Origin of the sequence: Methylobacterium cerastii (genome assembly GCF_022179125.1) — a bacterium.
Taxonomy (GTDB): Bacteria; Pseudomonadota; Alphaproteobacteria; order Rhizobiales; family Beijerinckiaceae; genus Methylobacterium; species Methylobacterium cerastii.
In genome coordinates this window covers 1-56116 of the sequence record NZ_BPQG01000056.1, presented here as the reverse complement: position 1 = coordinate 56116, position 56116 = coordinate 1, and the positions used below count along the sequence as shown (strand labels likewise).

Genomic DNA, 56116 nt, shown 5'->3' with positions numbered 1-56116 from the left:
CCCTGTCGGCCGAGATCGTGGCGCGCACCGCCGAGGCCGTCGACAGCTTCCGCCGCTCGGCCGAGGAGACCACGGTCTCGATCGGCGCCACCGGAGCCGAGGCGGCGCAGGCGATGCGTCGCTCCGCCGCCGGCGCCACCGGCGAGTTGGAAGCCCGCACCGTCGAGGCCGTGCAGATCTTCGAGCGGCGCCTCGCCGACACCGCCGCCGACCTCGCTGCCCGCAGCGCCGAAGCCGCGGAGGCGATCACCCTCGCCGCCTCGACCGCGCACGGGGCGACCGCCGCCCAGACCGCAGAGATGGCCGCCCGCGTCTCCGCCGCCATGGACGCCCTGCGCGCCACCTCGGGCGAGGTGACGAGCGCCGTCGAGACCCACATGAACGGCCTGCTCGGCCGGATCGGCGCCGCCTCCGAGGAGGCCGGCGGCCAGCTTGGCGGACGCGCCGAGGCGGCGATCGAAGCCCTGCGCACCGCGATGGGCACGCTCAACGCCGAGTTCTCGACCCGTTCGAACGAGACCACCGGCGCCATCGCCCGCGCGGCCGAGCAGGTCGCCGAGGAGCTGTCGGCCCGGATGCGCACGATCGAGGCGGCCTTCGGCGAACACGGCCGCGGCGTCACCGACCTGCTCGCCAGCCATGCCGAGGAGACCCAGGCGCGGATCGCCGGAACCGGGCGCGACATCGTGCTCGCCGTGGCGACCCAGGGCGCGCGCGTCGCCGACGCCCTGCACCAGAGCGGCGCCAGCTTCGGCGAGACCGCCGACGTGCGGGTGAAGGCGATCGACGAGACGATCGGCAACCGCCTCGCCGCCCTCCACGACATCATCGCCCGCGGCGACATCCTCGCCGACAAGATCTCCCGCGACACCTCCACGCTGGGCGAGACCATGGGCGGCAGCCTCGCCGAGATGGACCGGCTCATCTCCGTCCGGGGCCAGGCCTTCGCCGAGACCATCGTCGAGCGCACCCGCGACGCGCGGGACGCCGTCGAGACGCATCTCGGCGCCCTGGAAGACCGCTCCGCCAAGCGTTCGGCCGAGATCGGAGAGACCTTCGCCAACCTCGTGAGCCACATCGACGGCCATCTCGGCACCCGCGCGACGGCGCTGAACGAGGCCCTGATCGGCCGCACCGGCGAAATGGCGCGGATCATGGCCGAGGGCAGCCGCGACCTCGTCGAGGCGCTGGACGGCCGTGCCGCGGGCCTGGGCCAGGACATCGCGTCCCGTGCCGCCGCCCTCAGCGACGCCCTCGCCGAGCGCAGCGAGGAGATGGCGCGCCGCCTCGACGAGGGGGCCGGACGCTTCGACACCGGCGTGCTCGGCCGCCTGGAAGCGATCGGCGCGGCGCTGGAGGAGCGCAGCCGCCTGGTCGACGAGCGCTTCGGTGCCCAGGCCTTCGAGGCGATCCGCCTGATCGAAAGCCGCACCCGCGCGATCGACGAGGAACTCGGCGGCCGCACCCGCGAGCTCGTCGCGACCATCGAGAGCCGCACCAGCGGGATCGACGCCGCGATGGCGGCGCGCGTCGCCGACCTCACCCGCGCCATTGAGGAGCGGACCGGCGGCATCGACGCCGCCCTCGCCGGGCGCGTCCAGGAACTCGTCGCGCTGATCGAGGAGCGCGCCACCAGCGCCGACGCGGCGCTGGCCACCCAGACCGAAGCGGTGCGGCGCGCCTTCGCCGAGCGTTCGGACCTGCTCGGCCACCTCATCGACGAGCGCACCGCCGCGATGTCGAGCGAGCTCGACGAGAAGGGCCGCATGGTGTTCGGCGCCATCGGCGGCCGCATCACCGAGCTGGCCCGCCTGTTCGACCGCGGCGGCACCTCGCTCGGCGAGGTCATCGATCAGCGCGGCGAGAGCGTGCTGGCGAAGCTCCAGCAGACCATCGCGGACGCGGAGCGCATGCTCGGCGACGGCGAGGGCCGACTCGGGCGCACGCTGGCGTCCCGCACCTCGGACATCAGCGGCCTGCTCGACGAGGGCGTGCGCACCGTCCACGACCTGCTCGACGCCCGCACCAACCAGATCCGCGTCCTGCTCGATGAGCACGCCACCACCCTGTCGTCGAGCCTCGACGGCCGCATGGGACCGCTCCACGACGCCCTCGACAACCGCGGCCGCGAGCTGGTCGAGACCATCGCGGCGACGCTCGGCCACGCCACCACCACGCTGGACGACCGCACCCAGGCGATGGGCAGCCTGTTCGACGAGCGCCTGGATGCGCTGGCGAACCTCGTCGACGGCCGGGGCACGCAGTTCGCCAAGACGGTGGACGCGCGGGCACAAATGCTGCGCGCCCTGTTCGAGCAGGCGCACGCCGCCCTCGACGCCGTGGTCGAAGGCCGCGGCGACGACCTCGCCACCGCCGTCGACGCCCGCGTCGCCGCCCTGCGCGCGGTGTTCGACGAAGCGCCGGCTGCGCTGGTGCAGCTCGTCGAGGCGCGCCAGCAACAGCTCACGCAGACGCTGGACGACCGCACGGCCGCCCTGCGCGACGTCTTCTCGGAGGCCCACGCGGCCCTCGACGGGCTGGTCGAGAACCGCGGCAGGCAGCTCGCCACCACCGTCGACGCCGGCGTCGTCGCCCTGCGCGCGGTGTTGGACGAGGCGCCGGCCGCTTTGGTGCAGCTCGTCGAGGCGCGCCAGCAACAGCTCACCCAGACGCTGGACGACCGCACGGCCGCCCTGCGCGACGCCTTCTCCGAGGCCCACGAAGCCCTCGACGGGATGGTCGAGAGCCGTGGCCGGCAGCTCGCCGAGACCGTGGATACCCGTACGCAGACCCTGCGCACCCTGTTCGACGAGAGCGGCCACGCCCTCGGCAACGCCGTCGAAGATCGCGCCGAGCATTTCTCCCGCACGGTCGCGGCTCGCATGGAGGGCCTGCGCGCCCTGCTCGACGAGGCGACCGGCACGATCGAGCACCTGTTGGAGAACCGCACCACGGCGCTCGGCGGCGACGTCGAGGCCCGCACCCGGGCGATCACCGCGGCGTTCGACGCCCGCATGGCCGACCTCGCCGACCTGCTGCAGACCCGGACCGAGGCCTTCGCCAAGACCGTCGAGGCGCAGGGCACGGCCCTGACCGTGAGCGTCGACGGCCGCAGCGAGGCCTTCACCCAGCGCATCGACAGCCGGATGAAGACCTTCGCCACCCTGGTGGCCTCGCGCGGCGATGCGATCGCCACGGCGTTCGACGACCGCCACGACGCCTTCGCCGGCCTCGTCGAGGAGCGCATGGCTTCCCTGGTGGCGGCCCTCGACCAGCGCGCCCGCGACCACGCGGCGCTCACCGACGGCCACAGCGCGATGCTGGGCACCACCCTCGACGAACGCAACGCCGCGATGGCGGCCCTGCTCGACGAGCGGACCGAGGCCCTGTCCGCAGGCTTCGAGCGCCGCGCCGTCGCGCTCGGCAGCCTGGTCGACGCGCGTGGCGAAGCCCTGGCGCGCCGCCTGGCGCAGAGCGCCGAGACGATCGTGCGCGGCATCGAGGAGGGCGGCGAAGCCCTGGTCGAGCGCGTCGACGGCACCGGCCGCTCGGTCACGGACACGATGAAGGGCCATATCGAGCGCCTGCGCGCGGTCATCGACGGGCCGGTGCTGCAGCTCTCCGGCGCCCTGGCCGAGCGCGGCACAGCGATCGAGCGGGCGTTGGCCGAGACCGGGCAGCCGCTGATCGAGGCGCTGCGCGAGCGCACCGAGGCGCTCACCGCCCAGTCGCGGGAATCCGCCGAGGCGTTGCGCGCCGCGGTCGAGAACGGGGCCGCCCGCTCCATCGCCGGCCTGTCGGAGGTCAACGAGCGCCTGCGGCGCGACCTCGGCGGCGTGGTCGCCCGGATCGAGGGGGCGAACGCCGCGCTCAAGGATCTGCTGGTCGGCGCCAACGCCAACCTCGGCGCGGTCGAGGGCGAGCTCGCCGAGCGCGTCCACCAGATCCAGTCGGCGCTGCAGGACGTGGCGACGCAGACCGGGACGGCGAGCGAAGGCGTCTCGGCTCAGGTCGAGGCCCTGCGCGGCGTCGCCGAGGGTGCCGTGCGCGAGGCCACGAACCTCGCCGAAGCCCTCGACGGGCGCAGCCGTGCGCTCGCCGAGCAGTCGCGCACCCACGTCTCCGAACTCGGCCGCGCGGCCGGCTCGCTCGAAGGCGTCGAGAACCGGCTCGCCGCCAGCCTGTCGGGCCGCGGGGAAGCGGTCGAGACGGCTCTGGCCGGCCTGCAGGAGCGCTCGGTCGCGCTGGAGAGCCGGACCGCGGCCTTCGCCGAGGGCATCGAGCGCGCACTACGCGCCGCCGAGGAGCGGGCGCGCGCCGTCGGCGAGAGCCTGACCCAGTCGGCCGAGGCCGCCGGCACCCGCGTCGCCGGGGCCTTCGAAGGCCTGCGGACCGATGCCGGCACGGAGGGCGAGAAGACCACCGAGGCCGTCCGCGTCGCCATCGCCGCCGCCTCGGCCGAGATGCGCACCGTCTTCGCGGAGGCGCAGGCCCGCTTCGGCGAGTCGGTCGCCGGCATGCGCGAGATGGCCGGGGCGATCCGGACCGAGCTCGACGCCACCCGCGCCGACCTCGCCCGCGGCGTGCTGGAATTGCCGCAGGAGACCCAGGACGCCGCCGGCGAGATGCGCCGGGTGGTCTCGGACCAGATCAAGGCGCTGAACGAGCTCTCGGCCCTCGTCGCCCGCTCCAACCGCGCGGTCGACGTGGTCCAGCCGCAGGCGAACGAGCAGCGGCGGACGGCGGAAGCGGGCGCGCGTTCGGCGCCTGCCGCCCGCACCGCCCCGGCGCAGCCCGCGCCCGCCGCGACGGCGCCAACCAAGGCGACCGTGACGGCCGCCCCCGCACAACCCGCGCCGACGACCGCCGCCCCGCGGCCGGCGACGCCGGCCCGGACCGAGACCGCAGCCACCCGCCCCGCCACCCCCGTCCGGCCCGCATCCGGCCAGGCGTCGGGCGACAAGCGCGGCTGGCTGTCCGACCTGCTGACGCGCGCCTCCCTCGACGACGAGGACGAGGCGGGCGTCACCGAGAGCCCCGCCCCGGCGGCGTCGAAGGCCGCGGTCGAGACCGGCCGCATCGCCCTGGAGACGATCTCGGCCGACATCGCGCGGATGATCGACCACCGCACCGCGGTGGACCTGTGGGAGCGCTACCGCCGCGGCGAGCCGAACCTGTTCGACATCAAGATCTACACGCCGCAGGGCAAGCAGACCTTCCTGGAGATGCAGCGCCGCTACCGGGCCGACGCGGAGTTCCGCCGCACCGTCGATCGCTACGTCAGCGAGTTCGAGCGCCTGCTCGGCGACGTGGCCCGCAACGACAAGGACGCGGCCCGCGCCGACGCCTACCTCACCTCCGAGACGGGCAAGGTCTACACGATGCTCGCCCACGCGAGCGGACGGTTCGAGGGGGCCTGACGGCTCCACGCGGGATCGGACGACGAGAAGGGGGCGCCTCCATCGGGGGCGCCCCCTTCTTCTTGGGCAAGATTGATCGGCCAGGCCGTCGGATCAGAGCAGGCCGAGGCCGACGAGTTCGCGACGGAGGGCTTCCGGCATCGCCGCGAGGTCGCCGGCCGCGCCCTCGCCGAGGTCGGCCGGCGCGTCGCCCTGGGTCAGGTAGCGCCAGCCCTGGAACGGGCGGTAGGGGCGCGGCGCGACCGCGACGATCGCCGGATCGAGCACCAGGCGACAGCGGCCGATGCCGTCGTCGCCGGTGGAGGGCTCGATCGCTGCGACCGCTTGCCGGCAGCTCAGCGTGCCCTTGATCACCCAGTAGATCGAGCCGCGACCGGCGATCTCGCTCCGGCGCTTGGGCACCATCCGCGTGGTGTGGACCGGCGCGGGTGCGAGGCCGAGCCGCAGCGCCTCGTCGCGGAACCGCGCCTGGCGCGCCGCAAGCTCCTCGATCGAGGCCGGGCCGACGCAGAGCTTGAGCAGGTGAAGGGCCACGGTCTCGTCGGTCTCTCGCAGGCGCGGGGCGATGCGAGAGAGCGTGTAACGCGGATCGTCGCAGCGGGTGCGCGGCCCTTCGTCCCGGTCCGCGGGAGCGCGGCCGGGTCACCCCTCGGTCATGGCCTCGACCATGCCACCCGGATCGTTCACGAACTGCCGCATGATCCTGAAGTGCTCGGTGTCCTGCAGCGCCACCGGCTCGAGCCCGTGTCGGGTCATCCGCAGCAGCCCCGCCCCCGGATGGGCCATGATGATCGGCGAATGCGTCACGATCACCACCTGGGTCCGGCCGCCCGCCTCCATCCGCTTCAGGAGCTTGAGGAAGTCGAACTGCCGGGTCGGCGAGAGGGCGGATTCGGGCTCGTCGAAGATGAAGAGGCCGGGTCGCGCGCAGCGCTCCTTGAAGAACCGGATGAAGCCCTCGCCGTGCGAATGGGACAGGAAGTCCGCCGACGGGCTGCCGACCTCGTCGAGGTAGCGGGCCACGGAGAAGAAGCTCTCCGCCCGGAAGAACCAGCCGCCGCCGACCTTCGGCAGCCAACTCGCCTTGAGCGACCGCGCCAGGCTTCCGCCGCCGGTCTCGGCGGCGCGGGCGTTGTCGACGGCCCGGTAGCCCGGGCCGCCCCCGCTCTCGTCGAAGCCGGCGAGCACCGCGATGCCTTCCAGCAGCGTGGATTTGCCGACCCCGTTCTCCCCGGCGACGATGGTGACCGGGCGGTCGAACGCCAGCTCGAACCCGCCCTCCCGGAACAGCGGAAGGCAGAACGGATAGGCGTCGCGGTCGTGGGTCGCGTCGTCGGGAATCCAGACCCGCCTCAGGTACGGCGGCGGCAACGTCTTGACCTGGTATCTCGCCAACGCCCCGGCCCCGCTGCTCCGACTCGCAGCCGACAGATGGCGCGATCGCGCCGGAGCGTGCAACGGCCGCGCCGCGTGTCGTGCGCGATTTCCTATCGCAGGACCAAGTGCCGTCCTCGCGAAGCCTGCCTCAGCAGAACAGGGCCAGCTTCTCCTCGACGCTGAGGGCGTCGATCTCGGCGAAACTCATCGCGCGCTCAGTGGCCGGAGGCGACACGGCGTCCGGCTCGGGTGAAGCGTCTTCGGAGGGATCCGCTTCAGGCTCGGGCGCCAGCTCCGCCTCCGGCTCGTGGTCCGTTTCCGGCTCCGGCTCCGGCTCCGGGTCCTGCTCAGGCTCGGCGACGACCTCCTTCGAGGCGATCTGCGCCTCGAAATCCTCGGCCCAGTCGAGCGCGACGTCGGCATCGGGCTCTTGGAACGGCTCGGGCTCCCCGAGGGCTTCGAGCATCGCCGGCTCTTCAGGAACCTCAAGCTCTTCGGGCTCGGGGGCCGAGGGCAGGAACACGATGTCGTCGTGGAGCGGCACCGCCCCCGGCTCGATCGCGCGGAGCGCCGCATGCGCGGCGGCGATCGTCGCCGGCGCGTCGGTGCCGAGGTAGCGGTCGACGTCGCTCTGGTCGAGATCGGCCGGCCGCGATTCCATCGAGGGGCGGTAGGTCGCGTCGCCCGGCCCCGGCGGGACCGGGTCGCCGGCGTCTCCCCAGATCGCCATCATCGCGTTCAGGCGCTCCTCGAGGTAGCGCAGCGTGTGGACGATCCGGCCGGTGCGCTGCGCCGTGAGGTCCTGGAACGAGCAGGCGGTGTAGATCTGCGTCGCGTAGCGGTCGAGGGCGTCGCAGGCCGCCGCGTCGATGCCGTTCTCGCGCAGCGACCACGCGCTCTCCTGCACCTGCTCGGCGGCGGCCAGGATGTCGGTGGTCGCCCGCTCGGTCGCCTGGACGATCGCGTCCAGGGCTTCCGACGCGATGCTGAGCCGGGTCTGGTCGTGGCCGGGATCGGTGATCGCCGCGATCTCGGCCTTGGTCCGGCCGATCGCGTTCGCCATCTCCATGATGTCGCCGCGGAAATGGCTGACCGCGTCCGGGCCGCGCCCGTCCGTGACCGCGGATTCGAGCCGCGCGATCGCATCGAGCAGCACGTTGGTGTCGGCGCTGCGGTTGCGGCTGGCGAACTCGGCGAGGAACCAGCGCCCGCGGGCGCTGCCGCTCATGGTCGCCTCGATGGCCTCGTACTCGGTCGGCTCGAAGGCCGTCAGCGAGTGGGAACCGGACATGGTACGCGTCCTTGCGGGCGATGGCCGCGTGCGGTGGGGCTCGACATGGCTCCGGAACGACACTGGCGAGCGCACAATTTGACAGGATCGATTTAACGGCGGCTTACGGACGCCGCCTCCGCCCCGTCCACGCCGATCGATCGAGACCCTTGGCCGCGTCACCGCCCCTCGAGCCCAGCCGTATCCGCCTGTCGCTCCTCTATGCGGTGGTGTTCGTCGAGATCGGCATCGCGATGCCGTTCATGCCGGTCTGGCTCGCCGCGCTCGGCCTCGACGCGTCGGTGATCGGGCTGCTGCTCGCGCTGCCGATCGCGACGCGCATCGTCGCCACGGCGCCGTTGATGAGCCTGATCGACCGGGGCGTCGGTGCGCGGGCGCTGCTGCTGGCGGGAAGCCTCGCGCTGGCAGGGACCTACGCGCTGATGCCGGCCGGCGCCGGGATCGGCTGGGCGGCGCTGGCGCTCCTCGTCGTCCTCAATGCGGTCGCCGGCGCGCCGCTCGTGCCGAGCATCGACTACCTCACCCTCGCCGCGATCCGCCGCCGGCCTCAGCTCGATTACGCGCGGATCCGCATGTCCGGCTCGGTGGCGTTCCTGCTGGCCAACCTCGCCGGGGGCGCGTTGCTGACGGCGATGGGCGAGACCCTCGCGGTGCCGCTGCTGCTCACCGGGCTCGCGCTGATCGCCAGCGCCGTCGCGTTCACGAGCCGGTCGGTCGCCGCGCCTGCCCCGGAACACGCGGAGGGAATGCGCCCGCGCCTGCCGCCGCGCCTGAAGCTCTGCATCGCCGCCGCCGCCGCGATCCAGGCGAGCCATGCGGCGATCTACGCCTTCGGCAGCATCCACTGGACGGCGCACGGCTTCTCGACGGCCACCGTCGGCGCGCTCTGGGGCGTCGGGGTCGCCGCCGAGATCGTCCTGTTCGCCTGCGTCGCGCGCCTGCCCGCACGCTGGCGCACGCCGTTCCGCTATCTCGCGTTGGGGGGCGGGGCTGCCCTCGTGCGCGCGCTCGGGATGTATGCGCTCGGCGACAGCCTGGCCGCCCTGGTCGGGCTCCAGGCGCTGCACGGCCTGACCTTCGGCGCGACGCAGCTCGGGGCGATGGCCGCCGTCTCCGCCTTCGCCCCGGACGGCGCCCGCGGCCGGGCGCAGGGCACGCTCAGTGCCGCGAACGCCACCGCGGCGGCGGGCGCCACGCTGCTCAGCGGCTTCGCCTACCGGGCCGGGGGGCCCCTCGCCTTCCTGGCGATGGCGCCGCTCGCGGTCGCGGGCCTCGCCCTGACGGCGGCGGCCGCGCGCCGGACGACGCCCTCAACCGCACAAGTCTCGGTTGCGGTGCGGTACGATACGGACCGTCAACCCTAATCTGGACATATCGCCGGCGCAGACCGGCGCCGAACAGGGACACAGGCTTCGTGCAGGCCACCGCCACCACGCCGACCCGCCGGCCCGACCGGCAGCCCGCCGGCGCGACCATCGCGCCGGGCGACGGCCGCGTCGCGCTGGACGGTCGCTGGACCGCCGACCAGGGCGGCGCCGTCGAGACCGCCGCCGCACGCATCGCCACCGAGGCCAGGGTGCGCCCGGTGGTCGTCGACCTCGGCGACGTCGCCCGCCTCGACACCCTCGGCGCCTGGGTGCTGGAGCGGACCCGCGGCGAGATCGAGGCCGCCGGCGGTCACCTGACCTATGCCGGCGTGCGGCCCGAGCACCGCATCCTGCTCGGCGAGATGCAGCTGCGCGATCCGGAGCCCGCCAGCCCCGTCCGCCAGGGCCGCGTGGTCGCTTTGCTCGACGGCCTCGGCCGTCGCGTCGTGCGCGGCGGGCACGACCTCGTCACCGGGCTCGCCTTCCTCGGCGAGGTCATCGCCGCCTGCCTGCGGGTGGCCTCGCGCCCTTCGAGCTTCCGCGGCCGCGCCTTCGTCAACCAGATCGAGCAGGTCGCCTTCCGCGGCGTGCCGATCATCTTCCTGATCTCGTTCCTCGTCGGCGGCATCGTCGCGCAGCAGGGCATCTTCCAGCTCCAGCGCTTCGGGGCGGCGGCCTTCGTCGTCAACCTGATCGGCCTGCTGATCCTGCGCGAACTCGGCGTGCTGCTCACCTCGATCATGGTGGCCGGGCGCTCCGGCTCGGCCTTCACCGCCGAGATCGGCTCGATGCGGATGCGCGAGGAGGTCGACGCCCTCCGCGTCATGGGGCTCGACCCGATCGAGATCCTGATCGTGCCGCGCATCCTCGCCCTCGTGGTCGGCCTGCCGATGCTGACGCTGATCGCGGCGCTCGCGGCGCTGACCGGCGGCGGCCTCACCGCGATGGCCTATGGCGGCCTCACCCTGGAGCAGTTCCTCGCCCGGTTGCAGGCCGCGGTCGGCGTCCACCACGTCCTCGTCGGGCTGATCAAGGCGCCGTTCATGGCGCTGATCATCGGCATCATCGCCACGATCGAGGGGTTCGCCGTGGAAGGCTCGGCCGAATCGCTCGGGCGCCACGTCACCGCCTCGGTGGTCAAATCCATCTTCATGGTCATCGTCCTCGACGGATTGTTCGCGGTCTTCTTCGCCGCGATCGATTTCTGACGAGTCCGTGCGAAACCCAGGTTCCATGCCCGAGACGAACGAGCCCGAAGCGATCATCCGCGTCCGCGACCTCGTCGTGGGCTTTCGCGACCGCACCATCCTGAAGGGCCTGAACCTCGACATCCGCCGCGGCGAGATCCTGGGCTTCGTCGGCCCCTCGGGCCAGGGCAAGTCTGTGCTGACCCGCACTATCCTCGGGCTCGTGGCCAAGCGGTCCGGCACCATCGAGGTGTTCGGGCAGGACATGGACGGCCTCACCATCGCCGAGCGCCGCGGCGTCGAGCAGCGCTGGGGCGTGCTGTTCCAGCAGGGCGCGCTGTTCTCCGCGCTCACCGTGAAGCAGAACATCCAGATGCCGATGCGCGAGCACCTGAACCTGTCCGAGCGCCTGCTCGACGAGTTCGCGCGCCTGAAGATCGAGATGGTCGGCCTGAAGCCGGACGCGGCCGACAAGCTGCCCTCGGAGCTGTCGGGCGGCATGATCAAGCGCGCGGCGCTCGCCCGCTCGCTGGCGCTGGACCCCGAGATCCTGTTCCTCGACGAGCCGACCTCCGGCCTCGACCCGATCGGCGCGGGCGAGTTCGACGAGCTGGTCGCGACCCTGAAGCAGACGCTCGGCCTCACCGTCTTCATGGTGACGCACGACCTCGACAGCCTCTACACCGCGTGCGACCGCATCGCGGCGCTCGGCGACGGGCAGATCATCGCCGCCGGCACGATCGACGAGATGCTGGCGCACGACCATCCGTGGCTGCGCTCGTACTTCCACGGCAAGCGCGCCCGCGCGATCGTGCCGCCGGCGCCTGCGCAGATTGGAGAGCCGGCCCATGCGTGAGCGTAAGCACCGGGTGCGTGCGTCGGCGCACAGCAAGGGTGCGCCCGCGCACCGCGTGAATGCCACAGCTTGGCGGAAGGCCTGACCGATGGAGACCCGCGCGAACTTCGCCCTCATCGGCGCCTTCACCCTCGGGGTGATCCTCGTCGGCTTCGGCTTCGTGCTGTGGCTGTCGGGCGGCTCGTCGCGCCAGGTGAGCCAGGCGGTGCGCATCGTGTTCTCGGGCAGCGTCGGCGGCCTGTCGCGCGGATCGAGCGTCACCTTCAACGGCATCAAGGTCGGCGAGGTGACGGACGTTCACCTGCTGCCGCAGGACCCGCGCCGGGTCATCGCCGAGATCAAGGTGGCGCCCACCACCCCCTTGCGCGCCGACACCCGCGCCCGCCTCGATTCGGCGATGCTCACCGGCGTCTCGGTGATCGCGCTGAACGGCGGCAACGCCGACGCCCCGGCGCTCGCGGCCGGCAGCAATGGCGAGATGCCAACGATCTTCGCCGACTCGTCCGACATCCAGGACATGATGGCCGCCGCCAAGCAGATCGCGCAGCGGGCCGACGACGTGCTCCAGCGCCTCGACAAGGTGGTCGCCGGCAACGAGGGCGCGATCACCCGCACGCTCGCCAACGTCGAGAGCTTCTCGAAGACCCTGGCCGAGGCCGGCCCGGCCGTCTCGAGCCTCGTCAAGGCGGTGGACGGGACCAAGCTCAACCGCGTGATCGACAACACCGACCGGTTCTCTTCGGCGCTCGCCACGTCGAGCCCCGACATCGAGGCCGGCCTGCACGACGCCCGCTCGCTCGCCGCCAAGCTCAACGCGTCAGCCGACAAGATCGACGCGGTGCTGAAGGGCGCCGAGGGCTTCCTCGGCTCCGCCTCGGGCGAGGCCGGCGCCAGCACCTTCACGCAGGTGCGCGAGGCCGCGATCTCGGTGCGCGACGCCGGCAAGGCGTTCCGCACCCTGTCCGAGAACCTCGACAAGCGCACGGCCAACATCGCCACGAGCTTCGGGCGGCTGAGCGGCACCGGCCGCCGCGAGGTCGAGGCCCTGTCCACCGACGGGCAGCGCACCCTCAACACCCTGAACCGCACGGTCCGCACCCTGGAGCGGGACCCGTCGCAGGTGATCTTCGGCGGCAAGCCGACGTTGCCGGAATACAACGGTGGCCGCTGAACGCGCCGGTTTCCGGGTCGATGTGCCCCGGCGCACGGCACGTTTGCCGCGCTCGCGTAGTTTGAACGGCACAGCTTCATCCGATCCCGGCCGTGCGGCCGGGATCGTTCAGGTATCGCGTATGCTCCGCCCCGTAACCGGTCTGGCGCTCGCCGCCGCGCTCGTCGCCCCGATGCTGGGCGGCTGCGGCGGCGGCGCGGCGCCGTTGACCTTCGACCTCATGGCGCTCCCCGCGACCGGCCGCCCGGCCGCGACCGCGCGCGCGATCGTGGTCGCCGAGCCCGTGGGCATCCAGCCGTTCGAGGCGGACCGCATCATCGTGCGCGAGGCCGGCGGCTCGCTCGCCTTCCTCGGCGGCGGCCAATGGGCCGACCGCCTGCCGCGGCTGATCCAGACCCGGATCATCCAGAGCCTGGAGAATGCCGGCCGCATGCGCTCGGTCTCGCGCCCCGGCGACAAGGTGGTGTCCGACTACCAGCTGATCTCGGAGATCCGCGCCTTCGACATCGCCGCCGGCACCGGCGAGGCGGTGGTGGACATCTCGGCCAAGCTGATCGCGGACGGCACCGGCAAGGTCGTCGCGGCGCGGATCTTCACGGCCCGCGTGCCGGTCGCCGCGGTCGATGCCGGCAACGGCGCCCGCGCCCTCGACCAGGCGCTCGGCACCGTGCTCGCGGACATGGTGCGGTGGGTGAACGGCGGGCGCTAGAGCATTTTCCGTGATCTCCGGATCACGGAAAATGCTCTAACCTACTGTGTGGTCGCATTTTCTTCACGCGAGCCGGCATCCACCTCGCTTGAAAATGCTCTAAGCGCTTAAGCCGCTCACTCCATCACCGCCGCCTTCATGATCACCACCATGGTCGCGCGCCCCGGCACGTCGCCGGTGCAGCGCACCGCGTGCTGGCGGTCGCAGCGATAGCGCAGGGTCTCGCCAGCCCGCGCGCGCTGGACGACGCCGCCGATCTCGACCTCGAAGCAGCCCTCCGAGACCGAAAGCGATTCCACTGAGCCGCGCTGGTGCGGATCGGAATCGAGCACTCCGCCGGGGTCGGCGGAGACCTCGTACCATTGCAGCCACTCGATGGTCTTGACCCAGCCGATGATCGCGAGGCGCACCTTGCCGTCCTCGGAGACGAGGATCGGCGTGTCGGCCCGCGAGGACTTCTCGATGAAGGGCTCTTCATCGTTGGCCGCCAGCACCCGCTCGATCGAGACGTCGAGCGCCTGCGACAGGCGCCAGATCGTCGCCAGCGTCGGATTGGTCTCGTTGCGCTCGATCTGGCTGATGATCGACTTGGCGACGCCGGATTGCTCGGCCAGCTCGGACAGCGAGAGGTTGTAGGCCTTGCGCAGGCGCTGGATCGTCTTGCCGAGCTGCCCCGACAGCACGGCCGCCCCGTTCAGCATGTCCCGGCCCCGACCCGGCCGTTCCGCCTGTTCCTGCATCGCCGCAGCCATCCGCGCTTCGCCATTGCGTTCCGTTTATCGGAACGATCGTGCGCTACTACAAACGCAATCGCCCGGCGGATGCAAGGCGGCGCGTGTGGATGGGACGGCGTCTCTGCCGTGCGTTCAGGCCCAGACCGCGAAGAAATGGTGCACCGGCCCATGCCCGGCGCCGATCGCGAGCCGGTCTGCGGCAGCGATCGCGTCGCTAACGTAGGCCTTGGCGGCGCGCACCGCCTGTTCGAGGGTCATCCCCTTGGCGAGGCCGGCGGCGACGGCCGCCGACAGGGTGCACCCGGTGCCGTGGGTGTTGCGGGTCGGGTGGCGGGTTCCAGAGAAGCGCCGCACGAGCCCGTCGGCGGTGAGCAGGTGGTCGACGCTCTCGTCGCCCTCGGCGTGGCCGCCCTTGATCAGCACGCCGCGGGCGCCCGCCGCGACGAGGCGCCGGGCCTGCGCCGCCGCGCCGTTCTCGTCCACGGCCGCCGGCTCGTCGAGGAGGCTCGCCGCCTCCGGCAGGTTCGGGGTGACGAGGTCGGCGAGCGGCATCAGGCGGTTGCGGAGCAACATGACCGCATCGTCCGAGATCAGCCGGTCGCCGCTGGTGGCGACCATCACCGGATCGAGCACCACGGGGATGCGCTTGGGGATCGCGTAGCGCTCGAGTGCTGCCGCGACGGCCTCGATGACCGCCGGCTGCGACAGCATCCCGATCTTCACGGCGGTGACGGCGAGGTCGGTGAAGACGCTCTCGATCTGCGCGGCGACGAAGCCGGCCGGCACGTCGTGGATGCCCTGGACGCCGAGGGTGTTCTGCGCGGTCAGCGCGGTGATCGCGCTGGCGCCGTAGACGCCGAGCGCCGAGAAGGTCTTGAGGTCGGCCTGGATTCCGGCACCGCCGCCCGAATCCGATCCTGCGATGGTCAGCGCGATCGGCGTCATCGGATGGTTCCCCGCTCGGCGAGCGCCGCGTCGACCCGCGCCCGCAGGTCGCGCGCCCTCCCCTCCACCGCCTCGGCCCCGAACAGGGCCGAGATCACCGCGATCCCGTCGGCGCCGGCGGCGATCACCGCGGCGGCGTTGCTCGCATCGATGCCGGCGATCGCGCCGACCGGCACCGCGCCGCCGCGGGCGAGCCTGGCGCGGAATGCGATCCGCGCGAACCCGTCGAGGCCGACGGGCGGGTCCGGGTTGTCCTTGCTCGCGGTGGCGAAGACGCCGCCGATGCAGGCGTAGTCCACCGGCAGGCGGTAGAGCTCGTCGGCCTGCGCGCCGGTCTTCAGGGTCAGGCCGACGATCGCCCCCTCGCCGAGCAGCCGGCGCGCGTCGGCCGGGTGCAGGTCCGACTGGCCGAGATGCACGCCCTCGCAACCGGCGGCCAGCGCGAGGTCGACCCGGTCGTTGACCAGCAGCGGCGCGCGGCCGGCGAGCGCGGCGTGGATCGCGCGGATGCGGGCGAGTGCGGCGCGCGCGTCGGCGATGTCCTTCTCGCGATACTGGAACAGGGTGCAGCCGCCGGAGACTGCAGCCGCCGCCATCTCGGCGAGCCGCCGCCCGTCGCCGCCGCAGACGCCGACGTCGAGCAGGCCGTAAAGCCGCAGGTCGACCTTGGGACCCGCCGCGCGGCCGGTGGTCGCGTTCCCGAGGCTGCCGCCCGCCTGCATCGCCCACCTCCCCGAAAGCTTCGTGGAGCGACAGGGATGCCGGCTCGCGTGAAGACCTCGAGGCATGTCTGGCCATCGCGCCGACGCTTAGCAAGCGCTTTCGAGAGCCCACGGGATCGCGCCGTCCCCGCCCGATCGTGCCCGCCGCGTTGACGGCGGACGCGGGTTTGCGGCTAAAGCAACGGCGGGCCGCAGCGCGGCCGCATCACGGGCATTCGGCCGGCTTCGGACGGAGTTGCGATGGGCAGGGCGACGGGACAGACGATGTCGGCGGACTCGCGCGCGGGCGGCACGGTGCCCAGCCCCTCCTCCGTCGGGCTCGCCGCCGCGATCATCGCCGCCACCGAGGGCGAGCCGCGGGCGCTGACCGTCCACGTGCCAGACCAGGCCCCGGGGCGCGGCGACGGGCTGCCGGCCGGGCCGCTGGTCTCGGAGCACGCCACCCTCGAGCGGGGCCTGCGCGCCTGGGTCGAGCGCCAGACGCACCAGCGCCTCGGCTACGTCGAGCAGCTCTACACCTTCGGCGACCGCGACCGGCAGGCCGACGCCAAGGGGGACAGCACGTCCGGCGTCCACACCCTGTCGGTGGCCTACCTCGCGCTGGTGCGCGAGGAGCGCCCGGCGGGCCTCGCCGAGGCGGCGTGGCGCAACTGGTATCGCTACCTGCCCTACGAGGATTTCCGGAAGGGGCGCCCGCCCGAGCTCGACGCGATCGAGGCCGAGCTCCTGGCCTGGGCCGGCGCGCCAGCCGACGCCAAGCTGCGGCGCTCGCGGGCCGACCGCCTCGGCCTCACCTTCGGCCTCAACGGCGCGACCTGGAACGAGGAACGCGTGCTGGAGCGCTACGAGCTGCTGTTCGAGGCCGGGCTGATCCCGGAGGCCGCCGGCAACGCCGGCCCCGCCCGCCCCGGCGACCCCACCGGCGTGCCGATGGCCTTCGACCACCGCCGGGTGCTCGCCACCGCGATCGGGCGCCTGCGCGGCAAGATCAAGTATCGCCCGGTGGTGTTCGAGCTGATGCCGCCGCACTTCACGCTGCTGCAGCTCCAGCGCACCGTCGAGGCGTTGTCGGGTGCGCAGCTCCACAAGCAGAACTTCCGCCGCCTGGTGGCGCAGCAGGGGCTGGTGGAGGAGACCGAGGGCGTCACCAGCGGCACCGCCGGCCGTCCTGCGCGGCTCGTGCGCTTCCGCCGCGAAGTGCTGCTCGAACGCCCCGCGCCCGGGCTGCGCCTGACGCCGTCGCGGCGCGCCCAGTAGCGCCAAGTCACGCCATGGATGGCCGACACCAATCCTGGTCCTTAGCCGACGTTGTATTCTTGAATGTTGCTTTCCGGCAACGCTGGATCGGCGTGAATATTGTGACTGGATTATGACGAAGACTCGGCCGTAGAGTTCGATAGTCCTTCGCCATCGAGCGCGACGAGCGGCGCGAGGGGGCGAATCATGGACTTCAAGCAGGGCGTGTCGATCATCACGGTGATGGTCGCGACTTACGGGGCCGGCACAGCGCAGGCGCAGACCGTCAACACGACGCCGTCGAACGTGAACGTGCTGAACCTGCTCGGCCCGTTCCTCGGCCTCAACGGAACGACCGTCGGCCAGCAGACGCTGCAGCTCAACCTCTCGCAGGCGATCGCCCAGAACCAGGGTGCCTCGGTCGCCGACCAGCAGAAGGCGATCAGCGACAAGGCGCTGCCGGGCAGCGCCGCCTTCGCCACGACGATCACCCTCGCCAATGGGACCCGCGTCAACCTCGGGCCGGCCGACAACATCGCCGGCGGCCTGCCGTCGCAGGCGCCGCAGAGCGCGGGCGGCCTGAGCCCCGTCCAGCCCGTCGGCGGCCTCGGGCCGCAGCTCGGCGCGATCTACCAGACCGGCATCCGCGCGAGCAACGCGACCTCCGGGCCGCTGACCGGCACCTTCAACCTGCTGAACCAGGCCTACAGCGTGTTCAGCGCCGACCTCGGCGTCGCGAAGAACTACTTCGCCAACGGCGCGGCGACGAACCCGAGCACAACGCCGGCCGGCTACGTGCCGGTGCCGGCGGTGGCGCCCGCCGGCTACACCCTGCCCACCGGTCCCTACACGATCCCCGCCGGATCCCCCGCCGGTGCGGCCGGGACGACCGGCACCCTGCCCAACCGCTCCGACAGCGTCCTCGACCTCGCCTACGGCGTGCGCAACACGCAAGCCGGCCAGGACGTCTACGGCTCCTCGCGTCCGATCCAGGTCGCGCAGGCCCGCTACAACGTCTTCGACCCGACGGCACTGAGCGGCATCGCCACCAACCCGTCCTTCCCGAGCGGCCACACGCAGTACGCCTATACCGACGGATACCTGCTCGCGATGCTGGTGCCGCAGCAGTACCAGAACATGCTGCTGCGCGCGTCGGACTACGGCAACAGCCGCATCGTGCTCGGCGTCCACTACCCGCTCGACATCATCGCCTCGCGGGCGTTCTCGGCCTACGACCTCGCCCAGGCCTTCACCAACCCGGCCTACGTCAACAACGCGGCCACGACCGGCACGGCGATCAACGTGCCGGGCCTGTTCACCAAGGCGGCGGCCGAGTTGCAGGCCTACGAGGCGGCGCAGTGCGGCAACACCGTCGCGGCCTGCGCGGCGAGCGCGGCCAACACCGTGAACAACCCCTACCTGCCCTCGGCCGCCAACCAAGCGCTCTACCAGGCGCGCCTGACCTACGGCCTGCCGACCCTGACCTTCGCGCAGGCCCCGCGCGAGGCGGCCCCGGCCAACGGCCCCGACGCCTCGATCCTGCTGGCGCCGCTCTACGGCGGCAGCACCGCCGCCGCGCGCACGATCGCCCCGAACGGCGGCCTCTACGGCACGCTGCAGACGAGCACGATCAACCAGATCCTGGTCAACACCCAGACCAACGCGCTCGCCGCCCTCTACGGGACGGACCTGAGCTACTGGGCCCGCCTCGACCTGTACTCGGCTGCGGGCTACTTCGGGAACGTCGCCGGCACCCTGCGGATGGACGCCGCCGACACGCTGAACACCAACGTCGGAATCGGCGGCGGCGGCGCGCTCTACGCCAACGGCACCATCGCCGGCCTCGTCACCGTCAACGGCGGCGGCCTGCTGGGCGGCACCGGCACGGTCGGCGGCATCACCGCGCTGTCGGGCGGCACCGTGGCGCCGGGCAATTCGATCGGCACGCTGACGGTCTCGGGCAACGCGGCGTTCGCAGCGGGCTCGACGTTCCAGGTCGAGGCCAACGCCGCCGGGCAGTCCGACCGGCTCGCCGTCGGCGGCGCGGCGACGCTCGCGGGCGGCACCGTGCAGGTCCTGGCGGCCGCCGGCAGCTACGATCCGCGCACCCAATACGCGATCCTCACCGCGGCGGGCGGCGTCGCCGGCCAGTTCTCGGGCGTCACCGCGAACTTCGCCTTCCTCACCCCGACCCTGCGCTACCAGCCGACCGAGGTCGACCTGACGCTGACGCGCAACGACGTCGCCTTCGCGACGATCGCGCAGACGCGCAACCAGGGCGCGGTCGCCAACGCGATCCAGGCCGCCGGCCCCGGCGCCGGCGTCTACGACCGCACCGTCGGGCTCACCACCTCGGAGGCGGTCGGCGCATTCCGGGCGCTCACCGGCGACATCCATGCCAGCGCGATCTCGGCCGAGTTCGAGACGGCGTTCTTCGTCCGCGAGGCGATCCTCGACCGGATGCGCTGGGGCGCGACGCCGGGCTACGCGGACGGGGCCGATTACGGCCGCCTGCCGGCCGCCTACACCGCCGACCTACCCGGCCGGCGCGCCGCGCCGACGCCGGTGGCGGTCCGCACCCTCGATCCGCGGGTGTTCGGGCTCTGGGGCCAGGGCTTCGGCAGCTTCGGCGAGGCCCGCACCGACGGCAACGCGGCGAGCCTGTCGCGCCAGACCTCGGGCTTCGTGCTCGGCGCGGACGTGCGTCTGGAGAGCGGCTTCCGCGTCGGCGTCGCCGGCGGCTACACTTCGACCAGCCTCGACACGGCCGGCCGCCTGCAATCCGGCTCGATCGAGAGCGGCTTCGGCGGCGTCTACGGCGGGTACGAGCTCGGGCCGGTCTCGCTGCGGCTCGGCGCGGTCTACGCCGACAACGCGGCGCGCCTGCGCCGGACGGTGCTGTTCGCCGGCGTCTCCGATACGCCGAGCGCCCGGACCGGCGGCTCGACGATCCAGGGTTTCGGCGAACTCGGCTACAAGTTCGTCTTCGGCGGCGCCACGCCGCCGATCGGCAAGGACGCCGCCCCGGTCCCGGTGACGACGCTCTCCTACATAGAGCCCTTCGTCGGCGGCGCCTACGTCTCGATCGGCCGCGACCGCTTCACCGAGACCGGCGGCATCGCCGCGCTGACGGGCTTTGCCCGCGACTACGACCTTGGCACCGCCACCGCCGGCGTGCGGGCGCAGACCAGCCTCGACCTCGGCCTCGGCGTGCCGGTCTCGGCCCACGGCCTCCTCGGCTACCGCCGCGCCTTCGGCGACGTGGTGCCCACCGCGCTGCTCGCCTTCGGCGCCACCGGCCCGGCCTTCCTCACCGCCGGCATCCCGATCGACCGCGATGCCCTGGTGGCGGAAGCCGGCCTCGACCTGCGGGTCTCGGCCGCCGCCACCCTCGGCGTCGCCTATACCGGCCAGGTCGGGACCCGCGCCGAGGACCACGCGGTGAAGGGCAACTTCACCTACCGGTTCTGATCCGGCCCCGACGCCCCACCGGTCTGAAGACCCGCCGCCGCGATCATCAGCTCGCGGCGGCTTCATATTCTACGGTTCACCCCACCCACCCCCCTCATTTTGAGGTGCAGCGCAAGCGGCCTCGAAGGAGCCCTCCAGCCGGACACGCGACCACTGAAGGCCTCCTTCGAGGCTTCCGCTTCGCGAAAGCACGTCAGATGAGGGGTGGGTGGGACGGAGGCTCGTTCAGCTTCGGCATTCGGCAGGAAACCGACAGGCTCTCCGACCCGGCTACCTCGCCCCCACCCGAAACCCGAGCGCCGTTACCCCAGCCGCGGGAGCGGGGCGATCCGCGGCACGTCGGTGCCGCCCTTGCGCTCGAGCAGGCCGGGGGGCGGCACCGGGGCGACGATCGTGCAGACGACGCCGCCGGGGTCGAAGGCGAGGTTGACCTCGCCGGCGAGCTCGCGGGCGAGGCTGCGCTCGATCAGCCGCGAGCCGAAGCCGGTGCGGGTGGGCTTGGCGACCGGCGGCCCACCGCTCTCGACCCATTGCAGGGTGAGGCAGACCTCGTCGTCGCGCCGAATCGTCCAGCCGATGTCGATGCGTCCGCCCTCCCGCGAGAGCGCGCCGTACTTCACCGCGTTGGTGCCGAGCTCGTGCAGCGCCATGGCGATGGAGAGGGCGATCCGCGGCGGCAGCCGTAAGGGCGGCCCGGAGACCCGGAAGCGCGAGACCTCGGTGGCGTCGAGGGGCCGGATCGCGTCGGCCACGACGGTGCCGATCTCGGCCCCCTCCCAGCTCTCGCGGGTGAGGACGTCGTGGACGCGGGCGAGCGCCAGCAGGCGGGCCTCGAAGGCCGCGCGGGCCGCGTCCGCCTCGGCGCCTTCGAGACCGCGCAACGACTGGTTGGCGATCGACTGCACGGTGGCCAGGGTGTTCTTCACCCGGTGGTTCAGCTCGTGGATCAGGAGCAGCAGGTGCTCTTCTGCGAACTTGGCGTCGGTGATGTCGACGTTGCAGCCGGTGTAGCCGAGGAAGGTGCCGCCGTCGTCGAGGCGCGGCACGCCCTCGCAGCGCAGCCAGCGCACCGCGCCGTCGCGGTCGATCACGCGGACCTCGGTGCGGAAAGGCTTTCGTGCCCCGAAGGCTTCCGTGAAGGTCGTCGAGAAGCCGGCGAGGTCGTCGGGGTGGATGATCTTGTGCCAGCCCTCGTTGGCCAGGGCCGTCGCCGGCATGCCGAAGATGTGCTCGAAGTGCATGTTGGCGAAGCTGATCGTCGCGTCCTCGTCGGTCATCCAGATCAGCGCCGGCGCGGAATCGGCCATGTGGCGGAAGCGCGCCTCGCTCTCGCGCAGGGCCGAGAGCCCGCGGCGGGTGTCGGCGAGCGCCCGGTCGCGCTCGCCCTCGCGGGTCTTGAGGCGCAGGGACGCGTCGGTGAGCACGTCGCCGAGCCGGCGGATCTCGTGCACCGGCGAGGCGATGCGGGGGATCGCCTCGCCGCGCGAAAGGGCCGGCCCGGAGGCCGCGAGCTGCCGCAAGGGGCGCGAGACCCGCGACCACAGGACGACGGCGAGCGCCGAGGAGGTCGCCAGCACGAGGAGGCCGAATCCGCCGAAGGCCCAGACCCAGCGCCGGAGCCGGGCGTCGACGAGGGCCTGCGGGATGCTGGTGCCGACCGTCCACCCGGTGAGGCGCGAGCGCGCCTCCACCACCACGACCGGCCGATGCTGCCGGTCCTTGCCCTCCCACACCCCGGGGGTCTCGGTCTGGATCTGGCGCAGGCTCTGGAGGCGCGGGCGACCGACGACCGAGCCAGGGTCCGGCAGGCGCGCGAGCACCAGCGCCTGCCGGTCGGAGATGCCGGTGGTCCAGCCTTCCACCACCTCTCGGGCGAGGATCGCCTGGAGGCGGCTCAAGGGCGCGTTGAAGCTCAGGATGTAGGCGACGTTCGTGCCCACCATCACCGGGACGGCGACCGCGTAGGTCGCGTCGCTCGGCATCGGCCCCGGCAGGAAGCCCGTCACCATCGCCCGCTGCGTGCCCGAGGCGACCTCCTTGTCGAGCGGCAGGGCGGTGACCGGCAGCATGCCGCCGCGCTTGATCCCGGTGTTCACGATCTGCTGCCCGTCCGGCCGGCGCAGCATGATGTCGAGGTCGATCGCCTCGCGGACGAGGCGCGCCTGGGCGTCGAACGCCTCGAACTCGCCGTCCTTGAGGCGTGGCGAGGTGGCCAGCGTCTGCAGCACCGAGACCAGGCCGGCGGTGTCGCGGTCGACCGACAGGGCGATGCCGCGCACGTTCTCGCGCGCGTCCTGCTCGAAGCGGGCGCGCTCGACGGAGGCGTAGCGGGCGAGCAGGATCGCCGTGAAGATCAGGCCCGGCCCGATCAAAGCGATCACGAGCGCGACGAGGTAGACCTGCGTCGAGGCGCCGTTGCGCTCCAGCCGCGCGATGCGCCGCCGGAGCCAGTTCGGCGGCGGGCCGCGGCGGACCGGCGCGGCGGGCAGCTCGCTCGGGCTCACCGGTGCATCCGCGATCTCGCCGGGCTCGGCGGCGGGGGCGTGGTCCTGAAGCATCGCGCCATCACGGGTCGGACTTCGGCGGGTCGGACTTGGTCGGATCCGATCGAGACGGTTCCGGACGCGCCCGGTCGATATGGCCGAGGTCGCGCCCCGGATCGAGCCGGTCGCGCACCCGCTGCTTGAGGACCTTCACGTCGGGGAAGCCGCCGTCGCGGGTCCGCTCCCAGACGGTGTCGGCGCCCACGGTGATCGAGAACGCCCCGCCGGTCGCCGGGATCAGCGCGACCTCGCCGAGGTCGTCTCGGAAGGTCGAGAGCAGTTCCTGCGCCATCCAGGCGGCCCGCAGGAGCCAGTTGCACTGGGTACAATAGGTGATGGCGACGCGCGGCTTGTCAGCCGCAGCATGGGGCGTGTCATCCATGGCGCGCACAGCGCACCGCGGGGGTGGCCTTGTCAACCTCGGGCACGGCCCGTGACGGCGGACCGGACGAGCGTCGCGGAAAGCCGGCGCGGCCCTTCTCTCGGCGGGTCCGAGCCCCTATCTCACGCGGACGTGAAGTACGGCCAAGCTGGGCCGGATGCAGCTTCCAGGAGTGGTGGACATGTCGTCGAGTGCGGATTTCGCGACGCCGCGAACCAGCCCCCTCATCGCCCGGGTCGCCGGCGCGCTGATCGCGATGCTGTTCGCGACCTGCCTCTCGGGCTGCGGGGCGATCAACCGCGTGCCGACCCTGGAGGAGCAGGCGAAGTCCTCCTGGAGCGAGGTGCAGAACCAGTACCAGCGCCGCGCCGACCTGATCCCGAACCTCGTCGAGACGGTGAAGGGCTACGCCAAGCAGGAGCAGGACACCCTGACCAAGGTGACGGAGGCCCGCGCCAACGCGACCAGCGTCAAGGTCGACGCCTCGACGATCACCGACCCGGCCAAGTTCAAGCAGTTCCAAGACGCGCAGAACCAGCTCAGCGGCGCCCTCGGGCGCCTGCTCGCCACGGTCGAGGCCTACCCCGACCTGAAATCGAACCAGAACTTCCTGGCGCTGCAGTCGCAGCTCGAGGGCACCGAGAACCGCATCGCCGTGGCGCGGCGCGACTACATCGGCTCGGTCCAGGCCTACAACACCGAGATCCGCACCATCCCCGGTCGCTGGATCGCCTCGTGGTTCTATCCGGAATCGAAGCCGATGGAGACCTTCACGGCGACGCCGAACGCGGAGCGTGCGCCCAACGTGAAGTTCTAGGGCACCTCGCGCATGCTGCGCGGCGCGCGCCTCGCCTTCCCCCTCGTCCTCGCCCTCGCGGCCTGCGTCGGGCTGTGGGCGGCTGCGCTCGGCGCGGAGCTGAGCTTCCCCAAGCTGACCGGACGGGTCGTCGACGCCGCTGGCATCCTCACGCCGGAGCAGCGCGGGACGATCGAGTCCAAGCTGAAGGCTTACGAGGACAAGACCTCCGACCAGGTGGTAGTGGCAACGGTGCCGAACCTGCAGGGCACCACGATCGAGGATTACGGCAACCGCCTGTTCCGCGAGTGGAAGATCGGCCAGGCGAAGACCAACAACGGCGTCCTGCTGATCGTGGCGCCGGCCGAGCGCAAGGTCCGCATCGAGGTCGGCTACGGCCTCGAAGGCGCGCTCACCGACGCCCTGTCCCGCGTGATCATCGCCAGCGCGATCACGCCGCGCTTCAAGGAGGGCGACTTCGCCGGCGGGATCACCGCCGGCGTCGACGGCATCCTCTCGATCCTCGCGGGCGACGCGGAGGTCTGGCAGCGCAAGCCGAAGGTCCGCGCCGACGAGGTCGACCCGACGCAGGTGGCGCTCTTCGTCGGCCTGTTCCTCCTGGTCCTGTTCGTCGCGTGGCGCATGAACCGCGGCGGGAGCGGGCGCGGCGGGGGCATCGTCTTCCTGCCGGGTCCGGGCTCCGGCGGATGGAGCGGCGGCACCTCGGGCGGGTTCGGCGGCGGCTTCTCGGATGGCGGCGGGTTCTCGGGCGGGGGCGGCTCCTCCGGCGGCGGAGGGGCATCGGGTGACTGGTAGACCCTTGCTCGACGCCGAGGCCCGCGCGCGCATCGAGCGCGCGGTCGGCCACGCCGAGGCCGGCACCGCCGGCGAGATCGTCGTGATGGTGGCGGCGCGCGCCGGGCAATACCGATCGTTCGCGACCGTGGCGGCGCTCGTCGGCGGCTTGATCCTGCCCTGGCCCCTGCTCGCCCTGACCGCCTGGAGCACCGGGACCATCCTGCTGGCGCAGGCCGCCCTGGTGGCGGCCATCCTCGCGGCGGGACTGTCGGAGCGGCTACGCCTCGGCCTGACGCCGCGTCGCGTCCGCCGGGCGCGCGCCCGCGACGCCGCGCGCCGCGCGTTCCGGGCGCGGGGGCTGGGGCGCACCCGCGGGCGGACCGGCATCCTGCTCCACCTGTCGCTCGCCGAGCAGCATGCCGAGATCGTCGCCGACACGGGCATCCTGGAGCGGGTCGGCGACGCGCGATGGACCACGACGCTGGCCGACCTCACGGCCGCGCTCCGCGCGGGCGAGGCGGAAGCCGGGCTCCTGCGCGCGATCGAACGCATCGGCGCGGAGCTGGCGCGTCACGTCCCGGCCGGTCCCGAAAACCCCGACGAACTGCCGAACCACGTCATCGTCGTCGAGTGAGGCCGAGGATCGGATCGGGCCTTCGTCCAACCAAGTGATTCCGAAAACCGAGGGCTACCGGCTTCGGGCATCCGTACTCCTGCCGGTCGTACACTTGGCTGCTCGCCGCACGCGCATCACCTCGCCCCGCGTGCGGGGAGAGGGCTTTGTCGACCTCGTCGTCGGCAAAGCGAGGCGGCAGCCGACGGTGAGGGGGCTGAGCCGGAGGAGCCTCGTCCGTTGGCGCCCCCTCACCGTCGCTTCGGCTCCGCCTTCGCTTCCCGCACGGACGACGAGGTCCGTGCGGGCCTCTCCCCGCCTGCGGGAAGAGGGGGACCCGCGCGTGATCCGAGACCGTAACGCAATGGGGCGATATCGGTGGACCCGAGGAAGAATCACCGGCGTAAAAGCGCCGGGCGGGTCTCAGCCGCCGGTCACGCTCATGTGGCGGGGCACCGCGGCGGGGCGCTGGCGCTCGATGACGAAATCGTGGCCCTTCGGCTTGCGCGAGATCGCCTCAACCACGGCCGCGGTGACGAGCGCGTCGTCCGGCGAGGCGCGCAGCGCCGAGCGGAGGTCGGCGGCGTCCTCCTGGCCGAGGCACATGTAGAGCTTGCCGGTACAGGTCAGGCGGACGCGGTTGCAGCTCTCGCAGAAATTGTGGGTCAGCGGCGTGATGAAGCCGAGGCGCCCGCCGGTCTCCTCGACGCGGACGTAGCGGGCCGGGCCGCCGGTGTGGTCTGGAAGCGGCGTCATCGTGTAACGATGCTCCAGGCGGGCGCGGGCGACCGAGAGCGGCAGGAACTGGTCGGTGCGGTCGTTGTCGACCTCACCCAGCGGCATCACCTCGATCAGCGTCATGTCCATGCCGAGGCCGTGGGCCCAGGCGATCATGTCGGCGATCTCGTCCTCGTTCACGCCCTTCAGCGCCACGGCGTTGATCTTGACCTTGATGCCGGCGGCGCGCGCGGCTGCGATGCCGTCGAGTACCACCGGCAGGTCGCCGCGGCGGGTGATCGCGCGGAACTTGTCGGGGTCGAGGGTGTCGAGCGAGACGTTGACGCGGCGGATCCCGAGCTCGGCCAGCTCGGCCGCGAAGCGCCCGAGCTGGGTGCCGTTGGTGGTAAGCGTCAGCTCGTCCAGCGCGCCGGTGCCGAGATGGCGCGACAGGCGGCGGAACAGGTGCATGATGTCGCGCCGCACCAGCGGCTCGCCGCCGGTGATGCGGAGCTTGCGCACGCCGCGGTCGATGAACACCCCACAGAGCCGGTCCAGCTCCTCCAGCGTGAGCAGGTCGCGCTTGGGCAGGAAGTTCATCTCCTCGGACATGCAGTACACGCAGCGCAGGTCGCAGCGATCGGTCACGGAGATGCGCAGGTACGTGATCGCCCGCTGGAACGGATCGATCAGCGGTGCCGGCTGAGGGTGGCTCTGATGACCCATGCGGGACTCTGAACGCGACGACGCGGTTTCCGCGCGGGGATCGGATGACGAACCTAGCATGGATGCGCATATGATGGGACGCAGGCCCGCGGGCAAGCGCGTGCAGGGCCGCAGAGGCGCCGCCCGCCTCAGAAGTTGCAAGAGACGTCGCAAGAGACGTTACAAGGGAGTCCGACCGTGACCGAGGAACGCTGGCCGACCGAGATCCGGCTGTCGGGGGACAAGCGCGTGCTCAACGTCGCCTTCGACGACGGCGGGCGCTACGCGCTGCCGGCCGAATATCTCCGGGTGTCGAGCCCGTCGGCGGAGGTGCAGGGCCACTCGCCGGCCGAGCGCAAGGTGATCGGCGGCAAGCGCGCGGTGGCGATCCTGGAGATCCAGCCGGTCGGCAACTACGCGGTGAAGCTCGGCTTCGACGACATGCACGACACCGGCATCTTCGGCTGGAACTACCTGCACGAGCTCGGCCGCGAATACGATTCTCGCTGGGCGACCTACCTCGACGAACTCGCCGAGCGCGGGCTGGACCGCGAGACCGCGAAGGTCGCCCCGATCAAGGGCGGAACCGCGGCGAAGGGCGGATGCGGGAGCGGAGGCGGCGGGTGCGGCTGCCACTGAGGGCAGGCGGGGCAGCAAAAAAGGCCGGCGTCTCGGCCGGCCTTCTTTGCTCGTGGTCCGGGATCGACGCGATCAGCGCTGGACGATGACCTTCGTGCCGACCTTGGCGCGGGTGTAGAGGTCGATCACGTCCTCGTTGGCCATGCGGATGCAGCCCGAGGAGACGGCGGTACCGATGGTCTCCGGCTCGTTCGAGCCGTGGATGCGGTAGATCGAGCCGCCGAGATACATGGCGCGGGCGCCGAGCGGGTTCTCGATGCCGCCCTTCATGAAGCGCGGCAGGTCGGGGCGGCGGCGCAGCATGGTCGACGGCGGGCGCCAATCCGGCCATTCCTTCTTCATGGTGATGTTCTGGACGCCGCCCCAGGTGAAGCCGGGACGGCCGACGCCGACGCCGTAGCGCAGGGCCTCGCCGTTGCCGAGAATGTAGTACAGGCGGCGCTCGGCGGTGGAGACCACGATCGTGCCGGCCGAGTACGGGCCGCTATAGGCCACGGTCTCGCGCGGCACCGCCGACATCTGCGGGACGGTGGAGGCCATCGGGTCGGCGGCGTTCAGCGAGGCGTTGGCCGTCGGGACCGCGACGACCTGGACCGCCTGCGGGCGCACGCGCACGGATAGGGCGTTGTTCAGCGGCTGACGGGTCAGCGGGTCGATCTCGTAGGCGAGTGCGGGAGCCGCCCAGGCGGCAGCCGCGCAGACGAGCCCGATCAGGGCGAAGTTACGACGCATCAAGGCCTCTCAGAAGGCAGGCGAAAGCTGTGGAGAACGCGGTGGACGACGCTTCGGCACGTTGGCGTACCAAGTCTCGCCAAGGGGTAAACGAGCGCGGCCCAAAGCCAAGCCTGAAACCGCGCCGCACCATGGTTGGCGCCGCGCCGTGACACGGTGGCAACACTGTGGCAGCGTTGCCGTATCGTGGCGAAATCGCGCTCTGGCGGCGCCGTTCGAACGGGGATCGATCCGCCATTGTTTGCCGGCAGCGATCGAATACCGCGACGCCGCATCGAAGCCGGGATTTCCATGTCCTCGCGTCCCGCCGGGGACGGAACATCGCGCTGCCTTTGTAGTCTATTCGGCTCTGAACCCCGGTACGGATGCTGCGGCGGCAAGCTAGGAGAACTGCGCCCGTATCCTGAGACCACGGGCCACCTTCGGAAGCGCGTTCCTCATGATCGAGGACGCGCTTTTTCCTTGTCCGGTCCTGCGCTCGGGATCAGCGCGGCTCGACCAGGACGGGCAGGCCGCCCTTCGGCTGCAGGCTGATGGCACCGAACGGCACCACGGGCGCATCCGAGGCGAGGCGGAACCGGAAGCGGCGTCCGAGCACGGCGATCACCACCAGCATCTGCGTCATCGCGAAGGACGCCCCGACGCAGACCCGCGGGCCGGTCGCGAAGGGCAGGTACGCGAGCCGCGGCCGGCCGACGCCGTTGGCTTCTGTGAAGCGTTCGGGATCGAACAGGTCGGGGTCGCGCCACAGCTTCCGGTGCCGGTGCACGATCCACGGCATGACCGCGATGATCGCGCCGCGGCGAACCCGGTGGCCGGCGACCACGTCGCGCGCCGAGGCCTGCCGCAGGATGGCGGGGATCGGCGGATAGAGCCGCATCACCTCCTCGAGCACGCGGCGGGTGTAGGGGAGCCGGTCGAGGGCCTCGGGCGTCGCCACGCCGTCGGGCATGGCCGCATCGAGCTCGGCATGGAACCGCGCCTCGACAGCGGGATGCAGGGCGAGCAGATACCAGATCCAGGTCAGCGCCCGGACGGAGGCCGCGCCGCCGGCGATCAGGCTCGCCGCCTCGTCCCGGACCTCCGAATCCGGGAGTTCCTGCCCGGTCTGCCGGTCGCGGCCGTGGGCGAGGCGCCAGAGCAGGTCGTGCGCCCCGGCATAGTCCGGCTGGCGCCTTGCGGCGATCATCGCGTGCAGCTCGGCGTCGAGGAGCGGCAGCGCCGGGTCGCGGCGGTGGTGGACGAGGCGGTCCGCGAGCCAGGTCGGCTTCGGGATCAGGTCGATCATCCGCGGCTTGTGCGGCACCTTCGAGAGCCAGCGCAGGATCGGCAGGCCCGCCGGGTCGCCGCCGGTCACCACCTGGTTCCACAGCAGGGTCGAGAGACTTCCGACCGACCGCTCGATGTCCACCGGCGCAGTCGAGCCCGCCGACGCGACCTCGTCGGCGATGCGCCCGGCGAGGTCGAGCATCGCCGGCACGTCGGGGCGGATCGAGCGCGGATCGATCGTCGGCGTCGCGACGCGGCGGTGCCGGCGCCAGACCTCGCCCTCGCTCGCCAGCGTCCCCGTCCGCAGGTCGGTCTCGAACAGGCGGCGGATCGAGGTCACGCGCGGGTAGTTGTCGAACCGGTCGATCAGCACGTGCCGGATCGCCTCAGGATCGCTGACGAACAGGACCTGCTGGCTCCAGTAGTTGCGCGGGACCACAAGGGTCTCGAACAGCTCGGCGTCGCAGGCCGCCAGCGAGTTGGTGGCGGCGGTCTTGAGGAAGGTCCAGGTCGGCAGCCGGCGGGCCGGGCGCGGCGGCATTCCGGGAATCGGCGGCTGTTCGGGCGTAGCCGCCCCCTCCGTCACGTCGTCCTCCACGCCGACCGCCATGAGACCCCGTCCCGACATCCGCCCGGGCCGAAGGATGCCGGACCGCTTCGCCTCGCGCCCGAGGCGACGGAGCCATGCGGCGTCGGAGGCCTCGGCACAAGGCCGTCGCCGCGAGGGCCCGGCCCGCCGCGGATGCGATCAGGCGGCGTCGAGGCCGAGATCGATGATCGCGGCGCTGTGCGTGATCCAGCCGCAGGAGATCAGGTCGACCCCGGAGGCCGCCACGGCGCCGACCGTGGACGCGTTGATCCGGCCGGAGGCCTCCGACAGCGCGCGCCCGTCGATCATCGCGACCGCGCGGGCGAGCTGCTCAGGGCTCATGTTGTCGAGGAGCACGGCGTCGGCGCCGACCGACAACGCCTCCTGCAGCTGGTCGAGGGTGTCGACCTCGACCTCGATCTTGACGAGGTGCCCGGCCCTGGCGCGCGCCCGCTCGATCGCCGGGACGATGCCGCCGGCGACCGCCACGTGGTTGTCCTTGATCAGCACCGCGTCGTCGAGGCCGAAGCGGTGGTTGGAGCCGCCGCCGGCGCGCACCGCGTGCTTCTCCAGGGCGCGCAGGCCCGGCGTGGTCTTGCGGGTGCAGACGATCGAGGCCTTGCCGTGCGGCCGCGCCGCCTCGACGAGGCCGGACGTGGCGGTGGCGACGCCCGACATCCGGCAGAGCAGGTTCAGCGCCACGCGCTCGGCGGTGAGGATCGCGCGCGCCGGCCCCGACAGGCGGATCACCACGTCGCCGGGGGCGACCCGCGCCCCGTCGCCGCGCTCGATCACCGCCTGGACGGCCGGGTCGACCAGCGCGAAGGCGATCACCGCGGCGTCGACGCCGGAGATCACGCCGTGCTGGCGCGCGGCGATGACGCCGTCGAGGCGGGCATCCGCCGGCACGATCGCGTCGGTGGTGATGTCGCCGGCGCGGCCGAGGTCCTCCAGCAGGGCTGCGCGGACGATCGGCTCCACGAGGAGCCGCGGCAGGGGCAGGATATCGCTCATCGGGCCATCGCCTCGTCGGTGCGCTCGGGTTCGGGCATCACGGCGTGCAACGTCGTCTCGCTGTGCCGTGCCGGCGCGGCGTGGGGGAAGTCGCTGCGCCAGTGGCCGCCGCGGCTCTCGCGCCGGTCGAGGGCGGCCTGCGCGATCATCACGGCGGTGAGCGCGGCATCGCAGCCCGCCTCCGCCAGCGGCGTCAGGGCGTCGACGGCGGCCCGAAGCCCGGCCTCGTCGCGCACCACGCCGACGTGGCGCTCCATGGTCTGCCGGATCGCCGGCAGGTCGCCCGCCGGGCGCTCGGTGCGGATGTCCGGCACGGCCGGCCCCGGCGGCATCGCGTCCAAGGCGTCGGCGATGAAGCCCGAATAGGCCAGCGCCTCGAGGAGCGAGTTGCTGGCGAGGCGGTTGGCGCCGTGCAGGCCGGTGGAGGCGACCTCCCCGTTCGCGTAGAGGCCAGGGACGCTCGACGCGCCCGCGCCGTCCACGCGGATGCCGCCCATGTGGTAGTGCGCGGCCGGCCGCACCGGGATCGCCTGCCGCGCCGGGTCGATGCCGGCTTGGGCGCACAGGCCGGCGACCGTCGGAAACCGCGTCGCCATCGCAGCGCCGAGCGCCCCGCGCGTGTCGAGGGAGACGGTTCGGCCGCGCGCCAGCGCCTGGAAGATGCCGCGGGCGACGACGTCGCGCGGGGCGAGGTCGCCGCCGGCGATGCCCGCCATCACGGCGGCGCCGGTCTCGTCGACGAGGCGCGCGCCCTCCCCCCGCAGCGCCTCGGTGGCGAGGGGCATCGGGTCGGCCCCGACGGCGATCGCCGTCGGGTGGAACTGCACGAACTCGAGGTCGCGCATCACCGCGCCGGCGCGTGCCGCCAGCGCCAGGCCCTGACCCGTGGCGCCGCGCGGGTTCGTGGTCGAGGCGTAGAGCGCGCCGACGCCGCCGGTGGCGAGCACCACCGCCCGGGCGGGGATGCGGAAGCGGGCGCCGTCGCGCTCGCACACCACGCCGGCCACCGCCCCGTGCTCGTCGCGCAGCAGGTCGTGGACCGAGGCCGTCACCAGCTCGATCGAGGGCGTGGCGAACACCGCCCGGACCAGAGTCTCGAGGACGCGGGCCCCGGTGGAATCGCCGCCGGCCCGCACGATCCGGCGGCGGCCGTGGGCCGCCTCCAGGCCGAGGGCCAGCGCGCCGGCGGCGTCGCGGTCGAACGGCGCGCCGAGGGAGACCAGCCAGTCGATCAGCCGCGGGCCTTCCGCGGCGACCCGCAGGGCGACCGCGGGATCGGTGAGGCCTGCGCCGGCGGCCTCGGTGTCGGCGGCATGAAGCGACGGCGCGTCGTCGGCGCCGATCGCGGCGGCGATGCCGCCCTGGGCCCAGCCGGTGGCGGTGCCGAGCCCGAGCGGCGCGGCGCTGACGAGCGTCACCGGTCGCGGCGCGAGCCGCAGGGCGACGCTCAAGCCGGCGACGCCGGCGCCGACGACGACGACGCGGTCGGCGGGGTTGCGCGAGAACGCGTTCATCGCGCACCCACCGCGAGCATGCGCTCCACGGCGGCCCGCGCCCGGTCGGCCAGCGCGGGATCGACGACGACCTCGTGGGTCATGGTCTCCAGGGCGTGCCGGATGTTCGACAGGCTCATGCGCTTCATGTGCGGGCACATGTTGCAGGGCTTGATGAACTCGATGTCCGGGTTGGCGGCGGCGATGTTGTCGGCCATCGAACACTCGGTGACGAGCACGACCTGGGCCGGGCGCTTCTCCAGGACGAAGTTCATCATCATCGCGGTCGAGCCCGAGAAGTCGGATTCGGCCACCACGTCCGGCGGGCATTCGGGGTGAGCGATGACGGTGACGCCGGGATAGCTCTCGCGCACGTCGCGGATGTCGGCGGGCGTGAAGCGCTCGTGCACCTCGCAGTGGCCGGCCCAGGTCAGGATCTCGATCTCGGGCAGCACCGCCTGGACGTTCTGCGCCAGGAACTCGTCCGGGATCATCAGCACGCGCTTCACGCCGAGCGAGCGGATCACCTCCACCGCGTTGCCAGAGGTGCAGCACAGGTCGGACTCGGCCTTCACCGCGGCCGAGGTGTTGACGTAGGTCACGATCGGCACGCCGGGGTACTTCGCGCGCAGGCCGCGCACGTCCGCGGCGGTGATCGAGTCGGCGAGCGAGCAGCCGGCGGCGAGGTCCGGGATCAGCACGGTCTTGCCCGGATTGAGGAGCTTGGCGGTCTCGGCCATGAAGTGCACGCCGGCGAGCACGATCACGTCGGCCTTCACCGTCACCGCCTCGCGGGCGAGCGCCAGGCTGTCGCCGACGATGTCGGCCACCGTGTGGAAGATTTCCGGCGCCTGGTAGTTGTGCGCCAGGATCACGGCGTTGCGCTCGCGCTTGAGGCGGAGGATCGCCTCGATGTCGGGCACGAGGGCCGGCCACTCGATCGCCGGGATGTGCCGGCTGACGCGGGCGTAGATGTCGGGCAGCGGCATCCCGGCGGGGACGGCGCGGGGGGCGGAGACAGGAAACGCGGTCGACGCCATGGCGCCCTCCATTATGCTCAGTTTGAGCATTGTGCCGCCTAAGTTAGGCGCGCCGCATCGCCCTGTCTAGATATGCTGAGACTGAGCATAACGGTTTTGCGACGCACCCGCCCGCATGCGTCGCGACACGCCGCCCGTCCACACGAGCCGCGTCGGCGCCGACCCAGATCGCCGCAGGCCGAAATCGCTCGAAGATAACCTATGTTGCTGCGGTGCCCGAACGATTGCGCGAAATCCCGATTGGGTGCCGAGGCGCCATCGGAACTCCAGCTGCGCGGGGCACGATGCTCATCACCACGGAAGACTGTAACGGCACCTCGGAATCCCTGTCCGTCGAGGCGCCGAAACTGTCCGATGCTATCCGCATCCACCTGGGTGAGCATCTAAGAACCACCTATGCCGCCTCGATGCAGGCCCCGCCGCCGCCGCATCTCGGCGACCTGCTGGCGCGGCTCGAGGCCCTGCTCGCCGACGCGAAGGGGCGCGACGACGCGGCGTTCCGCGCCGGCCTCCTCGAAGCGGCGACCAGCCTGCACAGCTTCGCCATCTCGCTGACGCGCAACCCGTCGGCAGCCGACGACCTGGTGCAGGACACGATGCTGCGCGCCTGGCGCAGCCGCGGCAGCTTCAAGGTCGGCACCAACCTCGGTGCGTGGCTGTTCACGATCATGCGGAACGCTTTCTACAGCGTGCACCGCAAGCACGCCCGCGAGGTCGCCGACAGCGGCGGCGACCACGCCGCACGCCTGACGAGCCTGCCCGAGCAGGGCGGCCATCTCGACCTGCAGGACGTGCAGGCCGCGCTCGGGCGGCTGTCGCCGCCGATGCGCGAGGCGCTGATCCTGGTGGCGGTCGAGAACGTGTCCTACGAGGAGGCGGCCGCGATCCTCAAATGCCGGATCGGCACGGTGAAGAGCCGGGTCTGGCGCGCCCGCGACCAGCTCGCCCACATGCTCGGCTACACCGGCGCCGAGGTCGGGGCGGACCACCTCACCCTGTCGGCGATCGGCGAAAGCGCCGTCGGCGTCGGAGCCTGACCGAAGCGGCGGCGCGCCTGCGAGCCTCCACGACGCCGCCTGCGCGACGCCCGGTTGCTTTCTGCCGATCGCATTCTTCATCCAGTTGCGCCGATACGGCGCAGTTTGGAACGGATCGAATCAATCCGTCTGGCGTTCCCGTTGCGACACCGCCCTGCGGGCACGCCCTTCGCCCGCACCACAGCGCCCGGCATGCCGGCCGCACGGGACAGCGAGCATGACGGACAAGACACGAGACGGCGCCTTCGCGCTGACCCGGCGGACGCTGGTGGAAAGCTGTGCGGCCGCCGCGGCGGCCACGGGCTTCGGCGTTTCGGCAAGGCCTGCCTTCGCCACGGAGCCCGGCGACCCGGCCCCGCAGATGCTGCCGGTCCGCCTGACCGTGAACGGCACGGCGCACGACCTCACCCTCGACACCCGCACGACGCTCCTCGACGCGTTGCGCGAGCATCTCGACCTCAACGGCTCGAAGAAGGGTTGCGACCACGGCCAGTGCGGCGCCTGCACGGTTCTGATCGACGGGCGCCGGATCAATTCCTGCCTGACGCTGGCCGCGATGCACGAGGGCGACGCGATCACCACCATCGAGGGCCTCGGCACCGAAGAGCAGCTTCACCCGCTTCAGGCCGCCTTCCTCCACCATGACGGCTTCCAGTGCGGATACTGCACGCCGGGCCAGATCTGCTCCAGTGTCGGCATGCTGTCGGAGGCCAAGGCCGGCTGGCCGAGCCACGTCACCGAGGACCTCGTCGGCAAGGCCGACTTCACCGATGCCGAGATCCGCGAGCGGATGAGCGGCAACCTCTGTCGCTGCAGCGCCTACCCGAACATCGTCGCCGCGATCCGCGAAGTGGCGGATTCCTCCGCCGGCACCGAACTCTAAAGGGCGCGCGCGATGAAAGCCTTCACCTACGAGCGCCCCGCCACCGTGCGCGACGCCGCCCGCCTCGCGGCCGAGCGGCCGAACGCCAAGTTCATCGCCGGCGGCACCAACCTGCTCGACCTGATGAAGCTGCAGGTCGAGACGCCGACGACCTTGATCGACATCAACCGCCTACCGCTCGACAAGGTGGAAGCCACCGCCGACGGCGGCCTGCGCATCGGCGCACTTGTGCGCAACTCGGACCTCGCCGCCGACCCTCGGGTGCGCAAGGATTACGCGGTGCTGGCCAAGGCCCTGCTCGCGGGCGCCTCAGGGCAGCTGCGCAATAAGGCGACCACCGCTGGAAACCTGCTTCAGCGCACCCGATGCTACTACTTCTACGACACGTCGAAACCCTGCAACAAACGCGAGCCCGGCTCGGGCTGCTCAGCGATCGGCGGGTTCAACCGCATCATGGCGGTGCTCGACACCAGCGACGCCTGCATCGCCACCAACCCGTCCGACATGAACGTCGCGATGCGCGTCCTCGATGCCGGCGTCGAGACCCTGTCGCCGAACGGCGCGACCCGCACGATCCCGATGGCGCAGTTCCACCGCCTGCCGGGCGACACCCCGCAGATCGAGACCGCTCTGCAACCCGGCGAGATCATCACCGCGGTGACGCTGCCGAAGCCGGTCGAGGGCCTGCACGTCTACCGCAAGGTCCGCGACCGCGCCTCCTACGCCTTCGCTACCGTCTCGATCGCCGCGGTGATCGGGAAGGCGGACGGCAAGATCACCCAGGCGCGGATGGCGTTCGGCGGGCTCGCGCACAAGCCGTGGCGGGTCGAGGCGGCCGAGGCCACGCTCGCGAAGGGCGGCAGCGCGGACGACGCCGCCGACGCGGTGCTCGCCGGCGCCCGCGGCTACGGCACCAACGACTTCAAGATCCCGCTGACCCGGCGGACGCTCCGCGCGGTGGTGACCGACGCCACCCGGACCTGACCGTCCCAAGCTTCCAGGATGAACGCCATGGAGATGAACCAGCCGGTCGGCAAGACGCCGCTCGACGACAAGGCCGACGGCCTCGTCGGGCGGCCGATCGACCGCATCGACGGCCGCCTCAAGGTGATGGGGCGCGCGCCCTACGCCTACGAGACCCGCGAGGTGAAGAACCCGGCCTATGGCTTCATCGTCGGCGCGACGATCGCCGCCGGCACGATCCGCTCGATCGACACGGCCGCAGCCGTGAAGGCGCCGGGCGTCATCCATGTGATGACCCACGAGAACGTGCCCGCGCAGGGCGAGAAGAAGGAGCAGGTCTGGCCCCAGCTCACCGGGACGAATGTCGCGTTCTTCGACCAGCCGGTGGCCTTCGTCGTCGCCGAGACCTTCGAGCAGGCCCGTGCCGCGGCCAAGCTCGTCAAGGTCGCCTACGACGTCCGGACGCCCAAGGCATCGCTTCGGGCGGCCCTGCCGCAGGCGATCGAGCCGAAGAAGGTCCAGACCGACCCGGACTCGAAGCTCGGCGACTTCGACGGCGCGTTCGCGTCCGCCCCGGTCAAGCTCGATGTCGAGTACACCACCCCGACGCAGATCCACGCCCAGATGGAGCCGCATGCCACCATCGCCTCCTGGGAGGGCGACAAGGTCGTGCTCTATACGGCGAACCAGATGCTCAACCGAGGGCAGAAGTCGTTGGCCTCGGTGCTGAAGCTGCCGGTCGAGAACGTCCGGCTGGTGAGCCACTACATCGGCGGCGGCTTCGGTTCGAAGCTCCAGCCGATGCCGGAGGCGACGCTGGCGGCGCTGGCCTCCAAGGCGACCGGGCGCCCGGTGAAGGTCGCGCTGACCCGGCAGCAGGAATTCCACGTCGCGACCCACCGCACCGACACGATCCAGCGCATTCGGCTGGCCTCGGATCGCGATGGCAAGCTGACGGCTCTGTCGCACGAATCGTGGTCCGACACCGCGCAGGGCGACGAGTTCTACGAAACCTCGGCCAACGTCACGCGCTCGCTCTACGCCGCGCCGAACCGCATCACCCGCCACCGCCTGGCCAAGCTCGACCTACCGATCGCCTCGTCGATGCGCGCGCCCGGCGAGGCCGTCGGCATGTTGGCCTTCGAGTGCGCCATGGACGAGCTGGCCGAGCAGATCGGCCTCGATCCGATCGAGTTGCGCGTCCGCAACGAGCCGACGCAGGACCCCGAGAAGCAGGTGCCGTTCACGGTGCGCCAGCTCGTACCGTGCATGCGGGAAGGGGCCAAGCTCTTCGGCTGGGACCGGCGTAAGCCCGCCGGCACGACGCATGACGGCAACTGGATGGTCGGCATGGGCATGTCGGCGGCGGCCCGCCTCAACCCGCTGATGCCCTCTTCGGCTTCGGTGAAGCTCGGTGCCGACGGATACCTCACCGTGCGGATGGCGATGACCGACATCGGGACGGGCACCTACACCATCCTCGCTCAGATCGCCGGGGAGATGATGGGCCTACCAATCGAGCGCATCCGCGTCGAGATCGGCGACACCGCCTACCCGGCGGCCTCCGGCTCCGGCGGATCGTTCGGGGCGGGCTCGGCCGGCTCAGCGCTCTACGTCGCCTGCGCGGCTTTGCGCGACAAGCTCGTGGCGGCGACCGACCTGCACCCGGATGGCGTCGTCTTCGCCGACGGGCGCGTCACCTCCGGCAACCGCTCGGAGGCGCTGGTGGACCTCGCCGGCGCCGACGGCGTCTCGGCGGAGGGCGAGATCAAGCCGGGCGCCTTGAAGGAGAAGTACTCGCACTACTCGTTCGGCGCGCACTTCGCCGAGGTCGGCGTCGATCGCGACACCGGCGAGATCCGGCTCCGCCGGATGCTCGGCGTATTCACCGGTGGGCGCATCCTCAATGCGAAGACCGCCCGAAGCCAGGCGATCGGCGGGATGACCTTCGGCGTCGGCGCAGCATTGATGGAGGATGCGGTGATCGACGAACGCACCGCCACCTACGTCAACCACGACCTCGCCGAGTACCATGTCCCGGTGCACGCCGACATTCCGGCGATGGATGCGGTGTTCCTCCCCGAGGTCGACGACAAGGCCAACCCGCTCAAGAGCAAGGGCCTCGGCGAGCTGGGCATCTGCGGCGCCGGCGCGGCTCTGGCCAACGCCGTCTACAACGCCACCGGCATCCGCATCCGCGACTACCCGCTGACGCTGGACAAGGTGCTGAAGGGTTTCGAGGAGCAGGACGGACGGGCCCCGCGCCGGGCATGATCGACACCGCAGGTTGACGGCGGCACGTTCGGTGGACATCCCGCGATGAGCCAACATCCGGGAGCCACACCATGGTGTCCGCCGACCGCCATCCCCCGCCCCGCTTCAACGCGACGCGCTACTGCCTCGGGGTGAACGCCGAGGCGCGGTCGGAGAAGACTGCGCTGATCCTGGTCGGCGCGGACGACGCGGTCGAGAGCCTGACCTTCGCCGAGGCCGACCGGGCCGTGCGCGGAATCGCGGCCGGGCTCCTCGCCCGTGGGCTGCGCCGCGGCGACCGGGTGATGATCCGGATGGGCAACGAGACCGACTACGTCCTCGTCTACTTCGCTGCGCTCGCCGCCGGGCTCGTCGCCCTGCCCTCCTCGCCGCAGCTGACGCCGGCCGAGGCGGCGTTCCTCATGGAGAATTCCGGCGCGGCCGCGGTCGCCGTCGGCGGAGGCTGCGTGATCGAGCCGGCCGACCTCGGCGACCGCATCCTCCTCGACGGCGCCGCGATCGCCGCGATGAAGGCCGGAGACCCGATCCCCGACTACGCCGACACGGCCGCCGACGACCCGGCGACCCTGGTCTACACCTCCGGCACCACGAGCCGGCCGAAGGGCGTGCTGCACGCCCACCGCACGATCTACGGGCGGCGCCCGATGCTCGACCACTGGCTCGGACTGTCGGAAGCCGACACGATGCTGCATGCCGGCACGATGAACTGGACCTATACGCTCGGCGTCGGCATCACCGATCCGTGGTCGGTCGGGGCGACGGCGGTGCTCTACAACGGCCCGCGCGACCCGGTCGTCTGGCCGCGGCTGATCGCGCGCCATCGCGCCACGATCTTCGCCGCCGTCCCGAGCCTCTACCGCCAGATCCTCAAATACGGCGACCCGGCCGCCTTCGACCTGTCGAGCCTGCGCCACGGCTGCACCGCGGGCGAGGCGCTCCCCGGGGACGTGCTCGACGCCTGGACCCAAGCCACGGGAAAGCCGCTCTACGAGGCGCTGGGCATGAGCGAGATCTCGACCTACGTCTCGACCGGGCCGACGATCCCGCAGCGCCGCGGCTCGCCCGGCAAGCCGCAGCCGGGCCGTCACGTGGCGATCCTCCCCGTCGCCGGACCGCCCGAGCCGCTGCCGCCCGGCGAGACCGGCCTCCTCGCCGTCCACCGCTCGGAGCCTGGCCTGATGCTCGGCTACTGGAACCGCCCCGACGAGGAGGCGCAGGTGATGCGCGGCGACTGGTTCGCCGGGGGCGACCTCGCCTGCCTCGATGCGGAGGGCTACCTCTGGTTCGAGGGCCGCAACGACGACCTGATGAATGCGATGGGCTACCGCGTCTCGCCCAACGAGGTCGAGGGCGCGCTGATCGCCCATCCGAGCGTCGCCGAGGCCGGTGTCGCCGAGTTGCCGGTGCGGGCCGACGTGTCGGTGATCTGCGGCTTCGTTGTGCTGCAGCCGGGCGCGGAGCCGGATGCCGACGCGCTGATCGCGTGGTGTGCCGAGCGGCTGGCCGCCTACAAGCGCCCGCGCGAGATCCGCTTCCTCGACGCCCTCCCCCGCACCGCCAACGGCAAGGTGCAGCGCAAGCGGCTCGCCGCCGCGGCCGGAGCTCGTAGCACGTGACCGCGAACCCGCCGAACGGCACGATCGCCCTGCCGATCTCCGTCTTCATCATCGCCCGCAACGAGGCGGACCGCATCGGCGCGACGATCCGCGCGGTGCGAGACCTCACCGACGACCTCGTCGTGGTCGATTCCGGCTCGACCGACGGGACTCAGGCGCTGGCCGCCTCGCTCGGCGCCCGGGTGATCCACAACGACTGGCCGGGCTACGGCCCGCAGAAGCGCTTCGCCGAGGACCGGTGCCGCCACGACTGGCTCCTGAACCTCGACGCCGACGAGGTGGTGCCCCCCGACCTCGCGAGTGACATCCGCGCCCTGTTCGCCGAGGGCGAGCCCGGCAAGGCCGCCTGGCGCATCGCCATCGCCGAGGTCTTCCCCGGCGAGAGCCGCCCCCACCGCTGGGCCTACGCGCTGACGCCGGTGCGGCTCTACCGGAAGGACCGCGGGCGCTATTCGCCCTCCCCCGTCCACGACCGCGTGGCGCTCGAGCCCGGCGTCGAGCCCGGGCGGCTGAAGGGGGTGATCCACCATTTCTCGGTGCGCTCGCTCGGCGACCAGCTCGACAAGCTCAACCGCTATTCCGACCAGCAGGCCGACGACCTCGAGGCGCGCGGCGTCGCGATCCCGACCTGGCGAGTGTTCGTCGAGCTGCCCGGCAACTTCCTGAAGGCGTATCTCGGCCGCCGCCACTGCATGCGCGGCGTCTACGGCTTCCTCACCGCGATGAACTACGCGATCTCGCGCCACCTGCGCATCGCGAAACACTACGAGCGCCGAAGGGCCTCCGCGGCCTCTCCGCCCCGAGATTCGCTTGACCGCCCCGGTCCGACCTCTTAGAGCCGACGACGCTGGAGACGTGGCCGAGCGGCTGAAGGCACTCGTTTGCTAAATGAGCATACCCAGAAATGGGTATCGAGGGTTCGAATCCCTCCGTCTCCGCCACCCATGCGTGGCCCCGAAAACCGAAGCGATTTCAACGGGTCGCAGACATCTACGACGGCCCGCGTACCGCACACGTACCGCAAATCGCCGGCCCTTGCGTACCGCGCCGGGGGCCGCCATCCACAAGGATCGGCCGCCCGATCCTTCCGCGCTCACCGCCCCGCGGCCCGCGCCGCGTCCCGGTCCCGGCGCTCCCGCCCCAACTTTCTCGCCAGGTCGGCCGGCCTCGATGCCCGCACGTAGCCGCGGCTGACCTGCCCGGACATGGTCGCCAGTTCCTGCAGGGCGTCCCCCAGCGCCCGCCGCAGGGCGTCGCGCGCGTCGCCGTCGGCCGCCTCCAGGTAGGCCTGCTCCATCTCGTCCACGGCGCGCTCCATTGATTCGTCCATGAGAACGAATGGAGAACAAATCCGCCGCGGAGTCGATCCCTGGCCGCGGCATTTCGCGACCCCCAACGTATCGCGGACGGGACCGTATCGGCCTTGCCGCACCACCTACGGAACGCCCCGGCCCGGACCGGCGGGCCGACGTCGGGCGCACGTGCGCCCATGTGCTCCCGTGTGCGCCCTCCGTATACCCTAGGCTATACTTTCCGAATTCGAGCGCCGTTGCAGTCTTTTATGGGTCAGGTATAGCAACCGGCATATTTCAGGAAACGCGTTACCAGTGTTTTTTGCCCCCTAGATCAGGGCTCCGAGGGTGTCGGCATCCTCGTCGGGGAGCGCGGCAGGGCCCGGCGCCTGTCCCATGCCTCCCGGACGAGGTCGCGGACGAGCCGGAGGAAGAGGAACGTCAGCATCCAGAGCCGCCCGATCGCGATCGGCAGCCCGACGATCACGACCGCGGCGACCATCAGGCCGATCGGCAGCCCGAAGGCGAGGAAGGCGAGCCCGGCGAGGACCATCTCCAAGGTGCTCATCTCGCTCAGGCCTCCACGCTATCGGCCTGGGGCTCTGCCGCCGCGGCCTTCCTCCGGCGCCACGGTGCGTCGGCCTCCCAGTCCCCGGCCATGATCGAGCCGTAGGGCTCGACCGTGTCGACGATCTCGGCGAGGTCGTAGCGCTCGATCTGAGCCCGGACCGACGCGGCGTCCTTGTAGGCGCCGGGCAGCTCGGACAGGTCCGGGCGGCCGCAATAGAACCGGGCGTCGATTCCCTCAGGCCAGGCAGGCGCGTGGCTGCGCAGGTAGGCGGTGCGGGACAGGTTGCGGCCGGCGCCATGGGGGGCGAAGCCGAGGGTCTCCTTCCGGTCGCGATGCCGGGTGATCAGGATCGGCTCTGCCATGTTGAGCGGGATGAGGGTGCGGCCGGCGTCTTCGGGCGAGAACCCTGACCAGGACGGGGTCGCGCCCTTGCCGTGGTAAAACAGGCCGTCGGCGCGCCTGAAGACGAAGTTGTGCTCGTTCCAGAACCTGTCGACGACCAGCGCCTCGATGCCGAGCTGCGCCCGGGCGAGGTCGTGGATCGCGTAGTGGCTCTCGCGGGTCCAGACGCGGACGAGTTGCAGAGCCTCCCAGTAGGCCTGCCCGTCGGCGGTGTCGGCCTGGATCCAGGCGTTGTGCGCCGGGACCTCGGGCGCGACCTTCGCGGTGTGGCGCTTCGCGACCGCCATGCCCTTCTTGTACAGGCCGGCGCCGAACCCACGGGACCCGTGGTGCGTAACGAGGGCGACCTGCCCGGTCGACGCCAGGCGTCCGACGTAGGCGAAGTGGTTGCCATCCCCCTGGCTCGCGAAGTCGCCGGCGGCCTTGCCGGTCAGGTCGGAGAGGAAGGGGTTGGCGGCGATCGCGTCCGCGAGCCCGACCGGCAGCGCGACGGGATCCCTGCGCCCCCCGGGGCCGAAGTGCGTGATGGCCTGGACCGCGTCGAGGAGGGTCTTGGGATCGACGCCGCCGGCGAACACGGTGATCGCGACCGAGCAGCAGATGTCGGCCGAGTGGAAGCCGGGGTGGATCGCGTTGCGGGCCGCGACCGCGCCTCCGACTGGGATCGTGCCCGGGGCGGATCCGGAGGGGCAGGCGTCGGGCATAACAGCGCCGGCCTCGATCGTCGGAACCCGCATCAGCTCGTCCATGTGGCGAATGACGCCGGCGAGGTTCGCCCGCTCCTCGTCGGTCTCGGCGTCGAGGAACACCCCGTAGGCCAGGGGCGCGGCGCGCATCGGGATCGTGACCTCGACCGGGATCAGCTCCCGCACGGCTGAGACGATCGCCTCGTCATCCTGCCCGGCGGTGCGAAGCTCGTTCGCGCGGGCGATCGCCGCCTGGAAGTGGCGCCCCGGCTTGAAGCCCCAGCCGATCAGGGTCTGCCCGTTGATGTCCATGGTGTTCCCTTTCAGCTGAAAAACGACCCGCACGCCGGCAGCCCGCCGCCGCGGCGGATCCGGGCGTCCTCGTGCGTGAAGCGGTCCAACGACAGTTCGGTGTGCCCGCCCCGCGGTAGGACCGCCGGCGGGGCCTCGTCCTGCGTGGGGGACGCATCCGCGATCCTGGCGAGCGTGGCGGCCGAGAGGGCGGAATGACTCGTATATTGGTCATTCGAGCCGGTTGAGCCCGGATTGACTCGTATATTGGTCATCCCTTCCGCCTCGCGGCGGCCTTCGCGCGCCTGCAGATCTCCCAGCACTCCGGGTTGCCCTCGGCCCGATCGAGGCATCCCCCGCTGCACCGCGCGTAGGCCCCGAGCATGCGGGCGAACGCCGGGTCGGCGGGCTCGCCGGGCAGGTACGGGGCGACGGCCTCGCGGGCCCGGGCCGGCGCGGGGACGGTGGCAGGCCGGGTCATGCCGCGGCCCGCTCCGGGTAGAGAAGGTTGAAGCGGGCGAGGCGGTCCCGGGCGACGCGGATCGCCTCGACGGCCGTTCGGTAGGCCAGCATCGACTCGCCGGTCAGCTCGCCGCGCTTGTCGACCATGGCGAACCGGGACGCGAACTCGTCCTCGGCGATCGCCTCGTCGAGGTGCGCCTGCAGGCCCCGGCGCGCCAGGGCGATCATGTCGAACTCGGTGGGCTCGATCGTCATGCTGCCTCCTGCAGATCTGCGAACAGGGGAAGGGGTGCGGGAGCCCGGCGGACCTTGGCCGGCGCCGGCGCCAGGTTGGCCTCGACCAAGGCCTTCGCCAGCAGCGGGACGACGCTGTTCCCGCACATGCGGACCTGCGCCGTGCGGGTCAGCCGAACCGGCGCGCCGTCGGGCCCGATGCCGGTCTCGATGACGTAGGCGTCCGGGAATCCTTGAGCCCGGAACAGTTCGCGGGGCGCGAGCATCCGCATCCCGATGTCGACGATGGCGTGCGGGACGCCGGCGAGATCCACGGTGACTACGGCGTGCCGGTCACGGGTGGTGACCGTGTGCAGGGGATCCGTGACCGCCGGGTCCCCGTCCGCCCCGTAGTATTGAGCGAGGAAGGCGGCGACGACCGAGGTCTTGTTCACGCACGTGACCGTGCCGACCGGCGCGTCGACGGCGGCACCGGTTGAGGCCCCGAACTGCCGGTCCAGCAGGGCCGCGACGACGGTCTGCTGCGAGCCCGTGGCGGTCACCGTCGAGACCGGCTCCCCAGCCTCGCGCCCCACGTTCCCGAGGTTGTGCTGGGCCAGGTAGGCGGCGGTGACGTAGTGCCGGGGCGCGCCAGCCATGACGGTGTGCAGCGGCTCGTCGGCCGGAACGCCCGCGCCGTTCTCGGCGAGCTTGCCCATGAAGGCGGCGACGACCGCGTGGTGCGTGCCGCCGGCCATCACGGTGTGCACCGGTTCGTCCGCGGCGTAGTGAGGCTTGTCGCCGTGGTTGCTCTTGGCGACGAAGGCGGTCGCCAGGGCGAAGCGGTGCGCCGTCGTGACCGTCGGCAGCGGCGCATCGAGATCGGCCACGCGCTCGCCGCCCTCGACCTTGGTTCCGTAGTAGGAGGTGATGAACGGCGTCACCAGCCCATGCCCGACCGTCGCGGTCAGGGTTGCCATCGGTGCATCGAGCGACCGGGATCCAGATCCGTTCCGAGGCTCCCCGTAAGCCGTCTCGACGATGAACGGTGATGCCGCATCCAGCACGTACCGCTTCACCCCCTTGGCGATCCTCGACATGGTCTTGTCGGCGAGCGGCCGGTTGGCGCCGACGGCGCGCCCCTCCTCGGCCGAGAGGAAGATCGAGTGACACGGCAGCGACCAGTCGATGATCTCGGCCGCGGTGCGCCAGGGCTGGCGCAGGCCTGCCAGGACCTCCACTGATCCCGGGGCGGCGTGCGTCGGCTCTGGCCACCGGATCGGCTTGCCGTCGCAGCGCGCCACCAGGAACAGCCGCTTCCGGATCGTGGGCGCGCCGTAGTCGCAGGCGCGCAGCTCGCGGTGCTCGACCCGGTAGCCGAGGCGGCGCAGCTCCCCGCACCAGGCGTCGAAGGTCTGCCCGGAGCGGGCGGCGCAGGGGCGGCCGTCCTTGTCGAGCGGCCCCCACTTCCGGAACTCCTCGACGTTCTCCAGGAGGATGACGCGGGGCCGGACCTGTTTGGCCCAGCGCACCACCACCCAGGCCAGGTCGCGGATCGCCTGCTCGCGCGGCTTCCCGCCCTTGGCCTTCGAATGGTGTTTGCAGTCCGGCGACGCCCAGAGCAGGCCGACGCGCTTGCCGCCGGTCGCGGCGATGGGGTCGACCTTCCAGATGTTGTGGTTGAGGTGACGCGTCCCCGGGTGGTTGGCCCGGTGCATCGCCAGGGCCTCGCCGTCGTGGTTGATCGCGATGTCGGGATCCCGGCCGAGCGCGAGCCGGATGCCCTCGGACGGGCCGCCGCCGCCCGCGAAGCTGTCGACGATGAGCTCGTCGGGATGGATGTCGAAGTCGAGCAACACGGGATCCCCTCTGTTGCTCTGAGGGTCGCACCGGTCCCGGATTCGTACAGAGGCGCGCCTGCAACACCGAGCCGACATCCGAGACATCCAGACGTGCGGGGACTCCCCAATACTGTCTGTCCGCCGCATCTTCGGGTCATGCAGCGGCCACGACGGCGCTGCCCCCCGCACTGGTCGCGGGGATGACACTGGCTGGCCCCCTCGTGCACGAGGTGACCCTGCCCCCTGCAGAAGCTGTGCGGGGATGACACCTTCAGGCAGCCGAATGGCCGCCCGTCTGGACCTCCCCTGCCAAGTCGGCAGGGATGACACTGACGATCACTTGTGCATATCCGAGTTTGCAACGATCAGTGCCCGCCCGGTTCGGGCGGGATGGACAGGGGAAGGCCTCGGGGAAACCCGGGGCCTTCTCTGTTACAAAGTGCTGACCGATCCGCTGATCTGTCAGCATCTTGTAACGCCACCCCCGGCGTCCAGGGATTTCTTTACCAGATCATCGATCGGCCGTTGCCCCGGGATTCCTCGTCTGTCATGGTCCTCGCCATGAGCAATCTCCTGAAATCGAAACGCGCCCCCTTCGCCGCCTGAGCCCAGCGCTCGGCGCCCTGCGCGTTCGAATTCAGTGAGCCTCCCCCATGTCCAAGATCAGCGACTCGGCCGTGAAGGCCGTCCGGAAGAAGCTGTCCGCCTATACGCAGCCGCGTTGGCACCAGATCGGTGACCACAACCCGGCGACGATCGAGCTGCTGTCGGGGGCCGAATTCATTGGCGGCTCCGCCCTGGTGGACATGGAGACTGTCCTTCGGCCGCTCCTGGCGCCGGACAGCAAGCACAGGCTGCCGAAGGGCCTCGGGCGGGCAATCCGGGCGGCGCTCGCCAAGCCGCGGATCAGCACCCTCCGCAGCCTGGAGGCCGAGTGCCTGCACATCGTCGAGCAGGCGGAGGCCGGCCATCCGCCTGTGCTGGGTGAGACCCTGTTCCTCATCCGGGACCTAATGGAGCGGATGGCCGTCTACGGGGCCGCCCTGGGCTGCCCTGAGGCATCGAAGCGCTGCGCGGTCCTGTGCACCCGTTACTGGCCGTCCCGGGGCATCTCCTCGTTCGTCGACGTCATCACGTACGGGCTGATGCGGTCGACGATCGACTACCTGGCGATGGCCGATACGATCTGCACGGACGACGGCGAGAGCTATCTGCCCGAGAGCAGACACATGCAGGTCGGCATGCACGAGACGCCGATCCGCGGCCTCGTCCACGTGCTCGGCGTCGTGCAGGAGGCGATCGCCGCCGGCGAGATCGGCTCGGTCGACGCGCTGAACGAGGAGATGGCCGCGATCGAGGCGGCCGCCGTCGCCGAGGACCGCGCCGGAATCGTGCGCCGGCCCGCCGAGAAGGCCCCACCGCGCCCGGACCCGGTCGACGGCGGGCTCGACCTCGACGGGTGGCTGCCGACCGGCCCCGGCCTGCGCGTCGTCGGCGACGTCAGCCACGTCAAGAAGGGGTCCAAGGGGGACGACCCGGTCAAGGAGGCGGAGGGGGTGATCGGCAAGCACCTGCCCCTGGTGATGCCCCCGGCCGACCTGGCGGCGGTCCGGGCCGAGCTCCTGGCGGAATGCCCGCACGGGGTGCGCATCGTCGATCGACTCCTGCGCCCGCTCGCGATGCAGGACACGACGCGGCTGCCGCACGTCCTGCTGTGGGGACCGCCCGGCGGCGGCAAGACGCGGCTCGCCCGGCGGATCGGGGAGGTCCTGGACCTCCAGCCGGCGGTCTATTCGATGGCCGGCTCGATGGATGCCATGGCGATTATGGGGGTTTCGCGCGGGTGGTCGACCGGCGGATTTTCGGCGCCGATGCGCGAATTCATCCGGACGAAGATCGCCAACCCGATGATCGTCGTCGACGAGGTCGACAAGATGGGGACGTCCCGACACAACGGGAACGCCGGCGACGCCCTGATCAACCTGCTCGGCGTCGAGACATCTGCCCGCTACAGGGACATCTACCTGACCGCCGACGTAGACGCCAGTCGCGTGCAGTGGATCCTCACCGCGAATACGCTGGACACCGTCCCGCGCGCGCTGATCGACCGCTGCCTCGTCCTGCGCGTCGACGAGCCGGGGGCCGAGCACCTGCGCGTCCTGGCGACCTCGATCCTGGAGGACGTGAAGGCCGAGCGCGGCCTGGACGATGTCTGGGCGCCGCCGTTCGACGGCGTGGAATGGGCTGCCCTGGAGGAGAACTGGTCTCAGGGTGGCAGCCTGCGCGCCCTCCGCCGCCTGATCGAAGTCGTCCTCGATGCCCGGGACGGGGGGCTGCGCCAATGAGCGTCGTCCTCGCCGAACTCCGCGCCCTGCGCGCCGACGTGGAGGCCGACGTCGAGATGGAGCGCGTCGACGCCCACCTCGGCCGGGGCGTCCACGGCTACCTCGGCGCCCTAGCCCGCCTCGTCGCCGACGGGGACCGGGATCCCTCCCGGGCCCTGAACGAGGGCCGCAGCGCCGCGGGATTCCTCCGCGCCGTCCCCCGCCTGCCAACCCCTCGTCCATGGAGCGACCGATGCCGCGCGTGATCCCCCATGAAGCCATGACGTTCCTGCGCGGCGCGCTGGGCGATGACGGCGCGGTCGGCATCGCCGTCGAGGGCGTCGACGTGACCGACGCCGGCCCCCGCGTGCGGTTCATCGTGCCCCGCCTGCGCCGGGCCCGCGTCGACCCGCAGCGCGTGCCGGACCGGGAGGCTGTCGCCGAGCTCGTCAGCCGCATGGTGGCGCTGCGCTGGCGGGACGGACCGGCGCCGCGCCCGGTCCCCGAGGAAAGCTACATGGTCCTGATGGAGGCGCACCCCCGGATCTACGATGCGCCGACCGAGACGAGCCGGGGCTGGCACTGGGTGCTGGCTGCGACGGCCGCGTGGATCGAGGAAGGCGCGATCCCGAAGGGGTTCAGCACGGTTCAGGTCAAGGAGAAGTACGGCACTCTGCGATTCTATTGCCATGGCGGCGGCACGCGCATCATCCGCATCGCAGCCGCGGCCGAGTGGATCTCGGGGGCGGTCTGCGACGTGTGCGGCGCGCCGGGATCGCTCCGGCCCAGCGGATGGCTGCGGACGACCTGCGATGCCCACGCCAAGTGCTGACGTCTATCGCAACCTGACGCGGAAGGCGTGGTCCATCCGGATCGCAGGCCGCGTCGTCGGGCACGTCCCGGCGATCGCGCTCGCCGGCGTGACGCTCCGGACCTCGGAGGCCTCCCGCCTCCGGTGCCTCCGCCTAGGGATCAGGGACGTGCACGCATGGGCCCGGGGTGTCCCCGTCCCGGGACTGCCCCGGCCGGCGGAGGCGGTCCGGATCCGGTACCGGCTCGACCGCCCCGGCTTCCGCGACCCGGAAGGCCGTCCGGTCTCCGAGTGGAATGCTTGCTGGTTCGAGGCAGACGGCAGCGCATGGTGCCTTGCAGGGCCGGGTGAGAGGCTGGGGGCGGGAGGGACCGACATGGCCAGACCTTACGACCGCAAGATCCTCAGCTCCGACCTGGCGCACGTGTCGCGCGCCGGGCTGCTGGACGACTGGGCACTCCAGCGCGCCGGCCGCCGCGGCGATGGGTACGTCCTCGTCGGCACCGACGAACAGGGCCGCGTCCGGGAGACCGGACAGGTGCAGGGCTGGGACATCCAGGCCGGCTGGGCATGGGTCACCGGCACCGGCCTCCTCCGGCTCGGCACGCCCCGTTCCGCGATCCCCTCGACCGGAGTGACGCTCTGATGCGCCCGCGCGAAATGCGACCTGACGAACTGGTGGAGATGGCGCTCCGGCGCGCCCGCCTCCGCGAGGTCGTGGAGAACCTTCAGGCCGACTGGAATCCGGGCGCGGACGCCGTCGCCGCGGCCCCCTATCTCGATCGGTGGGAGACGTCCCGCTACCCCGGAACGGACCGCCCCTGCCTCAAGGGAACCGTCTACGGCCACCCCGTCGCCGGCGACGCTTTCCTGACGACCAGCGTCATCCGGCACCAGGGCAACGGGTTCGCCATCACCGAGAGTTCGGGGCGGCTCTACGTCCTCGGCCGAGAGAACCGGCAGCACAAGCGCACCCGGATCCTGAGCGGCCGCCGCGGCGCGTTCCGGCCCGCTCAGGCCGCCCCGCCGTCCCCGTCCGAGGACACCCACGACGACCTCCCCGAACTCGAAGGACCCCCGCTGTGATGCGTTCCCTGTTCCTCGCCGCGGCCGTCGCCGCCAGCGCCACGCCGTCCCTCGCGGAGGATATAACCTGGCTCCTGCCCGCCCCCGGGTTCTATTGCCCGATCGGCGAGAACGTCATGCCTATCCGGATCCAGGAGGACGGCGGCATGGTGATCGACTCCCTGGACTGCGGGAAGGTGCGCCTGGAGGGCGGCCAGGTGCTGTCGCCTTCATGCGTCACGAACGGCGGCGACCGGGTGCCCTACACGACCGATCTGGAGGTCCTGCCGAGCGGCGGGCTGGTGCACGATGGGGTGACGTTCCGGCGCCGCGACGGCCGGCCGCCCTGCCCGTAGGCCGACGTCGGGCGCACGTCAGGCGCACGTCAGGCGCACGTGCGCCCGTGTGCGCCTTCCGGTTAGCCTAGGCTATACTTTTCGAATTCTTTCGGCCTGAAAGCATCTTAGCGATCAGGTATAGCAACGGGCATAATTCAGGATCTGCGTTACTACCCGTTCAGGCGGCCTTCACGACCGGCATCGAGCTCGCGTCGTAAGCCTTGAGGATCCGGATGGTCTCGGGGCTGCGGATCCGGCCGTCGAGGAACGTCCCGGCGTCGATCGCATCCAGGAGGATCGCGCAGGTCGCCCGGATGTGGGCGAGGTGGCTGACGCCGGACTGGTCGTCTGCGTTCTCGCCCGAGGCCCACAGCGTCAGGTGCCGCTCGATGGCGCCGACGTAGGTCTCGGCGTCGATCGGGTCGGTGCGCCAGTTGTGCCGTCCGTAGGCCTTGGCCGGGCAGTCGGCGCCGAGCCCGAGGACGGCCGCCTCCTGCACCAGTGCGATGCGCGGGATCAGCTCCAGGGGGAGCTTGCGGATGCCGACGGTGCGCTTCGGGTTCTCGCGCGGCGCCGGGGCCGCGTCCTGCAGGGCCTCGATCGCGGCGCGAGCGTCGTCCTCGTAGGGGCAGGGCTTCAAGGTGTTGACGCAGCAGCTGTCGCCGAGTCCGCACAGGGCCGCGGCGACCAGGTGCACGGTGTTCGCGTCACTTGGCATAGAACGCCCCGATCATGTCCTCGCCGGCCAGCCAGCCGGCCGGGGCGGTGACCATGGTGCCCGGGGTGAGGTGCAACGGCTCGACCGGCTGCACCCTCGTCCCGGCCGGGAGGTGGATCTCGGTGAGGCCCTTCAGGACCTCCAAGGTGGTCTCGCCGGCGTAGGGCTTCTCGGGCAGCACCGCCGTCCAGACCTCGCGCATCAGGTCCGGGTGGAACAGCGGAAGCGCCGGGTAGCCCTCGTCCGGCCCGGCTTCCATCGAGCCGATGGCGTAGGCGCCGCTGTCGTGCTGGCCGACGGGCTGGACGTAGTAGACCGGTAGCCGGGCCTCGTGGGCCCATACGATCTCCTGCGCGATGCCCTTGGACCGCTCCCACCCCGGCAGCATGACGACGACGACGAGCTGGCAGGCCAGCAGCATGGCCTTGTCGCGGATCATCCAGTCGGCGTGCGTGAGCTTCGCGCCGCCGATCGCCTCGACCCCGTAGGAATCGGCGATCGGCGAGTAGACCGCGAGCGGCGTGCAGGCCTGCAGCGCGGCCGCGGCCCTGCAGGCGTCCTTCCAGGCCATCTCCTTCGTCGGGTACACCGTGAAGGGGCTCGCCATGTAGATGCGGCTGCCGATGGCGTGCTGCAGGCAGGCGCGCAGGGCGACGTTGTCGGTGCGGATCATCAGGCGTTCCCCTCGGGCTGCGCGTCGAGGATGGCCTCGCGGGCTCGCGACACCTCCCCGTAGGCGCGGTGATAGGTGATGGTCTGGATCGAGCGCCCGGACAGGAGGCCGGCGCCATAATGCCAGGCGTCCTGCGCCACCGGCACCTGGTGGGACTCGGCCACGACCGCGCCGGCCTCGAAGCCCAGCAGCCGCTTGTGGTGGATGTGGAAGCCGTGGGCGTAGCGGAACCGTGTCAGGCCCCAGTCCTCGGCGCGCCGGGCCGCCATGACGCCAGGCAGGTCCTGGAGCTTCGTCTCGTAGCCGTGGGTGGCGGCCAGCATCACCCGGCCGAACCGGGCGTACCAGAACAGCGACGGGTCGAGGTCGACGGCGACCCGGGGCTCGTTGCGGTACAAGGCGTAGAGGAAGTGGGCGATCGCGACGGCGCAGTGCTCGTCGTGGTTCCCCTTGAGGATCCGGACGACGACGCGGTCGTGCCTGCGCAGCATGGCATCGACGGTCCGGACGGTTAGCCGGGAGGCGACGTCGAACACCTTCGGGTACCGGCCGTCGACGTCGAGCTGGTTTCCGGACCGGGCGGTGCGGTTGTCCTGGTTGTCGGCGTGCATCAGGTCGCCGCCCCCGAGGACGACGCCGAGGCCCGAGGCCGGGGACCGCTCGACGACGTTCTCGACGGCGCGGCCGATGACCTCTTCGGCGATCTTCAGGTCCCAGTCCGTCCCGGTCTCGCGGCCCAAGCTGTGCGCCCCGATGTGCCAGTCGGCCAGAGGCAGCAGCGTCAGCAGGTCGGCTCCCGCGGCCGCCGGCGCCGGGATCGGCTCGTGCCGGCCCTCGTAGCCCTCGAAGGCCGCCTTGATCGCCTCGATGACGTCCTGAGGGTCCCGGCCCTCGCGGGTCTTCACCCATTCCTGGGTCACCCGGCCCGAGGAATCCTTCAGGATGGACACGCCCTTCAGCAGACGGCCGGCTGGAATTTCAGCCAGGCGGCCCGGGGCCTTGAACTGGGTCACGTACTCGCGGGCGACGTCGCCGTGCCTGTCGAGGACCGCCGTCGTCCGCTTCAGCTCGAAGCCCGGGAGCACCGACTTGGTGCCGAGTTCCCCGCGATAGGCACTGAAAGCCCGTTCGGTATCATTACTCTGCACCGTCCCTGAGAGCCGTTTGACGCGCTCCCAGACGCTCGATCGGGCCATCCCGAGGGCCTTGGCGGCGGCCCGGACGGAGCCGGCGTCCCGGACGGCGGACAGGATCTGGTCGTCGGTGGCGCGTGCGGCGGTCATCAGGCGGCCTTCCGGGTGAGTGTCTGTGCCATGGCCTCGGCCTCGCGGACCCGACGCTGGGTGGACGCGTTACGTCAGGGCGACCATCCGGACCGACCAGCGCCGCAGCATCCGCAGCAGGGCATCAGGCTCGACCGGGAAATCCCAGGCCGGTGCGGGCGCCGGGCGGATCGGGACGACCCAGGGCGACGTCGCCGTCTGCCGGGCCTCCAACCTTGCGAGCCTGGCGGCCATCTCCTCGATGAGGTGTTCGTGGCTGGCCAGCCTACGCAACAGGTCGGCGACCTGGTCGACCTCGGCCGGGACGATGGGGGTGGCCCGGGGCGCCGGAGCCGACTGGCGCTCGACAAGCCGTGGGGCCGGCATGGGACGCGGGGGACGGGCTGGCGGGGCCTCGACCTCCTCGACCTCGGGCCCGGCGGGCCGGGGGACGCGCCTCCAGGTCTCGCCGGCCACCTTCATGCGGCGACCTTCCTGGGCAAGCGCGTGGATGAAGGCGTAGGCCCAGTGCCAGCGCTCGCGGGCGATGCCGAGGCCGTAGCCGTCGACGATCTCGGCCACCTTGCGCGGGTCGATCTCGCCGCAAAGCTGGCGGAATGTGCCGTCCTTGGGGCGGGCCATCAGGACCTCCGGGTCACGGGATTGCGGAAGGTGGAGGCGGCGAGGCGCTCGCCGGCGTCGGCGATGACGTTCCGGATCGCGGCCTCGCCGTAGCGCTGGGCGGGCCCCTTCGTCGGGGACACCGACCGCAGCAGGGCGATCTCGGCCTTGAGGAGGGTGATGTCCGAGGCGGTCATGCTGCGCGCTCTGGGCCGTAGCCGCGCAGCTCGCGGAACCGGCGCACAAGCCGGGCGAGCTCCACTGCCTTGTCCCCGATGAGTTCGACGGTCGCGATCCAGTCGCAGTCCCAGTCCGTGTCGCTCGCGACGAGGATCAGGGCGAAGCCCCGGGGCCCGGCGACCTGAACCAGTTGGTCCGCCCGATGCGGCAGGCCCTCCGATTCCAGCCAGGCGAGGATCGTCGGGGTGACGGTCGCCAAGACCTCGGCGACGTACGCGGTGGCGGGCAGGCGCCCGCGCAGGTCCTCGACGATCGAGAGGACTGTCTGGCCCCCAGCGGCGGCCGGCGTCGCCGCCAGGGCCCCCAGGACGAGGAAGGCGGCGAGGCGGGTCACGCGGTGGGCGGGGGCGCATCAGTCGGCATCCCTCAGGGCTCGGGTGGCCAGCTCGCGCAGGCGGTCCCGGGCGGCGCGGTGCAGCTGGAGGTTCGCCCGCTGGAAGTCCTCGGGCTCCCAACCCGCGTAGGTCTCCCGGACGATCGCGACGGCGGCGAAATGGGTCAGGCGATCCCCGTCGACCCGGGGCGCCCAGATGGTGGTGGCGAGCTCGTGGCCGCCGGCGACCGCCTTCACGGTGGCGTCGTCGATGCGGGCGAGCGTGAGGTCGTGGCCGCGCATCAGTATGCCCTCCGGCGCAGGTTGCGGTGGGTGAGCCCGTACCGGCCGATCAGCGCGGCCTCGGCGCGACCCTCGTGCTTGATCAGGCGGAAGATCGTCGGCGCGTGCGCGGGCCAGAGCCGGCGGACCAGGTTGAGCGACGTCTTCTTGTCGGCGCTGACGCCGGTGCGGGCCTTCCACAAGGTCGGGTCGACCGAGTCCCGCGGGATCGCCAGCAGGTCGAGGACCGCCAGCACCGCGCCGTAGCGGCGGCCGAAGTTGAACCGGCCCGAGATCCCCATGGCCCGGCCCTTGATCCGGGTGATCTGCCCGACGAGCTCGACGGTGGCAGCCTGGGGCGCCAGGTCGCGCCAGGTGTCGGCGAGCCTAACGACGTCGATCTCGCCGTCGGCGCCGATCGGGAAGTCGCCGGCGACCAGCAGCAGGCCGTGCCCGTCGAGGAGCGCCCAAGCCCCATGCAGGCCGGGGTCGACGCCGAGGTGCCGATCCGGGGCATCTCGGGCCGGCCCGCCTCGGAGGCGACGGCTGCGCACTCTGCCGCCGGTCCGGCCATTTTGACCTTTCACGCGACGCGGGTACCATCCTCGAATTCGTCGGTGGGAGTGCTGCCCCGTCGACGGTCCCGTTCCCCGTGCTGACCGTTGAGCCCCTTGCTCCCCTCTCCCTCAGACCGCCTTGCGCTCCAGCGCCGACACATCCGGGAACTTCACCCGCGGCGGTCGCGCGGGAAAATCTGCACGGCCCGGGCCGCTCGGGACGGCCGCGGCTGGGACGAGGGCATCGTCGCACCGTCCTCGAAGGCGCTCTCCAAGCAGATCGCCGAAGCCGAGATCGAGTACCAGGGGCAGCTCAGGTTCTCCGGCCGTCGGGGCAACGCCAACGTCACCGGCATTGGGGCGGCGTCCCTGGACTACGACTTTTACAAGCCGGGGTTGCCCTACGCCCATTTGTCGGCCGAGGAAGTCGCGGCCCTGCTCATCGAGACCTACGACAAGGCTGGGATCCCGCGGCTCTCGCTCGTTCCCGACAGCGGACAGGGATGCTACGGATCCTGGCTGTTCACCACTCAGATGGACGGCAAGGCCCTGCCGCGATGGCAGC

At 71.7% G+C, this 56116-nt stretch carries 53 protein-coding genes, 1 tRNA gene and 1 pseudogene (1 of these 55 cut by a window edge); 27 read left to right on the top strand and 28 right to left on the bottom strand.

All coding sequences use genetic code 11. The features are described 5' to 3' along the window. Nucleotides 1–5420 carry the 3' portion of an apolipoprotein A-IV repeat region-like domain-containing protein gene (locus MFF13_RS18890; protein ID WP_238272708.1) on the top strand. The gene continues 1882 nt to the left of window position 1, outside the view, so 5420 of the gene's 7302 nt are visible here — the last part of the coding sequence; its start codon lies beyond the left edge, outside the window; it ends in the stop codon at nt 5418–5420. Between the two features lie 93 nt (nt 5421–5513). Here MFF13_RS18890 and MFF13_RS18885 read toward each other — a convergent pair whose 3' ends face one another. The 3 genes from MFF13_RS18885 to MFF13_RS18875 form a co-directional block, all read right to left on the bottom strand. Then, on the bottom strand, nt 5514–5954 hold the full coding sequence (locus tag MFF13_RS18885) for a DUF1489 family protein (protein ID WP_147765041.1): 441 nt from the start codon (nt 5952–5954) through the stop codon (nt 5514–5516). Between the two features lie 108 nt (nt 5955–6062). Beyond that, nucleotides 6063–6815 (bottom strand): AAA family ATPase, encoded by a 753-nt coding sequence (locus tag MFF13_RS18880; RefSeq protein WP_238272707.1) that lies wholly within the window; start codon nt 6813–6815, stop codon nt 6063–6065. A 130-nt stretch (nt 6816–6945) separates the two neighbouring features. Next, entirely contained in the window at nt 6946–8088 is a 1143-nt protein-coding gene (locus MFF13_RS18875; protein ID WP_147831587.1) for a hypothetical protein, read from the bottom strand. Between the two features lie 149 nt (nt 8089–8237). On the opposite strand from MFF13_RS18875, the gene MFF13_RS18870 reads away from it, so the two are divergent. From MFF13_RS18870 to MFF13_RS18850, 5 genes are all read left to right on the top strand, one after another. Next, complete coding sequence (locus MFF13_RS18870; RefSeq protein WP_238272706.1) at nt 8238–9452, top strand: MFS transporter; 1215 nt, start codon at nt 8238–8240, stop codon at nt 9450–9452. Nucleotides 9453–9502: 50 nt separating this feature from the next. After that, entirely contained in the window at nt 9503–10663 is a 1161-nt protein-coding gene (locus MFF13_RS18865) for an ABC transporter permease (protein WP_147765037.1), read from the top strand. Between the two features lie 25 nt (nt 10664–10688). Beyond that, entirely contained in the window at nt 10689–11498 is an 810-nt protein-coding gene (locus MFF13_RS18860; protein WP_187273759.1) for an ABC transporter ATP-binding protein, read from the top strand. 88 nt (nt 11499–11586) lie between these two features. Then, nucleotides 11587–12669 carry an MlaD family protein gene (locus MFF13_RS18855; RefSeq protein ID WP_147753466.1) on the top strand — a complete coding sequence of 361 codons (1083 nt, stop codon included), beginning with the start codon at nt 11587–11589 and terminating at the stop codon, nt 12667–12669. A 121-nt stretch (nt 12670–12790) separates the two neighbouring features. Beyond that, a complete protein-coding gene (locus MFF13_RS18850) occupies nt 12791–13378 on the top strand; it encodes an ABC-type transport auxiliary lipoprotein family protein (RefSeq protein ID WP_147765036.1) in 588 nt (195 codons plus the stop codon). Between the two features lie 116 nt (nt 13379–13494). Here MFF13_RS18850 and MFF13_RS18845 read toward each other — a convergent pair whose 3' ends face one another. The 3 genes from MFF13_RS18845 to thiE form a co-directional block, all read right to left on the bottom strand. Beyond that, nucleotides 13495–14118, bottom strand: coding sequence for a helix-turn-helix domain-containing protein (locus MFF13_RS18845; RefSeq protein WP_147765043.1), 624 nt, complete (start codon nt 14116–14118; stop codon nt 13495–13497). 126 nt (nt 14119–14244) lie between these two features. After that, nucleotides 14245–15057 (bottom strand): bifunctional hydroxymethylpyrimidine kinase/phosphomethylpyrimidine kinase, encoded by an 813-nt coding sequence (gene thiD, locus MFF13_RS18840; RefSeq protein WP_147765035.1) that lies wholly within the window; start codon nt 15055–15057, stop codon nt 14245–14247. After that, nucleotides 15054–15779: a thiamine phosphate synthase gene (gene thiE, locus MFF13_RS18835; protein ID WP_147765034.1), complete on the bottom strand. Its 726-nt coding sequence runs from the start codon at nt 15777–15779 to the stop codon at nt 15054–15056. The genes thiD and thiE overlap by 4 nt, the downstream gene beginning before the upstream one ends. 264 nt (nt 15780–16043) lie before the next feature. Here thiE and MFF13_RS18830 point away from each other — a divergent pair, with 264 nt between their 5' ends. Both MFF13_RS18830 and MFF13_RS18825 read left to right on the top strand, forming a co-directional pair. Continuing rightward, the gene (locus MFF13_RS18830; RefSeq protein WP_147753461.1) at nt 16044–17036 is read left to right on the top strand and encodes an NUDIX hydrolase; all 993 of its coding nucleotides are present in this window, start codon (nt 16044–16046) and stop codon (nt 17034–17036) included. Nucleotides 17037–17222: 186 nt separating this feature from the next. Then, nucleotides 17223–20486 carry an autotransporter family protein gene (locus MFF13_RS18825; RefSeq protein WP_147753460.1) on the top strand — a complete coding sequence of 1088 codons (3264 nt, stop codon included), beginning with the start codon at nt 17223–17225 and terminating at the stop codon, nt 20484–20486. A 302-nt stretch (nt 20487–20788) separates the two neighbouring features. Here MFF13_RS18825 and MFF13_RS18820 read toward each other — a convergent pair whose 3' ends face one another. Then, entirely contained in the window at nt 20789–23044 is a 2256-nt protein-coding gene (locus MFF13_RS18820; protein WP_147753459.1) for a sensor histidine kinase, read from the bottom strand. Nucleotides 23045–23051: 7 nt separating this feature from the next. Continuing rightward, the gene (locus MFF13_RS18815) at nt 23052–23411 is read right to left on the bottom strand and encodes an Rdx family protein (RefSeq protein WP_147753458.1); all 360 of its coding nucleotides are present in this window, start codon (nt 23409–23411) and stop codon (nt 23052–23054) included. 181 nt (nt 23412–23592) lie between these two features. Between MFF13_RS18815 and MFF13_RS18810 the strand changes: the two genes are divergently transcribed. From MFF13_RS18810 to MFF13_RS18800, 3 genes are read left to right on the top strand one after another with little or no spacing between them, the layout of a single operon-like run. After that, complete coding sequence (locus MFF13_RS18810) at nt 23593–24228, top strand: LemA family protein (RefSeq protein ID WP_147753457.1); 636 nt, start codon at nt 23593–23595, stop codon at nt 24226–24228. Nucleotides 24229–24240: 12 nt separating this feature from the next. Continuing rightward, nucleotides 24241–25023 carry a TPM domain-containing protein gene (locus MFF13_RS18805; protein ID WP_238272705.1) on the top strand — a complete coding sequence of 261 codons (783 nt, stop codon included), beginning with the start codon at nt 24241–24243 and terminating at the stop codon, nt 25021–25023. Then, on the top strand, nt 25013–25639 hold the full coding sequence (locus tag MFF13_RS18800) for a TPM domain-containing protein (RefSeq protein ID WP_147763685.1): 627 nt from the start codon (nt 25013–25015) through the stop codon (nt 25637–25639). The genes MFF13_RS18805 and MFF13_RS18800 overlap by 11 nt, the downstream gene beginning before the upstream one ends. Before the next feature lie 402 nt (nt 25640–26041). Here MFF13_RS18800 and moaA read toward each other — a convergent pair whose 3' ends face one another. Further along, nucleotides 26042–27061, bottom strand: coding sequence for a GTP 3',8-cyclase MoaA (gene moaA / locus MFF13_RS18795; protein WP_238272704.1), 1020 nt, complete (start codon nt 27059–27061; stop codon nt 26042–26044). 177 nt (nt 27062–27238) lie between these two features. On the opposite strand from moaA, the gene MFF13_RS18790 reads away from it, so the two are divergent. Further along, complete coding sequence (locus tag MFF13_RS18790) at nt 27239–27679, top strand: gamma-butyrobetaine hydroxylase family protein (protein ID WP_147754329.1); 441 nt, start codon at nt 27239–27241, stop codon at nt 27677–27679. A 72-nt stretch (nt 27680–27751) separates the two neighbouring features. On the opposite strand, the gene MFF13_RS18785 is transcribed toward MFF13_RS18790, so the two are convergent. The 5 genes from MFF13_RS18785 to nadA form a co-directional block, all read right to left on the bottom strand. Next, the gene (locus MFF13_RS18785; RefSeq protein ID WP_238272703.1) at nt 27752–28411 is read right to left on the bottom strand and encodes a L,D-transpeptidase; all 660 of its coding nucleotides are present in this window, start codon (nt 28409–28411) and stop codon (nt 27752–27754) included. Nucleotides 28412–28895: 484 nt separating this feature from the next. Further along, a complete protein-coding gene (locus MFF13_RS18780; protein WP_147754327.1) occupies nt 28896–30290 on the bottom strand; it encodes a cytochrome P450 in 1395 nt (464 codons plus the stop codon). Between the two features lie 138 nt (nt 30291–30428). Next, nucleotides 30429–31283 (bottom strand): carboxylating nicotinate-nucleotide diphosphorylase, encoded by an 855-nt coding sequence (gene nadC, locus MFF13_RS18775; RefSeq protein ID WP_147754326.1) that lies wholly within the window; start codon nt 31281–31283, stop codon nt 30429–30431. Then, complete coding sequence (locus MFF13_RS18770; RefSeq protein ID WP_147763684.1) at nt 31280–32797, bottom strand: L-aspartate oxidase; 1518 nt, start codon at nt 32795–32797, stop codon at nt 31280–31282. The genes nadC and MFF13_RS18770 overlap by 4 nt, the downstream gene beginning before the upstream one ends. Then, on the bottom strand, nt 32794–33816 hold the full coding sequence (gene nadA, locus MFF13_RS18765; protein WP_147750061.1) for a quinolinate synthase NadA: 1023 nt from the start codon (nt 33814–33816) through the stop codon (nt 32794–32796). Before nadA ends, MFF13_RS18770 begins: the two co-directional genes overlap by 4 nt. 284 nt (nt 33817–34100) lie before the next feature. Between nadA and MFF13_RS18760 the strand changes: the two genes are divergently transcribed. The 7 genes from MFF13_RS18760 to MFF13_RS18730 all read left to right on the top strand — a co-directional run bounded on the left by MFF13_RS18760 (nt 34101) and on the right by MFF13_RS18730 (nt 41530). Continuing rightward, complete coding sequence (locus MFF13_RS18760) at nt 34101–34853, top strand: sigma-70 family RNA polymerase sigma factor (protein WP_238272702.1); 753 nt, start codon at nt 34101–34103, stop codon at nt 34851–34853. A gap of 217 nt (nt 34854–35070) precedes the next feature. Beyond that, on the top strand, nt 35071–35736 hold the full coding sequence (paoA, locus tag MFF13_RS18755; RefSeq protein ID WP_147750059.1) for an aldehyde dehydrogenase iron-sulfur subunit PaoA: 666 nt from the start codon (nt 35071–35073) through the stop codon (nt 35734–35736). 12 nt (nt 35737–35748) lie between these two features. Continuing rightward, complete coding sequence (locus tag MFF13_RS18750; RefSeq protein ID WP_147750058.1) at nt 35749–36720, top strand: FAD binding domain-containing protein; 972 nt, start codon at nt 35749–35751, stop codon at nt 36718–36720. A gap of 27 nt (nt 36721–36747) precedes the next feature. Next, on the top strand, nt 36748–38973 hold the full coding sequence (locus tag MFF13_RS18745; protein WP_147750057.1) for a xanthine dehydrogenase family protein molybdopterin-binding subunit: 2226 nt from the start codon (nt 36748–36750) through the stop codon (nt 38971–38973). Nucleotides 38974–39044: 71 nt separating this feature from the next. Further along, on the top strand, nt 39045–40589 hold the full coding sequence (locus MFF13_RS18740; RefSeq protein WP_238272701.1) for an acetate--CoA ligase: 1545 nt from the start codon (nt 39045–39047) through the stop codon (nt 40587–40589). Beyond that, nucleotides 40586–41425, top strand: a complete 840-nt coding sequence (locus MFF13_RS18735; protein ID WP_238272700.1) for a glycosyltransferase family 2 protein — start codon at nt 40586–40588, stop codon at nt 41423–41425. Before MFF13_RS18740 ends, MFF13_RS18735 begins: the two co-directional genes overlap by 4 nt. A gap of 13 nt (nt 41426–41438) precedes the next feature. After that, nucleotides 41439–41530: transfer RNA gene (locus MFF13_RS18730), tRNA-Ser, on the top strand. 152 nt (nt 41531–41682) lie between these two features. Here MFF13_RS18730 and MFF13_RS18725 read toward each other — a convergent pair. From MFF13_RS18725 to MFF13_RS18700, 6 genes are all read right to left on the bottom strand, one after another. Next, entirely contained in the window at nt 41683–41919 is a 237-nt protein-coding gene (locus MFF13_RS18725; RefSeq protein WP_238272699.1) for a hypothetical protein, read from the bottom strand. Between the two features lie 296 nt (nt 41920–42215). Further along, nucleotides 42216–42449, bottom strand: coding sequence for a hypothetical protein (locus MFF13_RS18720; RefSeq protein WP_238272698.1), 234 nt, complete (start codon nt 42447–42449; stop codon nt 42216–42218). A 5-nt stretch (nt 42450–42454) separates the two neighbouring features. Continuing rightward, a complete protein-coding gene (locus tag MFF13_RS18715) occupies nt 42455–43852 on the bottom strand; it encodes an RtcB family protein (RefSeq protein ID WP_238272697.1) in 1398 nt (465 codons plus the stop codon). A 250-nt stretch (nt 43853–44102) separates the two neighbouring features. Further along, nucleotides 44103–44312, bottom strand: coding sequence for a hypothetical protein (locus tag MFF13_RS18710; RefSeq protein ID WP_238272696.1), 210 nt, complete (start codon nt 44310–44312; stop codon nt 44103–44105). Then, nucleotides 44309–44548: a hypothetical protein gene (locus tag MFF13_RS18705; protein ID WP_238272695.1), complete on the bottom strand. Its 240-nt coding sequence runs from the start codon at nt 44546–44548 to the stop codon at nt 44309–44311. Before MFF13_RS18705 ends, MFF13_RS18710 begins: the two co-directional genes overlap by 4 nt. Next, complete coding sequence (locus tag MFF13_RS18700) at nt 44545–46365, bottom strand: DNA cytosine methyltransferase (protein WP_238272694.1); 1821 nt, start codon at nt 46363–46365, stop codon at nt 44545–44547. The genes MFF13_RS18705 and MFF13_RS18700 overlap by 4 nt, the downstream gene beginning before the upstream one ends. A gap of 635 nt (nt 46366–47000) precedes the next feature. On the opposite strand from MFF13_RS18700, the gene MFF13_RS26440 reads away from it, so the two are divergent. The 7 genes and pseudogenes from MFF13_RS26440 (at nt 47001) to MFF13_RS18665 (ending at nt 50903) form a co-directional block, all read left to right on the top strand. After that, entirely contained in the window at nt 47001–48692 is a 1692-nt protein-coding gene (locus tag MFF13_RS26440; RefSeq protein ID WP_283205828.1) for an AAA family ATPase, read from the top strand. After that, a complete protein-coding gene (locus tag MFF13_RS18685) occupies nt 48689–48937 on the top strand; it encodes a hypothetical protein (protein WP_238272693.1) in 249 nt (82 codons plus the stop codon). Before MFF13_RS26440 ends, MFF13_RS18685 begins: the two co-directional genes overlap by 4 nt. Then, on the top strand, nt 48925–49503 hold the full coding sequence (locus tag MFF13_RS18680) for a hypothetical protein (RefSeq protein WP_238272692.1): 579 nt from the start codon (nt 48925–48927) through the stop codon (nt 49501–49503). Before MFF13_RS18685 ends, MFF13_RS18680 begins: the two co-directional genes overlap by 13 nt. Next, a pseudogene (locus tag MFF13_RS26640) lies at nt 49484–49717 on the top strand (L5-gp82 domain-containing phage-derived protein); the annotation flags it as partial. The gene MFF13_RS18680 and the pseudogene MFF13_RS26640, both read left to right, overlap by 20 nt. Before the next feature lie 141 nt (nt 49718–49858). Further along, a complete protein-coding gene (locus MFF13_RS18675) occupies nt 49859–50128 on the top strand; it encodes a hypothetical protein (protein WP_238272691.1) in 270 nt (89 codons plus the stop codon). After that, on the top strand, nt 50128–50568 hold the full coding sequence (locus tag MFF13_RS18670) for a hypothetical protein (RefSeq protein WP_238272690.1): 441 nt from the start codon (nt 50128–50130) through the stop codon (nt 50566–50568). The genes MFF13_RS18675 and MFF13_RS18670 overlap by 1 nt, the downstream gene beginning before the upstream one ends. Next, entirely contained in the window at nt 50568–50903 is a 336-nt protein-coding gene (locus MFF13_RS18665) for a hypothetical protein (RefSeq protein WP_238272689.1), read from the top strand. The genes MFF13_RS18670 and MFF13_RS18665 overlap by 1 nt, the downstream gene beginning before the upstream one ends. 160 nt (nt 50904–51063) lie before the next feature. Here MFF13_RS18665 and MFF13_RS18660 read toward each other — a convergent pair whose 3' ends face one another. From MFF13_RS18660 to MFF13_RS18625, 8 genes are all read right to left on the bottom strand, one after another. After that, entirely contained in the window at nt 51064–51603 is a 540-nt protein-coding gene (locus tag MFF13_RS18660; RefSeq protein ID WP_238272688.1) for a dATP/dGTP diphosphohydrolase domain-containing protein, read from the bottom strand. Further along, a complete protein-coding gene (locus tag MFF13_RS18655) occupies nt 51593–52276 on the bottom strand; it encodes a DUF1937 family protein (RefSeq protein WP_147750042.1) in 684 nt (227 codons plus the stop codon). The genes MFF13_RS18660 and MFF13_RS18655 overlap by 11 nt, the downstream gene beginning before the upstream one ends. Continuing rightward, nucleotides 52276–53559 (bottom strand): helix-turn-helix domain-containing protein, encoded by a 1284-nt coding sequence (locus MFF13_RS18650; RefSeq protein WP_238272687.1) that lies wholly within the window; start codon nt 53557–53559, stop codon nt 52276–52278. The genes MFF13_RS18655 and MFF13_RS18650 overlap by 1 nt, the downstream gene beginning before the upstream one ends. A 69-nt stretch (nt 53560–53628) precedes the next feature. Next, nucleotides 53629–54180, bottom strand: coding sequence for a hypothetical protein (locus tag MFF13_RS18645; RefSeq protein WP_238272686.1), 552 nt, complete (start codon nt 54178–54180; stop codon nt 53629–53631). After that, a complete protein-coding gene (locus MFF13_RS18640) occupies nt 54180–54356 on the bottom strand; it encodes a hypothetical protein (protein ID WP_187275010.1) in 177 nt (58 codons plus the stop codon). Before MFF13_RS18640 ends, MFF13_RS18645 begins: the two co-directional genes overlap by 1 nt. Further along, complete coding sequence (locus MFF13_RS18635; protein WP_238272685.1) at nt 54353–54733, bottom strand: hypothetical protein; 381 nt, start codon at nt 54731–54733, stop codon at nt 54353–54355. The genes MFF13_RS18640 and MFF13_RS18635 overlap by 4 nt, the downstream gene beginning before the upstream one ends. An 18-nt stretch (nt 54734–54751) precedes the next feature. Continuing rightward, entirely contained in the window at nt 54752–55015 is a 264-nt protein-coding gene (locus tag MFF13_RS18630; RefSeq protein WP_238272684.1) for a hypothetical protein, read from the bottom strand. Next, on the bottom strand, nt 55015–55548 hold the full coding sequence (locus MFF13_RS18625) for a RuvC family protein (RefSeq protein WP_238272683.1): 534 nt from the start codon (nt 55546–55548) through the stop codon (nt 55015–55017). Before MFF13_RS18625 ends, MFF13_RS18630 begins: the two co-directional genes overlap by 1 nt. A gap of 108 nt (nt 55549–55656) precedes the next feature. On the opposite strand from MFF13_RS18625, the gene MFF13_RS18620 reads away from it, so the two are divergent. Next, the coding region (locus MFF13_RS18620; RefSeq protein ID WP_238272682.1) for a hypothetical protein at nt 55657–56116 on the top strand (460 nt) is incomplete at its 3' end.

What these genes read in the sequence shown, in the direction of transcription:
- thiE (WP_147765034.1), bottom strand. Translation starts at nt 15,779, where the DNA reads ATGCAGGCGGGCGGCAGCCTCGGGAACGCGACCACCGGCCGCGCGGCG.
- MFF13_RS18630 (WP_238272684.1), bottom strand. Translation starts at nt 55,015, where the DNA reads ATGCGCGGCCACGACCTCACGCTCGCCCGCATCGACGACGCCACCGTG.
- MFF13_RS18640 (WP_187275010.1), bottom strand. Translation starts at nt 54,356, where the DNA reads ATGACCGCCTCGGACATCACCCTCCTCAAGGCCGAGATCGCCCTGCTG.
- MFF13_RS18745 (WP_147750057.1), top strand. Translation starts at nt 36,748, where the DNA reads ATGGAGATGAACCAGCCGGTCGGCAAGACGCCGCTCGACGACAAGGCC.
- MFF13_RS18650 (WP_238272687.1), bottom strand. Translation starts at nt 53,559, where the DNA reads ATGACCGCCGCACGCGCCACCGACGACCAGATCCTGTCCGCCGTCCGG.
- MFF13_RS18780 (WP_147754327.1), bottom strand. Translation starts at nt 30,290, where the DNA reads ATGGCGGTCGGCGTGGAGGACGACGTGACGGAGGGGGCGGCTACGCCC.
- MFF13_RS18750 (WP_147750058.1), top strand. Translation starts at nt 35,749, where the DNA reads ATGAAAGCCTTCACCTACGAGCGCCCCGCCACCGTGCGCGACGCCGCC.
- MFF13_RS18725 (WP_238272699.1), bottom strand. Translation starts at nt 41,919, where the DNA reads ATGGACGAATCAATGGAGCGCGCCGTGGACGAGATGGAGCAGGCCTAC.
- paoA (WP_147750059.1), top strand. Translation starts at nt 35,071, where the DNA reads ATGACGGACAAGACACGAGACGGCGCCTTCGCGCTGACCCGGCGGACG.
- thiD (WP_147765035.1), bottom strand. Translation starts at nt 15,057, where the DNA reads ATGACGCCGATCGCGCTGACCATCGCAGGATCGGATTCGGGCGGCGGT.
- MFF13_RS18860 (WP_187273759.1), top strand. Translation starts at nt 10,689, where the DNA reads ATGCCCGAGACGAACGAGCCCGAAGCGATCATCCGCGTCCGCGACCTC.
- MFF13_RS18710 (WP_238272696.1), bottom strand. Translation starts at nt 44,312, where the DNA reads ATGACCCGGCCTGCCACCGTCCCCGCGCCGGCCCGGGCCCGCGAGGCC.
- nadA (WP_147750061.1), bottom strand. Translation starts at nt 33,816, where the DNA reads ATGGCGTCGACCGCGTTTCCTGTCTCCGCCCCCCGCGCCGTCCCCGCC.
- MFF13_RS18855 (WP_147753466.1), top strand. Translation starts at nt 11,587, where the DNA reads ATGGAGACCCGCGCGAACTTCGCCCTCATCGGCGCCTTCACCCTCGGG.
- MFF13_RS18805 (WP_238272705.1), top strand. Translation starts at nt 24,241, where the DNA reads ATGCTGCGCGGCGCGCGCCTCGCCTTCCCCCTCGTCCTCGCCCTCGCG.
- MFF13_RS18705 (WP_238272695.1), bottom strand. Translation starts at nt 44,548, where the DNA reads ATGACGATCGAGCCCACCGAGTTCGACATGATCGCCCTGGCGCGCCGG.
- MFF13_RS18760 (WP_238272702.1), top strand. Translation starts at nt 34,101, where the DNA reads ATGCTCATCACCACGGAAGACTGTAACGGCACCTCGGAATCCCTGTCC.
- MFF13_RS18740 (WP_238272701.1), top strand. Translation starts at nt 39,045, where the DNA reads ATGGTGTCCGCCGACCGCCATCCCCCGCCCCGCTTCAACGCGACGCGC.
- MFF13_RS18820 (WP_147753459.1), bottom strand. Translation starts at nt 23,044, where the DNA reads ATGCTTCAGGACCACGCCCCCGCCGCCGAGCCCGGCGAGATCGCGGAT.
- MFF13_RS18680 (WP_238272692.1), top strand. Translation starts at nt 48,925, where the DNA reads ATGCCGCGCGTGATCCCCCATGAAGCCATGACGTTCCTGCGCGGCGCG.
- MFF13_RS18685 (WP_238272693.1), top strand. Translation starts at nt 48,689, where the DNA reads ATGAGCGTCGTCCTCGCCGAACTCCGCGCCCTGCGCGCCGACGTGGAG.
- MFF13_RS18825 (WP_147753460.1), top strand. Translation starts at nt 17,223, where the DNA reads ATGGACTTCAAGCAGGGCGTGTCGATCATCACGGTGATGGTCGCGACT.
- MFF13_RS18670 (WP_238272690.1), top strand. Translation starts at nt 50,128, where the DNA reads ATGCGCCCGCGCGAAATGCGACCTGACGAACTGGTGGAGATGGCGCTC.
- MFF13_RS18770 (WP_147763684.1), bottom strand. Translation starts at nt 32,797, where the DNA reads ATGAACGCGTTCTCGCGCAACCCCGCCGACCGCGTCGTCGTCGTCGGC.
- MFF13_RS18715 (WP_238272697.1), bottom strand. Translation starts at nt 43,852, where the DNA reads ATGGACATCAACGGGCAGACCCTGATCGGCTGGGGCTTCAAGCCGGGG.
- moaA (WP_238272704.1), bottom strand. Translation starts at nt 27,061, where the DNA reads ATGGGTCATCAGAGCCACCCTCAGCCGGCACCGCTGATCGATCCGTTC.
- MFF13_RS18830 (WP_147753461.1), top strand. Translation starts at nt 16,044, where the DNA reads ATGTCGGCGGACTCGCGCGCGGGCGGCACGGTGCCCAGCCCCTCCTCC.
- MFF13_RS18665 (WP_238272689.1), top strand. Translation starts at nt 50,568, where the DNA reads ATGCGTTCCCTGTTCCTCGCCGCGGCCGTCGCCGCCAGCGCCACGCCG.
- MFF13_RS18875 (WP_147831587.1), bottom strand. Translation starts at nt 8,088, where the DNA reads ATGTCCGGTTCCCACTCGCTGACGGCCTTCGAGCCGACCGAGTACGAG.
- MFF13_RS18785 (WP_238272703.1), bottom strand. Translation starts at nt 28,411, where the DNA reads ATGCGTCGTAACTTCGCCCTGATCGGGCTCGTCTGCGCGGCTGCCGCC.
- MFF13_RS18845 (WP_147765043.1), bottom strand. Translation starts at nt 14,118, where the DNA reads ATGCAGGAACAGGCGGAACGGCCGGGTCGGGGCCGGGACATGCTGAAC.
- MFF13_RS18645 (WP_238272686.1), bottom strand. Translation starts at nt 54,180, where the DNA reads ATGGCCCGCCCCAAGGACGGCACATTCCGCCAGCTTTGCGGCGAGATC.
- MFF13_RS18675 (WP_238272691.1), top strand. Translation starts at nt 49,859, where the DNA reads ATGGCCAGACCTTACGACCGCAAGATCCTCAGCTCCGACCTGGCGCAC.
- MFF13_RS18815 (WP_147753458.1), bottom strand. Translation starts at nt 23,411, where the DNA reads ATGGATGACACGCCCCATGCTGCGGCTGACAAGCCGCGCGTCGCCATC.
- nadC (WP_147754326.1), bottom strand. Translation starts at nt 31,283, where the DNA reads ATGAGCGATATCCTGCCCCTGCCGCGGCTCCTCGTGGAGCCGATCGTC.
- MFF13_RS18655 (WP_147750042.1), bottom strand. Translation starts at nt 52,276, where the DNA reads ATGATCCGCACCGACAACGTCGCCCTGCGCGCCTGCCTGCAGCACGCC.
- MFF13_RS18720 (WP_238272698.1), bottom strand. Translation starts at nt 42,449, where the DNA reads ATGAGCACCTTGGAGATGGTCCTCGCCGGGCTCGCCTTCCTCGCCTTC.
- MFF13_RS18810 (WP_147753457.1), top strand. Translation starts at nt 23,593, where the DNA reads ATGTCGTCGAGTGCGGATTTCGCGACGCCGCGAACCAGCCCCCTCATC.
- MFF13_RS26440 (WP_283205828.1), top strand. Translation starts at nt 47,001, where the DNA reads ATGTCCAAGATCAGCGACTCGGCCGTGAAGGCCGTCCGGAAGAAGCTG.
- MFF13_RS18660 (WP_238272688.1), bottom strand. Translation starts at nt 51,603, where the DNA reads ATGCCAAGTGACGCGAACACCGTGCACCTGGTCGCCGCGGCCCTGTGC.
- MFF13_RS18850 (WP_147765036.1), top strand. Translation starts at nt 12,791, where the DNA reads ATGCTCCGCCCCGTAACCGGTCTGGCGCTCGCCGCCGCGCTCGTCGCC.